The organism is Acinetobacter sp. ESBL14 (assembly GCF_036668815.1).
Lineage (GTDB): Bacteria > Pseudomonadota > Gammaproteobacteria > Pseudomonadales > Moraxellaceae > Acinetobacter > Acinetobacter gyllenbergii.
The window spans coordinates 230687-283922 of record NZ_JAZEVS010000007.1 but is presented as its reverse complement, the minus strand read 5'-3'; the positions used below and the strand labels follow the sequence as shown (position 1 = coordinate 283922).

General features: G+C 41.2%; 40 protein-coding genes (1 of these 40 only partly in view). 16 read left to right on the top strand and 24 right to left on the bottom strand.

Annotated elements, in window-relative coordinates; genetic code table 11:
* Positions 1-5044: ESPR-type extended signal peptide-containing protein (locus tag V6E90_RS19360; protein ID WP_332606223.1), on the bottom strand; the 5044-nt coding region annotated here is incomplete at its 3' end.
* Between the two features lie 482 nt (positions 5045-5526).
* Here V6E90_RS19360 and V6E90_RS19355 point away from each other — a divergent pair.
* The 5 genes from V6E90_RS19355 to V6E90_RS19335 all read left to right on the top strand — a co-directional run bounded on the left by V6E90_RS19355 (position 5527) and on the right by V6E90_RS19335 (position 11660).
* Positions 5527-6114 carry a 5-formyltetrahydrofolate cyclo-ligase gene (locus V6E90_RS19355; protein ID WP_332606222.1) on the top strand — a complete coding sequence of 196 codons (588 nt, stop codon included), beginning with the start codon at positions 5527-5529 and terminating at the stop codon, positions 6112-6114.
* A 143-nt stretch (positions 6115-6257) separates the two neighbouring features.
* Positions 6258-8687 (top strand): endopeptidase La, encoded by a 2430-nt coding sequence (gene lon, locus V6E90_RS19350; RefSeq protein WP_332606221.1) that lies wholly within the window; start codon positions 6258-6260, stop codon positions 8685-8687.
* Between the two features lie 321 nt (positions 8688-9008).
* Complete coding sequence (gene rlmH / locus V6E90_RS19345; RefSeq protein ID WP_332606220.1) at positions 9009-9488, top strand: 23S rRNA (pseudouridine(1915)-N(3))-methyltransferase RlmH; 480 nt, start codon at positions 9009-9011, stop codon at positions 9486-9488.
* Between the two features lie 100 nt (positions 9489-9588).
* Positions 9589-10362, top strand: coding sequence for a DODA-type extradiol aromatic ring-opening family dioxygenase (locus tag V6E90_RS19340; RefSeq protein WP_016541322.1), 774 nt, complete (start codon positions 9589-9591; stop codon positions 10360-10362).
* A 191-nt stretch (positions 10363-10553) separates the two neighbouring features.
* A complete protein-coding gene (locus tag V6E90_RS19335) occupies positions 10554-11660 on the top strand; it encodes an META and DUF4377 domain-containing protein (protein ID WP_262757602.1) in 1107 nt (368 codons plus the stop codon).
* A gap of 89 nt (positions 11661-11749) precedes the next feature.
* Here the strand turns inward: V6E90_RS19335 and gdhA are convergent, their stop codons facing one another.
* The gene (gdhA, locus tag V6E90_RS19330; protein WP_332606219.1) at positions 11750-13096 is read right to left on the bottom strand and encodes an NADP-specific glutamate dehydrogenase; all 1347 of its coding nucleotides are present in this window, start codon (positions 13094-13096) and stop codon (positions 11750-11752) included.
* Positions 13097-13463: 367 nt separating this feature from the next.
* On the opposite strand from gdhA, the gene V6E90_RS19325 reads away from it, so the two are divergent.
* Entirely contained in the window at positions 13464-14279 is an 816-nt protein-coding gene (locus V6E90_RS19325) for an RnfABCDGE type electron transport complex subunit B (protein ID WP_262757600.1), read from the top strand.
* Positions 14280-14966 carry an endonuclease III gene (nth, locus tag V6E90_RS19320; protein WP_016541318.1) on the top strand — a complete coding sequence of 229 codons (687 nt, stop codon included), beginning with the start codon at positions 14280-14282 and terminating at the stop codon, positions 14964-14966.
* On the opposite strand, the gene V6E90_RS19315 is transcribed toward nth, so the two are convergent.
* The 9 genes from V6E90_RS19315 to V6E90_RS19275 form a co-directional block, all read right to left on the bottom strand.
* Positions 14963-15145, bottom strand: coding sequence for a hypothetical protein (locus tag V6E90_RS19315; RefSeq protein ID WP_016541317.1), 183 nt, complete (start codon positions 15143-15145; stop codon positions 14963-14965). The two genes, nth and V6E90_RS19315, sit on opposite strands and share 4 nt — an antisense overlap.
* 69 nt (positions 15146-15214) lie before the next feature.
* Positions 15215-16387, bottom strand: a complete 1173-nt coding sequence (locus V6E90_RS19310) for a VWA domain-containing protein (RefSeq protein ID WP_065343359.1) — start codon at positions 16385-16387, stop codon at positions 15215-15217.
* Positions 16388-16395: 8 nt separating this feature from the next.
* Positions 16396-18753: a DUF5682 family protein gene (locus V6E90_RS19305; protein WP_332606218.1), complete on the bottom strand. Its 2358-nt coding sequence runs from the start codon at positions 18751-18753 to the stop codon at positions 16396-16398.
* A 40-nt stretch (positions 18754-18793) separates the two neighbouring features.
* Positions 18794-19876 carry an ATP-binding protein gene (locus tag V6E90_RS19300; RefSeq protein WP_023271514.1) on the bottom strand — a complete coding sequence of 361 codons (1083 nt, stop codon included), beginning with the start codon at positions 19874-19876 and terminating at the stop codon, positions 18794-18796.
* A gap of 32 nt (positions 19877-19908) precedes the next feature.
* Positions 19909-21546 (bottom strand): hypothetical protein, encoded by a 1638-nt coding sequence (locus V6E90_RS19295; RefSeq protein ID WP_023271513.1) that lies wholly within the window; start codon positions 21544-21546, stop codon positions 19909-19911.
* Positions 21537-22868 carry an SWIM zinc finger family protein gene (locus V6E90_RS19290; RefSeq protein WP_023271512.1) on the bottom strand — a complete coding sequence of 444 codons (1332 nt, stop codon included), beginning with the start codon at positions 22866-22868 and terminating at the stop codon, positions 21537-21539. Before V6E90_RS19290 ends, V6E90_RS19295 begins: the two co-directional genes overlap by 10 nt.
* A gap of 186 nt (positions 22869-23054) precedes the next feature.
* Positions 23055-23708, bottom strand: a complete 654-nt coding sequence (gene adk / locus V6E90_RS19285) for an adenylate kinase (RefSeq protein WP_004801251.1) — start codon at positions 23706-23708, stop codon at positions 23055-23057.
* An 83-nt stretch (positions 23709-23791) separates the two neighbouring features.
* The gene (locus V6E90_RS19280; protein WP_004652140.1) at positions 23792-25105 is read right to left on the bottom strand and encodes a membrane protein; all 1314 of its coding nucleotides are present in this window, start codon (positions 25103-25105) and stop codon (positions 23792-23794) included.
* A gap of 61 nt (positions 25106-25166) precedes the next feature.
* Entirely contained in the window at positions 25167-25685 is a 519-nt protein-coding gene (locus tag V6E90_RS19275) for a hypothetical protein (protein WP_016541311.1), read from the bottom strand.
* Positions 25686-25924: 239 nt separating this feature from the next.
* Here V6E90_RS19275 and mrdA point away from each other — a divergent pair, with 239 nt between their 5' ends.
* Both mrdA and rsmD read left to right on the top strand, forming a co-directional pair.
* Entirely contained in the window at positions 25925-27964 is a 2040-nt protein-coding gene (gene mrdA / locus V6E90_RS19270; RefSeq protein WP_016541310.1) for a penicillin-binding protein 2, read from the top strand.
* The gene (rsmD, locus tag V6E90_RS19265; RefSeq protein ID WP_016541309.1) at positions 27964-28512 is read left to right on the top strand and encodes a 16S rRNA (guanine(966)-N(2))-methyltransferase RsmD; all 549 of its coding nucleotides are present in this window, start codon (positions 27964-27966) and stop codon (positions 28510-28512) included. Before mrdA ends, rsmD begins: the two co-directional genes overlap by 1 nt.
* On the opposite strand, the gene V6E90_RS19260 is transcribed toward rsmD, so the two are convergent.
* Both V6E90_RS19260 and V6E90_RS19255 read right to left on the bottom strand, forming a co-directional pair.
* Complete coding sequence (locus V6E90_RS19260; RefSeq protein ID WP_081408999.1) at positions 28509-28913, bottom strand: hypothetical protein; 405 nt, start codon at positions 28911-28913, stop codon at positions 28509-28511. The two genes, rsmD and V6E90_RS19260, sit on opposite strands and share 4 nt — an antisense overlap.
* Before the next feature lie 96 nt (positions 28914-29009).
* Positions 29010-29615 (bottom strand): GNAT family N-acetyltransferase, encoded by a 606-nt coding sequence (locus V6E90_RS19255; RefSeq protein ID WP_332606217.1) that lies wholly within the window; start codon positions 29613-29615, stop codon positions 29010-29012.
* A gap of 146 nt (positions 29616-29761) precedes the next feature.
* Here V6E90_RS19255 and V6E90_RS19250 point away from each other — a divergent pair, with 146 nt between their 5' ends.
* Positions 29762-30112 carry a hypothetical protein gene (locus tag V6E90_RS19250; RefSeq protein WP_016541306.1) on the top strand — a complete coding sequence of 117 codons (351 nt, stop codon included), beginning with the start codon at positions 29762-29764 and terminating at the stop codon, positions 30110-30112.
* A 38-nt stretch (positions 30113-30150) separates the two neighbouring features.
* The gene (locus V6E90_RS19245; protein WP_016541305.1) at positions 30151-30783 is read left to right on the top strand and encodes a DUF2238 domain-containing protein; all 633 of its coding nucleotides are present in this window, start codon (positions 30151-30153) and stop codon (positions 30781-30783) included.
* A gap of 30 nt (positions 30784-30813) precedes the next feature.
* Here the strand turns inward: V6E90_RS19245 and blp2 are convergent, their stop codons facing one another.
* The 6 genes from blp2 to V6E90_RS19215 all read right to left on the bottom strand — a co-directional run bounded on the left by blp2 (position 30814) and on the right by V6E90_RS19215 (position 39148).
* Complete coding sequence (gene blp2, locus V6E90_RS19240) at positions 30814-32955, bottom strand: Ig-like repeat protein Blp2 (protein ID WP_332606216.1); 2142 nt, start codon at positions 32953-32955, stop codon at positions 30814-30816.
* 253 nt (positions 32956-33208) lie between these two features.
* Positions 33209-34171, bottom strand: coding sequence for a protease SohB (sohB, locus tag V6E90_RS19235; RefSeq protein WP_023271504.1), 963 nt, complete (start codon positions 34169-34171; stop codon positions 33209-33211).
* A gap of 146 nt (positions 34172-34317) precedes the next feature.
* Positions 34318-35232, bottom strand: a complete 915-nt coding sequence (pstB, locus tag V6E90_RS19230; protein WP_016541302.1) for a phosphate ABC transporter ATP-binding protein PstB — start codon at positions 35230-35232, stop codon at positions 34318-34320.
* A 14-nt stretch (positions 35233-35246) separates the two neighbouring features.
* Positions 35247-36641: a phosphate ABC transporter permease PstA gene (pstA, locus tag V6E90_RS19225; RefSeq protein ID WP_004652129.1), complete on the bottom strand. Its 1395-nt coding sequence runs from the start codon at positions 36639-36641 to the stop codon at positions 35247-35249.
* Entirely contained in the window at positions 36638-38017 is a 1380-nt protein-coding gene (pstC, locus tag V6E90_RS19220) for a phosphate ABC transporter permease subunit PstC (RefSeq protein ID WP_332606215.1), read from the bottom strand. Before pstC ends, pstA begins: the two co-directional genes overlap by 4 nt.
* A 99-nt stretch (positions 38018-38116) precedes the next feature.
* Positions 38117-39148, bottom strand: a complete 1032-nt coding sequence (locus V6E90_RS19215) for a substrate-binding domain-containing protein (RefSeq protein ID WP_065343369.1) — start codon at positions 39146-39148, stop codon at positions 38117-38119.
* Between the two features lie 355 nt (positions 39149-39503).
* Between V6E90_RS19215 and V6E90_RS19210 the strand changes: the two genes are divergently transcribed.
* Positions 39504-39953 carry an SRPBCC family protein gene (locus tag V6E90_RS19210; protein WP_016541298.1) on the top strand — a complete coding sequence of 150 codons (450 nt, stop codon included), beginning with the start codon at positions 39504-39506 and terminating at the stop codon, positions 39951-39953.
* 52 nt (positions 39954-40005) lie between these two features.
* Here V6E90_RS19210 and V6E90_RS19205 read toward each other — a convergent pair whose 3' ends face one another.
* Entirely contained in the window at positions 40006-41388 is a 1383-nt protein-coding gene (locus tag V6E90_RS19205) for an amino acid permease (RefSeq protein WP_332606228.1), read from the bottom strand.
* Positions 41389-41526: 138 nt separating this feature from the next.
* Positions 41527-43248 (bottom strand): alpha-keto acid decarboxylase family protein, encoded by a 1722-nt coding sequence (locus tag V6E90_RS19200; protein WP_332606214.1) that lies wholly within the window; start codon positions 43246-43248, stop codon positions 41527-41529.
* Positions 43249-43383: 135 nt separating this feature from the next.
* Between V6E90_RS19200 and V6E90_RS19195 the strand changes: the two genes are divergently transcribed.
* Positions 43384-43869 carry an Lrp/AsnC family transcriptional regulator gene (locus V6E90_RS19195; protein ID WP_004652123.1) on the top strand — a complete coding sequence of 162 codons (486 nt, stop codon included), beginning with the start codon at positions 43384-43386 and terminating at the stop codon, positions 43867-43869.
* A 72-nt stretch (positions 43870-43941) separates the two neighbouring features.
* Here V6E90_RS19195 and V6E90_RS19190 read toward each other — a convergent pair whose 3' ends face one another.
* Positions 43942-45372, bottom strand: a complete 1431-nt coding sequence (locus V6E90_RS19190; RefSeq protein WP_332606213.1) for an aldehyde dehydrogenase family protein — start codon at positions 45370-45372, stop codon at positions 43942-43944.
* 403 nt (positions 45373-45775) lie between these two features.
* Between V6E90_RS19190 and V6E90_RS19185 the strand changes: the two genes are divergently transcribed.
* Complete coding sequence (locus tag V6E90_RS19185) at positions 45776-46831, top strand: aromatic ring-hydroxylating dioxygenase subunit alpha (RefSeq protein ID WP_332606212.1); 1056 nt, start codon at positions 45776-45778, stop codon at positions 46829-46831.
* A gap of 88 nt (positions 46832-46919) precedes the next feature.
* On the opposite strand, the gene V6E90_RS19180 is transcribed toward V6E90_RS19185, so the two are convergent.
* Both V6E90_RS19180 and V6E90_RS19175 read right to left on the bottom strand, forming a co-directional pair.
* Positions 46920-48452: a pyridoxal phosphate-dependent decarboxylase family protein gene (locus V6E90_RS19180; RefSeq protein ID WP_005269954.1), complete on the bottom strand. Its 1533-nt coding sequence runs from the start codon at positions 48450-48452 to the stop codon at positions 46920-46922.
* Between the two features lie 3 nt (positions 48453-48455).
* A complete protein-coding gene (locus V6E90_RS19175; protein WP_004652118.1) occupies positions 48456-49826 on the bottom strand; it encodes a diaminobutyrate--2-oxoglutarate transaminase in 1371 nt (456 codons plus the stop codon).
* A 464-nt stretch (positions 49827-50290) separates the two neighbouring features.
* On the opposite strand from V6E90_RS19175, the gene V6E90_RS19170 reads away from it, so the two are divergent.
* Positions 50291-50992: an SIMPL domain-containing protein gene (locus V6E90_RS19170; protein ID WP_332606211.1), complete on the top strand. Its 702-nt coding sequence runs from the start codon at positions 50291-50293 to the stop codon at positions 50990-50992.
* A 186-nt stretch (positions 50993-51178) separates the two neighbouring features.
* Positions 51179-53236, top strand: the 5' portion of a protein-coding gene (locus V6E90_RS19165) for a TonB-dependent receptor family protein (protein WP_332606210.1). The gene runs 150 nt beyond the window's last position; only the first 2058 of its 2208 coding nucleotides appear in the window; its start codon is at positions 51179-51181; its stop codon lies off the right edge, out of view.

Below are 53236 nucleotides of genomic sequence, written 5' to 3'. Positions count from 1 at the left end.
CTTTACCATCTGCAACATTCGTAATGACTTTATTACCCGCATCGATGCCATCTTTAGTAATGCTTGGACCATCTTTAATGGTCACACCTTTGTCATTTAATACCGTATCGCCAGTCGTGATGCTGTCGAATTTCGCATCTTTTAACAATTCGATCTTGATACCATCTTTGGTGGTACGCGTAATCACATTCTCACCGCTGGTCTGGTCTTCCAATGTCGTAGCATCAGCACCACCCACGATGTTTAACTTATCACCCAACTTACGATGCACATCTCCACCTGCATTACCTGCAAAGTTTAGACCTTTGTTGGTCAAGTCATTTACGCCATTGGTGACTTTGTCATCAACCGATTTGATTGCATCATTGATGTTGTCTTTTCCTGTACCACCAACGTTGTTGGTGCTAATACTGCCATCTGGATTAACCGTTGTGTTTCCACCAATGCTGTTCTTGATGCTTTCAGAAATATTCTGAATCTGACCACCATTCACTGCATCTTTAGAACCTTTGGCAATTGAACCATCAGCAAGGTTTCTAATGACTTTATTACCCGCATCGATGCCATCTTTGGCGATGCTTGGACCATCTTTAATGGTCACACCTTTGTCGTTTAATACCGTATCACCAGTGGTGATGCTGTCAAACTTCGCATCTTTTAACAACTCGATCTTGATACCATCTTTAGTGGTACGCGTAATCACATTCTCACCGCTGGTCTGGTCTTCCGATGTCGCAGCATCAGCACCACCCACGATGTTTAACTTATCACCCAACTTACGATGCACATCTCCACCTGCATTACCTGCAAAGTTTAGACCTTTGTTGGTCAAGTCATTTACGCCATTGGTGACTTTGTCATCAACTGATTTGATTGCATCATTGATGTTGTCTTTTCCTGTACCACCAACGTTGTTGGTGCTAATACTGCCATCTGGATTAACCGTTGTGTTTCCACCAATGCTGCTCTTGATACTTTCAGAAATGTTCTGAATCTGACCACCATTCACTGCATCTTTAGAACCTTTGGCAATTGAACCATCAGCAACATTCGTAATGACTTTATTACCCGCATCGATACCATCTTTAGTGATGCTTGGACCATCTTTAATGGTCACACCTTTGTCATTTAATACCGTATCACCAGTGGTGATGCTGTCGAATTTCGCATCTTTTAACAACTCGACCTTAATACCATCTTTAGTGGTACGGGTAATCACATTCTCACCACTGGTCTGGTCTTCTGCTGTTGTTGCATCAGCGCCACCCACGATGTTTAACTTCTCACCCAACTTACGATGCACATCTCCACCTGCATTGCCTGCAAAGTTTAGACCTTTGTTTTCCAAATCAGTCTTGGTGTTATCAATCTTGGTATTGAGTTCTGTTTTGGTGTTATTGATCGTATTGTTGAGCTCAGTCTTGGTATCTGTAATCTGAGTTGTTAACTGATCTTTGGTATCCGTAATTTGGTTACCCAAGTCTTTCTTGGCATCATCTAACTTAGTATTCGTATCGGTAATCTTACCATCTAAACCATCTTTGACTTTGGTTAGCTGATCAACATTGACTGCATCTTTACCATCTTTACCATCAGCAACATTACTAATGACTTTATTACCCGCATCGATGCCATCTTTGGTGATGCTTGGACCATCTTTAATGGTCACACCTTTGTCATTTAATACCGTATCGCCAGTGGTGATGCTGTCAAACTTCGCATCTTTTAACAACTCGACCTTAATACCATCTTTAGTGGTACGCGTAATCACATTCTCACCGCTGGTCTGGTCTTCCGCTGTCGCAGCATCAGCACCACCCACGATGTTTAACTTTTCACCCAACTTACGATGTACATCAGCACCTGCATTACCTGCAAAGTTTAGACCTTTGTTTTCCAACTCAGTCTTGGTGTTGTCAATCTTGGTGTTCAGTTCAGTTTTGGTGTTGTTGATCGTATTGTTGAGCTCGGTCTTGGTATCTGTAATCTGAGTCGTTAACTGATCTTTAGTGTCATTCAACTTGTTGTTGGTATCCGTAATTTGGTTACCCAAGTCTTTCTTCGCATCATCTAACTTAGTATTGGTATCGGTAATCTTGCCATCTAAACCATCTTTAACTTTGGTTAACTGGTCAACATTCACCGCATCTTTACCATCTTTACCATCAGCAACATTGCTAATGACTTTATTACTCGCATCGATACCATCTTTGGTGATGCTTGGACCATCTTTAATGGTCACACCTTTGTCATTTAATACCGTATCGCCAGTCGTGATGCTGTCAAACTTCGCATCTTTTAACAACTCGATCTTGATACCATCTTTTGTGGTACGGGTAATCACATTCTCACCGCTGGTCTTGTCTTCAGCTGTCGCAGCATCAGCACCACCCACGATATTTAACTTATCACCCAACTTACGATGCACATCTCCACCTGCATTGCCTGCAAAGTTTAGACCTTTGTTTTCTAAATCAGTCTTGGTGTTGTCAATCTTGGTGTTGAGTTCAGTTTTGGTGTTATTGATCGTATTGTTTAACTCAGTCTTGGTATCTGTAATTTGGTTACCCAAGTCTTTCTTCGCATCATCTAACTTGGTATTGGTATCAGTAATCTTGCCATCTAAACCATCTTTTACTTTGGTTAGCTGATCAACATTGACTGCATCTTTACCATCTTTACCATCAGCAACATTGCTAATGACTTTATTACCCGCATCGATACCATCTTTGGTGATACTTGGACCATCTTTAATGGTCACACCTTTGTCGTTTAATAGCGTATCGCCAGTGGTGATGCTGTCAAACTTCGCATCTTTCAACAATTCAACTTTGATGCCATCAGCCGTAGTACGGGTAATCACGTTTTCACCGCTGGTTTTGTCTTCTGCTGTCGCAGCATCAGCACCACCCACGATGTTTAACTTATCACCCAACTTACGATGTACATCAGCACCTGCATTACCTGCAAAGTTTAGACCTTTGTTTTCCAACTCAGTCTTGGTGTTGTCAATCTTGGTGTTGAGTTCTGTTTTGGTGTTATTGATCGTATTGTTTAACTCAGTCTTGGTATCTGTAATCTGAGTCGTTAACTGATCTTTGGTGTCGTTTAACTTGTTGTTGGTCTCCGTGATTTGGTTGCCTAAATCAGTTTTGGTGTCATCTAATTTTTGATTCAAATTCGTAATGTTTTTGACATTATTAGTGATATTTTGAGCATTATCATTAACACGAGAATCAACATTTTTAAGCTGACGTACGGTCACTGCATCTGAATCAGCAGAACCATCTTCAACATTGGTAATACGGCGTTCTTTACCAACAGAACCGACTGACACAACACCATTCGACATAGATGCATCACGATTCGTTAAGAAAGAGTTGCCTGTTGCTTCAGTTGCAACCGCATCCTGACCCAATGCAACACTATTTTCAGCTTCGACACGACTGCGAGCACCTAAAGCAACACCACCAACAACCATTGATTGTGCACCTTGGCCAACTGCAACTGCATTTTCTTGGTCTGCAATTGCACCACCACCAATCGCAGCTGAGTTTTTACCTGTTGCCTTCGCACCACCACCAACTGCAGCAGCATTTTCATTGCTTGCTTCAGCACCTTTACCAATTGCAGCAGAACTATCCCCAGTTGCTTTGGCATTGCTACCTACAGCAGCAGCCCCATTACCCGTTGCAGTCGCACCTTCACCTGGTTTATTACCAGAACCAATTGCAGTTGAATTATTCCCAGAAGCAAGTGAGTTAATACCCATTGCCGATGCACCATCACCTGTTGCTTGCGCAACGGCGCCAAATGCAGAAGCACCTTTACCTGCGGCATTTGACATCACACCAAATGCAGATGAAGCATCACCTGTCGCTTTAGAAGTCATACCAAAAGACGATGCAAATGCACCTGAACCAACAGCCTGTACACCAACTGCAGTTGAGCCGTGATTCGCTTCGGTGGTTGGATACTTTCCAGCTTGTAATTTTCCGCCTGTGATCTCAGTATATTTTTGACTTAATTCGGCATCACGAGCAATTTTATCAACGTCATCACCACCAATTGCGACTGATGAGTTACCACGAGCAATAACATCTGCACCAATGGCAATGGATTGATCACCGATGGCTTTGGTTTGGTCACCAATTGCAATCGATTGATTACTAGATATACCTGTTGCACCTTTAGTTGATGCATTTCGCCCAATTGCGACGTCACCACTACCCACTGTTTCACTTGTATTGCCCACTGCAATTGCACCAACGCCTGCGCCTTTTGCTTGTGAACCAATTGCAACGGCATCATAACCTGTTGTGCTCGCATCTACCCCAACAGCAATTGAGTTACGGCCCTTAGCACCATCATTTTCATAGTTGCCACCTTTAGTTCCGTTATCATTAATACTCACATAATGCGTTTTTGCTTCCGCTACAGCACTCTTAAGCTGCGAAACATTAACTGCATCATTATCTTTAACGCCTTCTGCAATATTGGTGATTCTCAAAAATCTATCGTCAGCCCAAGTGCCTTGTTCTTTACCTTGATAATATTTAGGATCACCTTTCTTATGTCCAAATGAAACCGTAAAATCTTCTGTTGTACTTGCTTGCCCACCAATTGCAACTGAGTTATCGCCATAAGCAATGGCATCATTACCAATCGCAATTGCCCCTTTTCCATCTAGGTTTGGTTGTCTAGACTCAGCTCTAGAACCACTCCCAATCGCAATCGAGCCTCGACCGGTAGATTGCACATCATTACCCACAGCAATTGCAAAGTCGCTATTGGCACAAGATTGGGTATTTCCGCCACCAACAATGACAGAACCAGAATTATTACACTTGCTCGGAGTACTATTCCCATTTCCCAGAACTGTCCCTGCAAGAGCATTTGAAGAGAACGAAACAGCTCCAACTAAAACTGCAGCAGATAAATTGAGAACTTTTGATTTGGTTTTTGTTTTACTTTTTGCCAGTTCAGATGTTGCAACCCATGCGCCAATTGATGCATTCCAAACCACTTTATAGACTTTATTCATAAAAATTCTCAGATCATTACTACAGTTATTGATGGTCTAAAAATGCCAATCAGCATTTTTAGTTTCGGTGCCAAAAAAGAGTCGCGGATGCTAATAAAATCGAGTAAATTGGTAAAGATTATGTAAATATTGAGATTAAAAATATGAGACATATCTCTCATATTTACAAAAAAACTTATTAATCAAATACATGATTTAAATCACAAAAAACTAAAAATGTTTTATTTTGTTTTCGTTTTGTTTTATTTTATAAAGAACGTGAAAAATAGAATAATAGCTCTATAATCTATAGCGAAATAATATTCAATATCTAAAATCCCCTTTAATTATTGGAATAAATTATTGAATTCTCATTTATTAGAAAAAATACAAATAATACTATAAATTTGAAATTTTACTTATAAATAACAGGATCTTTGCTTTTAGAATTTACGACATAAATCAAGTATGATTGTTTTATCAAAACTAGTTTTTTTATCCTTATGAGCCATACATTAAACTCATTAAGAAAACAACTTCGCTCAGAAAGAAGGCAACTTTCACATTACCAACAAAAACAGGCTGAACAACAAGTTCTGCGTCTACTTCGACGATTACCTAAATTTAAAGCTGCATCAAGAGTTGGACTTTATTTACATGCCTTTGGAGAGATACATACTGATAAATTGATAAAACTTTGTTTTCAGCAAAAGAAACAAGTGTTTTTACCGATGATTTGCAATATGAATCAGAATTTAGTTTGGGTAAAAGTAAGTTCGAAACAATACCTAAATAGACGTTTTTCCCATCACCCACTCGGGATGAAAGAACCGATGGCTAGTCGAGGAAAACATGTCTCGCATTTAGAGCTACTCATTATGCCATTATTGGCCTGTGATCATTTAGGAACGCGCATCGGTATGGGCGGCGGTTATTATGATCGGACTTTATCAACAGCCAAACACTATCCCTATCGTCTCGGTCTTGCCCATGCCTTTCAATATGTGGATGGTCCACTACTAAGACAAACATGGGATCAACCTTTACACGGATTACTAAGCCCTAAAAAGTTTTATTATTTCAGCTCTTAGCAAGTTATTTTTCTTATTTCCGCAATGAATCTTGAGTAATTTAGTCTTTTTTTTATATTTTCTCTCCCCAACCCCTTGTATTTTTTTAAATGCACATCACTATAAAAACATGGCAACACCGTTGTCACTCATTAGGAGTGCCCATGTCTGAATATATTTTAAATAATGAAACAAGCTTAGAGCCACAGGTTCCAAGTGTATTACCACTATTAGCGTTACGTGATGTTGTGGTTTATCCACACATGCAAATCGCGCTATTCGTGGGTCGTGAAAAATCGATCAATGCAGTGGATGTGGCTCGTAACAGTGACAATTTAGTATTTGTAGTTGCGCAAAAAGATTCGCTCACAGAAGAAATTGATCACGACAACCTCTATCAATATGGAACTGTGGCTAAAATCGTACAAGTTGTGAATCATGAAAATGATGAAAACTGTATCAAAGTACTGATTGAAGGCCTACATCGTTCTAAGCTTGAACGCATTATTGATGGCGAAGAATACTTAACAGCTGAACATCATTTAAGCCCAATGACATTGCCTTTGGACCAAGAGACCCAAGAGACTCGCTTAAATGAATTACGTACTCTATTCGCTCAGTATGCAGAAGCGAAACTACGTAATGCACGTGAACTCGTTGCAGCAGCAAATAAAATCGAAGACTTATTGCAATTGATGTTCTTCGTTGCAACTCGTGTGCCTTTAAATATTGAAGTGAAACAAAAGTTTTTAGAGCACGACGAATTTGAAGATCATTTGCAAGAGTTAATGAGCTATTTGATGAATCAATCTGCTGAACAGCAAATTGAACAGACTCTGCATGACAGCGTAAAACGTCAAATGGAAAAGAACCAACGTGAATACTTTCTAAATGAAAAAATGAAAGTCATTCAACGTGAACTTTCCGACATGAATGGCGGTGCTGAAGATGACGTTGCCGAAATCGAAAAACGTCTTGCAGAAGCAGATTTACCTGAACACGTACGCAAAAAAGCTGAAGCAGAATTCCGAAAGCTTAAGGCAATGCAACCAGCATCTAGTGAAGCTGCTGTGGTTCGTAACTATCTAGAAGTGATTTTAGATACGCCTTGGAATAAGGCGAGCAAAGTTAGTATTAATCTTGCCAAAGCACAAGAAATTCTAGATACAGATCATTACGGCTTAGATGACGTTAAAGATCGTATTGTAGAATACTTGGCAGTCCAGTCTCGTGTTAAAAAACTCAAAGGTCCGATCCTATGTTTAGTCGGCCCTCCAGGTGTTGGTAAGACATCTCTGGGTGAATCAGTTGCCAAAGCAACAGGTCGTGAGTTTGTCCGTATGGCACTGGGTGGTGTTCGCGACGAAGCAGAAATCCGCGGTCACCGTCGTACCTATATTGGTGCGATGCCAGGTAAAATCGTGCAATCATTGACGAAAGCTGGGGTGAAGAACCCATTGTTCTTGCTCGACGAAATCGACAAGATGGCACAAGACTACCGTGGTGATCCAGCTTCTGCATTGCTTGAAGTCCTTGATCCATCACAAAACAGTAAGTTCAATGACCATTATTTAGATCTTGATCTTGACCTTTCAGAAGTCATGTTCATCTGTACAGCGAACAGTATGAATATTCCTGAAGCCTTACTGGATCGTATGGAAGTGATTCGTCTACCGGGTTATACCGAAGATGAAAAAGTGAATATTGCTGAACGCTACCTTGTTCCAAAAGCAATTAAGAACAATGGTCTACGTACAAAAGAGCTGACCGTTCATGAGGAAGCAATCCGCGACATCGTACAACGTTATACACGTGAAGCCGGTGTTCGTAGCTTAGAACGTGAAGTCTCTAAAATTGCCCGTAAAGTCGTAAAAGAGGCGGTCAGCAAAAAGTCTAAAAACTTACAGATTGACGTCACTTCTGCCAATCTTCCCGAATACTTAGGTCCACATAAATTTGACTTTGGTATTGCAGAAGATGAAGCACAAGTAGGTCGTGTCAATGGCTTGGCTTGGACCTCAGTAGGTGGTGAGTTACTCACTATCGAAGTTGCAGCAGTAAAAGGTAAAGGTAAATTCATTACCACGGGTTCACTCGGTGATGTAATGAAAGAATCGATCACCGCTGCGATGACTGTCGTTCGTACCCGTGCCGATGAATTGGGAATTGAATCATCTCGTTTCGAAGAAACAGATGTCCACGTTCACTTACCTGAAGGTGCAACACCAAAAGATGGTCCATCTGCTGGTTTAGCACTGACCACTGCCCTTGTATCGGCATTTACAGGTATTCCGATTCGTCCAGACATTGCCATGACTGGTGAAACGAGTCTTGGTGGTCGCGCGATGCGTATTGGTGGCTTAAAAGAGAAACTTCTTGCAGCTCACCGCGGTGGAATCAAACTGGTGTTTATTCCACAAGATAACGTGCGTGATTTGGCTGAGATTCCTGACAATGTAAAAGAAGGATTAGAAATCAAAGCAGTGAAAAGCATTGATGAAATTCTACCTTTAGCACTGACAGATACACCAAAGCCTTTGCCAAAGACGCCGATTGTAAAACCCGTCGAAGATGCAAAAGCAGCACGTCACTAATCAGTAAATGATTGGACATAAAAGAGAGCTTCGGCTCTCTTTTTTTGTTACATAATACGGTTGAAAAATAACCAATATCTTGCATAATAAAATAGAGTCGATAAAAACAAAGGCTAAATTTGACTCTGAACTCATTTTAGCGTCATCCGAACTCCAGACGGATGGCACTTTGATCGCAGCTCATACGCATTTTGAGCTGCGTTTTTTATGTGTGGTGGGTGCTACTTTTTGTATTTTTTCTGACTAGATAAATTATGCTGTTCCTCCATGAACCTATAACAGTGTTTATAATAGTGGTCATTTCTTTAATCAAACACGCTTATGAAAATTCGCATTCTTACCATTGGTCAAAAAATGCCGGCTTGGGTGCTAACTGGTTTTGAAGATTATTTCAAACGTATCCAACCCTTTGTACAGACTCAGGTGATTGAACTTCCAATGGCAAAGCGTGGCAAAAATGACTCTGAGGCCGATATTTTAAAATACTGCCAAATTGAGGGTGACAGCATTTTAAATGCACTCAAACCCAATGAGACTTTAATCGCTCTAGAGGTGGGTGGTCGTGAGCTGAGTACGGAAAAATTAGCCGACAGCATGAAACAATGGATGCTCGAAGGCAATGATATTGCTCTTGCGATTGGAGGGCCTGATGGGCATTCCGAAGCGGTGCGTAAAGCTGCCGCTTGGCACTGGTCACTGTCAAAGCTCACCATGCCACATCCAATGGTTCGTATTCTTTTAATTGAACAATTGTATCGTGCAATGAGCATCAATCATAATCACCCTTATCATCGAGCTTAAAATCGTTCTGATTATAGAACAATATGTTGAATTTTAAGGGCTATCATTGCGGTACTGAATTTGTCAGGATAACAGTGTATTCCCTTTCAGGTGTTTATTTATGGACTTACAAACTTTACCCGGATTATTTATTTCTCATGGTTCGCCCATGTTGGCACTTGATCCAGAACAAGTGGGTCCTGCACTGTATCGCCTGAGTAGCAACTTACCTAAACCTCAAGCAATTATCGTCATGTCAGCGCATTGGGAAAGCCAAGCCTTAGAAGTGAATACCTCAACACGCCCAGAAACTTGGCATGACTTCCGTGGTTTCCCTCCTGAACTCTACAATATCCGCTACCCTGCACCAGGTGCACCAAAACTGGCAGAAGAAATATTAACTTTATTCGCCGAAGCTGGTATTTCAGCACATGCCAATAGTACCCGTCCTCGGGATCATGGCGTTTGGATGCCACTATTACACATGTATCCAGATGCAGATATTCCAGTGATTGAAATTTCATTACCAACGCAAATGAATGCAGATGGTATCTACGAGATCGGAAAAGTGCTCGCCCCATTACGTGAGCAGCAAATTTTACTGATCGGTTCTGGGAGTATCACCCATAACCTTGCGGAACTATCATGGCAAGCCAATGCCGATGTACCCGCATGGGCCAGTACTTTTCGCAATACCATTGTCAGCAAACTCAGTCATCAAGACTATGATGCGGTACTAGATTGGCCATCTTTACCTTATATTGAGCGTAATCACCCGAGCCTTGAGCATCTTGCACCGCTCTTCTTTGCGATGGGTACAGGCCATCGTTTCAATATCGTACATAGCAGCTTCTCGATGGGTTCTTTGGGGATGGATATTTATCGGTTTGATTAAATAACCAACTGCATCACAGAATAATAAAATAGGCTTGCGCAAAATAACGCCAAGCCTATAAATCTACTATATTTTTCAAAAATTTTACAAATAGAAACATTTAACGAACTTAATTCCTAAACGGTTACCATGTTCTCTTTTTAAGAATACTTTAAGCTTATGTCTGTTATTTATTTATCGTTGTTTTGAATATGAAAATCAAATATTTAGTTCTTGCATTACTTCCGCTTTCTTTAATGGCGTGCCAAACTGTGCAAAATGTGACTGATAATGTAATTTCTCAAATTAATACAACTGCTGCAAAAAACTTAACTGAATATAATTGGACTTACCAAGGTTCAAAGGCATCTAAGCCTTTAGTTTTATCTTTTAACGCTGACCAAAAACTTGCAATCCAAACTGGCTGTAACAACCAAGGTGGTACTTGGGCAGTTGAAGGCAATAAGATTGTTACCTCTCCGCTTGTATCAACCATGATGGCTTGTGCTGATGATTTAATGCAGCAAGAACGCTTATCTGCTGACATCTTCAGCGAGAAAAAAGTACCATTTGAAGTCAGCACAGTGAATGGTCAAGCCATCTTGACTGTGACGGATAGCAAAGGTCAAAAACATGTATTTACAGGTGCAAAAGTGACAAATAGCAACGTGTTAACCAACTACACTTGGTCATATCAACCTGCTGATACCAAACGTCCTATCGTATTAAGCTTCTTGGGCAACGATCGTTTATCTGTAGACACAGGTTGTAACCGCTTAAATACCTCATGGAAAATTGAAAATGGTTTGATCGCGACAGGTGATGGTGCATCAACATTAATGGCATGTGAACCAGCCTTAATGAAACAAGAACAGTTTGCAGGTGAGCTTCTACAAAAACGTCAAATCGCGTTTGAAGTGAATGCAACTAACCTAGAGCAACCGACTTTAGTACTTGCTGATGCCAAAGGTCAAAAATATACTTTCGTTGGTAAAATGACACCTGAAGCAAAATACCAGTCTGAAGGTAAAACTGTTTTCTTAGAAATTTCGCCAGAAACTAAATCATGCACAGGTGTTGCACCACAAACCTGTATGCAAGTTCGTGAAATCAAATACGATGACAAAGGCTTAAAAACTTACGCAGATAAAAACTGGTCATTGTACTATGGTCAAATCGAAGGTTTTGAGCACAACCCACAACAACGTGTGATTGTACGTGTTAAACGTTTTGACATTAAAAACCCTGCTGCTGACCAATCAAGCATTGCAGACGTACTCGATATGGTTGTTGAGCAAGAGATTGTGAAAAAACCATAATTTCATTTAGAAATAAAAAAATCCGATGCTTTGACATCGGATTTTTTTATGGCAACCCCTCTTTAATACAGAGGGTTTGAGGGAGATTTTTAATAAATACCCTGCGCGAGAATGGCATCGGCAACTTTTACAAAACCCGCAATATTCGCTCCATCAACATAATTGATCGTACCATCTTCCTGAGTACCGTATTTAACACAGTTACGATGAATCTCTTTCATAATCGCATGTAAGCGTTCATCCACCTGTTCAAAAGACCAACCCAAGCGATTGGCATTCTGCGACATTTCCAGACCAGAGGTTGCTACGCCACCTGCATTCGATGCTTTACCTGGCGCATACAGAATTTTTGCTGCAATAAATTTTTCAACAGCTTCAAGTGTAGATGGCATATTGGCGCCTTCTGCCACACAAATCACCCCATTTGCCAATAGCGTTACTGCATCTTCGGCATTTAATTCGTTTTGCGTTGCACATGGCAGAGCAATATCGACTGGAATATGCCATGGGGTTTTACCCTCGAAATATTCAAAACCGTGCTTTGATGCAAACGCTGACATACGCCCACGTTGAACATTTTTCAGTTCCATCACTTCATCAAGCAAGGCTTTGCTAAATCCATTTTTTAAATAGACCGTGCCGTTCGAATCCGATAAGGTTACCACTTTAGCGCCTAAGAACATGGCCTTTTCGGCAGCATATTGCGCCACATTACCTGAACCTGAGATTGATACCGTTTTATTGGCAAAACTATCACCACGGGTTTTTAGCATTTCTTCAGCAAAATAAACCGTACCGTAACCTGTTGCTTCAGGGCGAGCCAGTGACCCGCCAAATGAAATACCCTTGCCAGTAAATACGCATGATGTGTCGTTACTTAACTTCTTCATCATCCCCGTCATATAGCCAACTTCACGGCCACCGACACCAATATCTCCAGCAGGAATATCCGTATTTGAACCAAGATGACGATACAACTCCAGCATCAATGCTTGGCAAAACCGCATGATTTCTGCTTCAGACTTCCCTTTAGGATCAAAATCTGAACCGCCTTTGCCTCCACCCATCGGTAAAGTCGTTAACGAGTTTTTAAAGGTTTGTTCAAACCCTAAAAATTTTAAAATAGATAAATTCACTGAAGGATGGAAGCGCATTCCTCCTTTATAGGGGCCAATCGCTGAATTGTATTGGACACGGAAACCACGATTGACATGGGTTTGCCCCTGATCATCCATCCATGAGACACGGAACTGAATAGCGCGCTCAGGTTCAACCAATCGCTCTAACAAACCATATTGTGCATATTTAGGATTCTTCTGAATGAATGGCCACAAGCTGGTCATCACTTCTTCGACTGCTTGTAAAAATTCAGGTTGATATGGATCTCTAGCTTTAACATAATCCAGAAAGTCATTTAAGCTATCGTATTTCAACATTCACCCCCGAGTCTATGGTTTATCTTGGTGCGAAAAATGCACCAAAATAGAATTTTGCATCTATTAAATACAGATTACTATTTCATCACAATATTATTTTTATGCTTAACTCTTTTTATCAATTAAAATCATGATCTTAAATCAAAAAATGTTCGTTATTTATATAATAAATACAAGTAAAAGCATATCAGTGAATCGCAGAACTTCATTACAAAGAAGAGGAACAGTCTAATTTATAGACAAAAATGCACTAAAAAATTTCATCATTAGCACCATTTTTAAGCATTAAAATACCCAAGTAATTGACATCTTTTTAGATTGCTTCGCCGTGTTAAAGCTTTATTTGCTATACTAAGCTCCCTGTTTTTTGCTTCACTCTCGATACATGTCCCCAACTGCACAACACGCGCTTATTGTCCAAATCGACCAACTCTTACCACAGACGCAATGTGGTTTATGCGGGCATCGTGATGGCTGCTTACCTTATGCAAAATCCATTGCAGAAGGTGAAGAAGCAAATAAATGTGTGCCTGGCGGACAACCTGTTGCTGATGCATTGGCAGCTTTATTAGATCGACCACAACTGACTGCCGAAAGCAGTGTTTGGGAGATTCAACTCGACGGTCGACCGCAACGTATCAAAGCAGTGATTCGCGAAGATGAATGTATTGGCTGTACCAAATGTATTAGTGCCTGCCCCGTCGATGCGATTATTGGCAGTGGCAAATTAATGCACAGCATTTTGACTGACTTGTGTACCGGTTGTGAATTATGTATTCCACCTTGTCCTGTCGATTGTATTGATCTGGTAGCAGATATGCGACCTTTACCAACAACAGCGCAACGTACGGCTGAACAGGATGATTTAAGACATCGCTATTACGCCCATATTCAACGTGAAGAAAAACGTCGCTTAAGTCGCAAAGGGCCCATTGTACGCGCTGAAATTGATGTGGAGTTCTTTGCTCAATTTTCACAATCACAAAACAATGTGCCCGTGATTAAACTCGTAGACAAACCCAAAGACAGTCCCACACTGGATGCTAAAACCACGATTGAACTTGCCAAGCTACGCACGCAAATCAAAAAGCTCGAAAAGCAGCTTAGCGTCCGTGCGGATGAATCCAAACAAGCACAGTTACTTACTTTACAACAACGTTTAAATGAATTGCAGGACATCTAAATGCCCGTAAAGAATATGACCAAAAAGCAGATTCAGACTTTTTTTGAACGTTTGCGTGAACAAAGACCGAACCCTCAGACTGAGCTGAACTACTCTTCTCCTTTTGAACTCCTGATTGCTGTGTTGCTTTCTGCTCAAGCAACCGATGTCAGTGTGAATAAAGCCACAGATAAACTCTATCCTGTTGCCAATACAGCTCAAGCCATTTTAGACCTCGGAATTGATGGCTTAAAATCATATATCAAGACCATTGGCTTATATAATTCTAAAGCTGAAAACGTGATTAAAACCTGTCGAATCTTGGTCGATCAATATCAAGGTCAAATTCCAGAAACACGTAAAGAGCTGGAAGCCCTCCCTGGTGTTGGGCGTAAAACGGCGAATGTGGTACTCAATACCGCCTTTGGTCAACCGACCATGGCAGTCGATACTCATATTTTCCGTGTGGGTAATCGTACTGGACTTGCGGTTGGAAAAAATGTTCTAGAAGTAGAAGACCGTTTAATTAAAGTGATTCCGAAAGAATTTATTATTGATGCGCATCACTGGTTAATCTTGCATGGGCGTTATTGCTGTATTGCACGTAAACCGAAGTGTGGCGAATGTATCGTTTCCGATGTCTGCAACTGGCCTGATCGATTTGAATTTGGTGCCCATAAAGCTATTGCAATAAAAAACCTCAGTTAATCCTGAGGTTTTTTATGCTGCTGTAGCTTTGGATGTAACTGGCGAGCTTTACCATGTTTTTTATTTTCTAAGGCCTGTTGCTGCTGTACATGACGCAACATTTTTTGGCTTTGATACAATAAAAACAACAATAAAGCTAAACTTAAAATTACCACCACGATCAAAATAATTTTCAGCAAAGAAACACCCTCAATCAACTTACACGTTTCGACTTGTATACCGTAACGTAATCCTCAGTTTCTATTATGTCAGATTTTCAGGCTTGCATACCATGCATGAATATCTCGTTTTTCAATTGCAGTTGCCATTAACTCAGGAAATTGATCTGGAGTACAGGCAAAAGTTGGGATACCCATATCAGCAAAGATCTGTGCATGTTGAGTATCGTACCAAGGTGCACCATCATCAGACAATGCCAGTAGCGTAATTACCTGCACGCCACTCTCTAACATTTCAGCAACTTGTTTGAGCATTTGCTTAGCATCTCCACCTTCACACAAATCACTGATTAGAATAAATATAGTCTGTTCTGGGCGGGTAATTTTACTACGGCAATATTTAATCGCTTTGGCAATATCTGTTCCCCCACCCAACTGCGTGCCAAATAACACATCGACAGGATCTTCTAGTAAAGGGGTTAAATCAGCTAATTCAGTATCAAATACAATCATTTGGGTATTAACTGCGCGAATACTGGCCATAACGGCAGCAAAGACACTGGAATAGATCACTGAAGGTGCCATCGAACCACTTTGATCAACACACAGTACAATGTCTTTTAAAGCGGTTTGTTGACGCGGATGCCCATGTAACTCATGTGGAATAATCGTTTTAAAATCTTCTTGCCAATGCTTGAGATTGGCTTGAATGGTTCGTTGCCAATTAATATCTTGCATGCGTTTAGGGCGGCGTGTATGCGCTGAACGATTGATACTCCCTCGAATCGCTTGCTGTAATGGCTGTTTTAAACGGTTTTCCAACTGTTCCACTAACTGGCGTACCACAATACGTGCAGTTTCTTTGGTTTTTTCAGGCATTAAATGATTGAGTGAAATCAAAGTTGAAACCAAATGAATATCGACTTCTACACTCGCCAACAATTCAGGTTCTAATAACATTTGTTGTAGATTCAAACGTTCTAAAGCATCTTTTTGAATGACTTTCACCACAGAAGATGGGAAATACTGGCGAATATCACCCAACCATTGCGCCACTCTAGGACTAGAATGCCCCAAACCACCACGACGATTGGGCTGTTGTGTCTGATAGAGCTCATTCAGGCATGCTTGCATTTTGCTATCTTGTACCGACCAATTGGGTAAATGCGTCGTCGAATTTGGGGCTTGCCCTAAAATCAAACGCCAACGTCGTTCCTGTTCAGAGAGCTCTTGCTGCGCTAAAGAAATCATTTCTTCATTCATATCGTCACTTACCCTTCTACAGCCACAGGCTGTAAATACGCATAAATTTCATTCAACACGGTTTGAGCGCGTACAATATCTAAGCTATTAATATCTTGTTTGACGAAGGTCGATTTTTGAGTCACTTTCTGAATCAACTGCTGTGCCTCAGCTGGACTAAAACTTGAGGCCGTTCTTGCTAGAATTGGCAACAATTCAATAAATTGTTGCTCTTGTAATTGGTTAACCCATTGGCTTACCGTATCCCAAAGGCTTTGCTCATGAATCAATAACAACGCTTGATGTGTCAAAAAACCTTCAAACCATGCTGCACTATAGTCTGTAGTTTGCCCAATCGATAAAGCACGAGACAAAAATCCTTGTGTTTGCTCGACCTCAATTAACTGTTGTTCTCGTGCTAAACGCACACAGCAACCATGCAAATAGCCTTGCATCTGTTGTAATTGCAATAACTGATACAAGGTATCTTGCCAAAGCTGCAACAATTCATCTTGTTGTAATTGTTCTAAAAGCTCATATAGAGTTTGTAGTTGTTGAGCAAACTGCTGTGCCATTTCAGCATTCAACTGTACACAATAACTCGGTAAACTTAACATTAACCGAATTGCTAAATGTTCTACTACTTGAAGTAAATGCTGCATTGAAAACTGACGAACACTGCCATAACGAATGGCAGCAATCAGGGGTTTTAAAGTAGCTAAAATAATACTTGGATCTTGATGCTGAGTAGTGAGTTCATTCAATTTATCCAAAGCCAGATTTAAACTTTGATCTAGTCCAGACAATAAAATACTTTCAATCAATTGTGCAATCTGTGCCACATCTTCACATTGTCTAATCTGATTTTCTAAATAGCTTTGTGTCGCCAACTGAATGCTATTGCCCCACAATGACATTTCATTCAGATATAAACTACTTTCAGGCTGCCAAGACAACTGCCACATTTCTTTAAAGTTGCCTTGCTTTGATCCTGTTCCAGTTAACTCAGCCCAAGCAAGACCTAATAATTTCACGCAATGTAAAAATTGACTTTTTGCCAGATCGAATTTTTCACGCAAATCCAGACTAATTTCTCGATGTGGCGCATCAAGCTTCAAACGGAAATATTTCACCTGCTGTAAAAAGTCTTTTTGAATTGGCAACTCAATCCATTCATCAGGCACTTGCCCCAACTGCTCATCTTCAAGTAATTTAGATAAAATAGGTTGTGGAATATCTAGGCCGTGATTCAAGACCGAGCGAATCACCTCAAATAAATCTTCCAAATCAGGGATACGTCGTCCACGTAATTGCAATAAAGATTGAATCAATTGCACTGCATCAATAATCTGAGCACTTGAAGCATCATGCCCTGCTTGGCGTAACGCTTGTGCAAATTGACTTAACCAATCTATGGTAATTTTTTCACCATCCACATCTCCATTCAAGGCTTGTTGGTAGTGCTTCCATAAATGGGTATACCATCCCACAGCTTTTACGCCTGCGCCATAACCACTGTCTCGGCTCAAACGCCCATGTGTCCACGCAATCCACGCTGCCTCAACCTTAACTTTAGGCAAAGCTTTGAGCAATGCCGTATCGATTTTATTGTATGCCTTTAAATCCGCCAATACAGGTGCATGCCAAGCTCCACAAATCACCACAATATTTTGATAGCCTTGTTTCTCTGCTTGTCTAATGACTTTACGCATATAGGCTTCACGATATTGCTCAAGTAATTGCTCTTCACTACTACAGTTTTCAGGTTGTTGTGTTTGCAAATAATCACGTAAAGCCGCCATTGCATCTGTAATTGCAGCAAACATTTGTCCTGCATGTGGCTGTAATTCGACTAGGTGCTCCCAAAAACGCTCACTGTCTTGATACCCAGACTGTTCTGCCAAAAGTTGGATCGGATCTTGGCGAATAGAAAGATAATGCTGTTCCATATTCTGCGCAGTTTGATCTGGCAATTGTGTGTTTAACTCAAATACATCAGCATCTACTCGTTCTTGTTCATCTGCTGAAGCTTGCGCCAGATGTTGCTCTGCCCATTGCTTTTCTAATGCAAAACGATGTTGCACAGGAAGATCCATAAACGTTACATCGACGTGATGCCGTATCGCGTATTGCAAGGCTTGCCACTCTGGGGAAAACTCAGCAAAAGGATAGAATACCGCCTGTGATCGCACTTCTTTTTGTACAGGAGTATTCAACAGCAACGCTACAGGTGGTTTAAAATCAGTATGTTGCAATTGGCTGATAATTGTATTCGCATCAGGAGGCCCTTCAATCAAAATACAATCAGGTTGAATTAAAGCCAAAGCATTACACACGCTGCGTGCGGAACCAGGGCCATGATGACGAATACCGAGAATATGCAACATCTTTTTATCCTTATTCTTCCAGCTATTTATTCAACATGCATTATTCTAAGTCACGACAAGCACGATATAGATCTTGCCAACCCTCACGCTGTTTAATCACGGTTTCAATATATTCTTTCCAAGGCACAATATCTTGGACAGGATCTTTTAAGACAGCACCTTGTAGACCTGCTGCTAATTCATGATCAGTTAAATTACCAGAGCCAAAATGTCCAGCCATTACCCAACCGTGACTCATGACTGAAATAGCTTCTGCAGTTGATAAGGTCCCCGTAGTGGTTTTTAGTTTTTGTTTTCCATCCAAAGTTTGACCATGTCGTAATTCTCTAAAAATTGTGACTAGTTTTTGAATTTGAGCATCTAAAGGTTGAATCTCAGGAAGTTGTAAACTTTGACCTAAAGATTGAACACGCTTTTGTACAATTTCTACTTCTTCTGCAATGGTCGCTGGTGGCGGTAAAATAACGGTATTAAAACGACGTTTTAATGCCGAAGAAAGCTCATTTACCCCCTTGTCACGGTTATTAGCAGTGGCAATCACACTAAAACCCTGTATGGCTTGATACTCAATCCCCAACTCAGGAACAGGTAAATTTTTCTCAGAAAGTAGAGTGATTAAAGTATCTTGGACATCTGCAGGAATACGTGTTAACTCCTCTACACGGGCGATCTTACCTTCTTGCATCGCACGCAACATAGGGCTTTTGACCAAAGCATCTTCGCTCGGACCTTTAGACAAAAGTTGGGCATAGTTCCAGCTGTAACGCAAAGTATCTTCGCTGGTTCCAGCCGTACCTTGAATCAATAATGCACTATTTCCCGAAATGGCAGCTGCCAAATGTTCAGATACCCATGATTTCGCCGTACCTGGCACCCCTAATAATAACAGTGCACGATCAGTCGCCAAGGTTGCGACTGCAATTTCTATCAAACGGCGATTACCAATATATTTAGGTGAAATCACCGTACCATCAGCCAAGGTGGTTCCTAATAAATAATCCACGACCGCTTTCGGCGAAAGTTGCCATTGTGGAGGCTTCATTAAATTGTCATGTGCTTTTAATGCATCTAATTCATGAGAAAACTGTTGTTCTGCGCGGGCACGTAAAACTTGTTGAGACATGGTGATTATCCTAATTTATGATTTATTGATCATTACGCAATAATTTTTTGTTTGTACTGATTAAATTGAATCAGTTGTTTCCATTCGGAAATAGAAAAAAGAGCTTGTAAGCCACTGAAGTCAATTGGATAAGCTTCCAAAATCAGCCATTGTGCCCGCTCTTTTAATAATTCAAATTTTTTCTGATCCTGTTGCAAATCTAAAGTTGCATATACATGCTGAAGTAACACCGCTGCCATTTCTGTGATGTTCCGATCTTGATGCAAGACTTTAGCGTGTTGAAACACAAAATAAAAATGCTCTAAATTTTGCTGTTGATAATGCAGATCTAATTGTTTTAATAACCATCCAATTGCTTGCTCTTGATGTAGTAAACCAAAGACCAACTCACGTTCAAGTCTGTTCCCACTGGATGTCGTCACAGCTTCACACCATTGGGTTTGATGTTGGTAAAACCATAACGCTAAATCATGGCGTTGTTCTCGATAACAGCATGTTACAAAAGCATTCCAAATCTGCTCTCTCTGTTGTGAATGCAATGAGAGTAGATGATCCCAAGTGCCAAATACTTCTAACCAATATGCGAGTGGCAATTGAATCAAAACTCTTGTGAGATAGAAGACACCTTGTGAACTTTCACAAAAGGCTTGGTAAGCCTGTTCAATTTGAGCACTTTGATAAACCGCTTTTAAATTTTTACGGCTTTCGACCAAATTAGCTTCTCGATCAAAGAAACCATAATCATTGAGTGCATCATCTTGATCTAAATTAATATTATATTTAACTTTTCTCGCCCGAGCATCGTAGCTTAAACAGGTACGTAGCAGTGCGATAATCTCACCATAAAGTACATTATCTGGATAGTATAAATAAAAAGTTAATGCAGCATTCTTGCGCACTGTAGCCGCATTTTGTGGTTCTAGTGTTTTCACATGCCGATATAACGCTTCAAATTGCTTAATCGGCAGGTTGTACAGCACTAGACTTTCAGCTTGACTTTGCAAATGATTTTGCTGAATTGATTGTGACCAAAACTCCGCAATATGTTGATCAATAAAGTGAGGTAATTGACTGCACAACTGGCTCATCCACAATGACCAATCGCTATTTTTTGATTTCAATAGCTGGCGGACCAATGGTGCCGAATCTTGTTGTTTCAAATATTTCCAAACTCGTTTAGCATCATCCAAGCGTGTTGTAACATCTCCTTGAAATGCAAACTCAGGTAAAATAGATGCCAATAACACTGGGTTTCGACATAGAGGTAACACTTTCAAAACTAAATAACGAGGAATCACTTGCTGCTGCTGTTGAGCAAGTTTCAATATTTGATTAACCCAATCCTGATACAAAAATGGCGATTCTTGCCCAACAATCCATTTCAAAATTTGAATCAGCTCATTATCCAGTTGCTTTTCATGTTGTAGCTGCTCAATCTTATTCAAACTCTTTTGCACCGTTTCAGGCACCGTTCTCGCTTGATAACCTGCGTGTTGCATGAACATCCAGTATTGATTCAAGACTAACAAATCTTGCGCTGAATCAATCTGTTTAGGTACATAAGTCTGTAGTACATCAGGAATTTTTAGAGTCTGTTTAAATTGCTGTCCCAGAGTCAGTTTGAGAAGTAACTGTTGATTAAAATCATTGTACGATGCGTTTAAACACATTCAAAATGCCCTCCTTGCCAAATACTTACAAGTTTAAGCTGTAACCCATTCCACTCTATGCCAGCACTAAATGATTCTGCCCCAACTAAAAACCACAACTCAACAAATTGCTTAATTTCAACCTCACACATCTTTTGATCCTGATCGACCAAATAAATCGTTTTATCACACTTTACTAACCGCAATTGCTCCAGCCAAAAAAAGCGTACTAACTGCAAAGGGTGCTGTTTCAAGTTATTGGCGTATTGAGCAAAAGCCTGATCAAAATTGGTAAATCCCTTCGGTGCAACAAGCGTCTGGCTCACATTAGTAAACGACAATAAACTATCTTCTAAACGCAGACGTTGATGGCTCACACCGGGATAAAGTTTGGCAGTTAAAGACAAATGTTTTTGGTAAGGTAAGGTTAAACCGAAGTTGGAATAAGGGGGAATTTCGAAATCCAATAGCAGATAATCGCATAGCTTTTCACTATCCCATAACCATTGACGACGATAACGTCCACGGGTGTTGACCAGTTCTTGCGTCACTTGTCCCAATGCATACAAACTCAGCACCTGAGTTGGGATGTTATCCCATGCATCTGTCGGTAAATTAATACCAAAGAGCTGTTTTAATTCTTCATATAGTTCTGGCTGAAGCCGCTGCCGGTTTTGCCATAAATCAACAGCTGTTTGTAGTTTAGCCAACCAAAATGAACTTTGTAATTGCCAATCAGTTTGATATAAGGCACTAGAAAATTCATCTAAATAACTGACTAAACCAGCAACTTGTGCATCGACCAAACGGCTTTGGATATCTCGAAATTTTTCCTGCTGTTGTTGACGTAACCGCCCTAGCCCCATGATTACAATATCATTTAGCCATGTTTGTAATGCTTCAATACCTGCATCCATTTTTTTTTCACGTGCCGACTGGCGTTTGGCACGTGCTTCTTCATCAATTGGTTTATCAATTTTATTTTCTTTTTTCTCAAGCGTTTTGGTTTTTTTATCGCGCCATTTTTGTACTCGATCAGGTATGTTTTGTTCATCTGATTGCACAATAAATTTATCTTGATACTCGGAATAGACAAATAATAATGCTAAGGCATGTTTACAAGGCCGCTTAAAACTCGGACAACTACATTCACATTTAAGTTCAGGTAAAAAGATTGCACTTTGATAAATCGCGCTCCCTTGAATTTCTCCCCAAATCCAATGATCTGTCGAAGCTGAGATATTATTCCATGCTTCAAATTTCGCTAACTTCTTAGCAGATTTTGCTGAACTTGTATCTGGAATAATTTGTTCTATTTGATCAGACTGAATCGTCAGCAACATAATTAACCCTTTAAAATAATTCTAAGTTTCAATATTTTTAAATTGCACACTTGAATGAAATATAACTTTTTTCACTCAGTTTTTATATCATTTAATCTGATAGGGCGACATGTTATGTCGCAGATAATTATTGGTATAAAAAAAACTGACTTATGTAAACATAAGGCAGTTTTATCAAAAACTAAATTATTTATCTAAAATTGCAAAAAGATCAGCTTGAACGTTTTCGATTGCACGTAAACCATCTAATTTGTCATAAGTCGGAGCATTTTCACCTGAAGCAGCACGACCTTGATAGAAGCCAACCAATTGCTCAGTTTCGCTATGGTAAGAGCCGAGACGCTTACGAATCGTTTCTTCTTGGTCATCAGGACGTTGCACAAGGTCTTCACCTGTTTCATCATCTTTACCTTCCACTTTTGGTGGGTTGTAAACGATGTGATAAACACGACCCGATGCAGGGTGCTGACGACGACCAGAAAGACGTTGCACGATTTCTTCGTCAGGTACAGCAATCTCAATCACGTGATCAATGCTAATGCCAGCTGTTTCTAAAGCTTCAGCTTGTGGAATTGTGCGTGGGAAACCGTCAAAGATACAACCATTTTCACAGTCGGGCTGAGCAATACGTTCTTTAACCAAGCCAATAATCAGCTCATCAGAGACCAAACCACCTGACTCCATGACGCTTTTCGCTTTTAAGCCAAGTTCAGTACCTTCACGAATTGCAGCACGGAGCATATCACCGGTTGAAATTTGTGGGATATTGTAGCGCTTACAGATCAACTGAGCTTGAGTACCTTTGCCTGCCCCAGGTGGTCCGAGTAAAATAATGCGCATAAAAGAACATCCTCATTTAAAAACAATAAATCTTAAATTGAGCAATATCATACAGACTTATCACTCAACCAACATCAAATTAATTATAAGAAAGCAACAAATAAGTGAATTAAACCAGCAAAGAAACCAGTTACTCCACCCAGTACAATCAAGATCCACTCATCTTCTTGGAACGCAGGACGCAATAGGTTCTGGAACTCTTTCGGTGTTAGTTCACGGATGCGGTCTCTAAACATTTGAAAGATCTTCTGCGCGCGACTTGCATTCAGAGCTGGGTCACATACTGGTCCCATGGTAATTTCAATTGAGCGATCAATCAAGTCGGTCTTGAGTCTAGCATACTCTCTTGGCCCTAATGAAAGCTGCAATGAGGTTCTGACCAATGGGGTTTCCATGATTTCATTGATATGACGCTTGACAATACGACGTGTTTTGTCTTTTTTACTGCCATACATCATTTCGGTCATGATCGATTTCAAGGTAATTAAATCTTCAGTTACCACACTGGCAAACACATCCGAAACCTCTTCCTGACGCTTCATAAATGCGCCTTGAACATTATAAGTTCCAATCTTCAACACTGGCACAATCCAAGGAAATTTACGGTCTTTGGTCAAGCGGAAAATCTGTGGATAGCGGATATAATGCGGTTCAATCGGGTTAAACACCATCCAGATCGCAATCCAGTTGGTTAAAAAGCCCCAAATGGCAGCCCAGAACGGAACCGTCCAGTGCCAAGGCACCACAAACCATACAATCATCTGGAAAATACCAAAGAACATCCCGATTAATGCACTGATATGCCAAATAAAGTTAATTTCTTTTTGCCCCACCTTCAAGAACATGCGCACCATCAAACGGCGATCACCTTCCATTTGGCTGACCACCATTTCACGCATGTCAACCAGTGACTCGACGTTCATGGTCAGCTCAGTCACAAGTTCCCTTAAGGTATTTGGCAATTGTTTGTGGGCTTGGGCATAAATACGGCGTTTAATCGAATAAGGTAAGTTTTCCCAGAGTACCGCATTGCGATCAATCATCACTTCATCAATCAGATGCTCAAGCTCAAAACCGACTTGCTCACCAATGATCATGGCCATATCTTCGGGGTCCATTGCCTCTAAAAACTCACGCAATGAACCTAGTTTAGATAAAGTGTTATCGGTAATGATGCCTGAAATACGTCCAGCTTTACGTGGCACAATCCCTTGCCAACCGACAGGTAATGGTCCTAAATGGAATCCCCAAAAGTTAATTGGGTAAAATACCATTTTCAATGCCATCCACACGTGCGCCCATGTTACAAAGGCGGTGACAGGGATGATACTCAAGACTGCCAGATGGTCAGGTCGATTTAGAAAAATCTGCCACAATTCATTGACGTAATCAAACATGCATGACTCTCTGAATTATTGATACATGATGGCCTATAAAAGGATAAACGTTAATTTCCTCTTATAAACCAAAACTTAAAGTATAAGAAAACTGAAGGACAGGTTCTGATTTTTTCACAGTATTGCCATTCCCATCTTCTATTTTTTCGCGTACCCCCGCGCCCACACTGAATGTGCTGATACGTTCGCTATTCAACCAAACATAAGCAAGATCAGCACCGACACCCAAATTGCCCTTTTGCTTACCACCATAATTTCTGCTGTCTAAATGCCCCGCATAGACACCAAGGTAATAACCATTTTTATCTGTACCAGTTAGGTAGTACGGATAACGGAATCCAACTTGTCCACCAGGTTCATTGTCATCATTTAAAAATGCACCCGCTTTGGCATAGGCAATACCATAAGGATTTACCCATTCAAGGTTGGCATGTAATAATTTCTTGGTAAAACCTGCACCTACATTCCATGTTGAAACGTTTGCATCTTTTAATTTTGGCTCTGGCTTAAATGGATTGTCATCCGCATGACTTAAGCCCGTAAGTGTTAAAACCGATAATAAAAGGCAAATTTTTCTCATTATTTTCTCCATTTTCCCTAAGAGTGTATTGGAAAATCCTATTTCAAACTGATTGTGACTTTAACAGAATTATTTTGCTTCTAATATACAAGACCATACAATTTTAATGTCTGCAAAGTCAAAAGCTGTCGCAGTATCATTTGCATGATTTGTTGAAAATTCTACAGTATGTTCATGCAACTTACGTTAAAATGCGTAGCCTTTGTATTCTCTCCATTTTGTAATTAAGTCGACACCCTATGAAACAGCACTTTCCTTTAAAAAATATGCAACAAGAAAAGCGCATTTATAAGGGTCGTATCTTTTTTGCAATCTTTGTCGTGGCGATTTTTCTACTTTTATTGATCTGTCGTTATGCATATTTACAGATTGTTCATTACGATGACTTTACAACAGCCTCAGACAAGAACCGAATTCGTTTACAACCCTTAGCACCCGCACGTGGCTATATCTACGATCGTAACGGCGTACTGTTGGCAGATAACTACCCTGTGTTCACCGCAACACTGAGTCGTGCCGATGTCAGTGATATTGATGACACTATCAGCCGTCTGATTCCAATTCTAGGCTTGACCCAAGAAGATGTTGACCGCTTTAAAAGCCGTGTGAAAACTGCACGTAAAACCGAACGCCTTGCAATTAAGTTGAATTTGACTGAAGCCGACATTGCCAAATTCAGTGAAGTGAAATATGCCTTCCCTGGAGTCAAAATTGAAACTCAAATGACCCGCTATTATCCACATGGTGAATTGTTTGCACATGTGATTGGCTATGTCGGTCGTATCAATGATAAAGAACTCAAATCAATTGATAAGGATCTATATGCGGGAACCAACCTGATTGGTAAAATTGGGGTCGAAAAAAGTTATGAAGAGCTGTTGCATGGGACGCCTGGCTATGAATCTGTCGAGGCAGATGCACATGGTAATGTACTGCGTAATTTAGGTCGCCAAAACCCAGCACGAGGTAATGATCTTTATTTATCACTTGATTATGGTCTGCAAACTATTGCAGCAAAACAATTGGCAGATCGTCGCGGTGCAATTGTCGCAATGGACCCACGTACAGGTGAAATTCTAGCATTAGTCTCGAGTCCAAGTTTTAATCCAAACCTCTTCGTGACTGGGATTAGCTCTAAAGACTACAGTGGGCTGCGTGATAACCTCGATCAACCGCTCTATAACCGTGCAGTTCAGGGGGCTTATCCACCCGGTTCAACCATCAAACCCATGTTTGGTTTAGGCGGTATTCATTATGGTCTGGTCGATTGGAACACTGCAATTTCCGATCCAGGCTATTTTTCATTGCCTGGTGACAGCCACCGCTTCCGTGACCATAAAAAAAGTGGTCATGGTTCTGTGAACATGCATAAAGCTCAAATTGTATCTTGCGATACTTATTTTTATGTCCTGTCCTATCGCATGGGCATTGAGAAAATGAATGACTGGATGCGTCAATTTGGCTTTGGTGAAAAAACTGGGGTCGATTTACCAAGTGAAAGTTCTGGCCTGTATCCGAGCCCAGAATGGAAAATGCGTACCCGCAAATCCAAATGGCTAAAAGGTGAAACGATTTCAGTCAGTATCGGACAAGGCGCTTTTACCTCTACTCCGTTACAACTTGCGATGGCAACTGCAATTACTGCGAATAAAGGTTCACATGTCACGCCCCATGTATTAAGAGAGACCAAAGGCGCCAAAAAATTTAGCGTCCACAATGCACCCGATGGCAAAATTAACTTCAATGGCACCGAACAAGATTGGAAAAACATGCACGATGCAATGGTGGATGTCATTCAGTCAGGTACAGGTCGTGGTATTAAAGGTGGTTTGCAATATTCAATCGCAGGTAAAACAGGGACAGCCCAAGTTAAAAGTATTGCCCAAGGTAAACGCTATAACGAAGCTGCGCTTTCATCTCGACAATGGGACCATGGTTTATTCGTTGGTTTTGCGCCTGCCGATAATCCAGAAATTGCGATTGCTGTGGTTTGGGAAAATGGTAAACATGGTGGTTCTGCGGCGCAGTTAGCGCGTCCAATATTTGATTATTGGCTAGTGACCCGTAAAAAGAATCCACTCCGCCCAGCCAGCCATCAAGTCAGTGGTGGCTTAATGACAGCAGGCATTAAACCTGGCGAACTGCCAAGCAGCAGTGTTGCAACCACAACAACACAAAATAGCCAAGCGGCATCAACACCCGTCGCTTCATCCACTCCAGCGTCTACACCTGTCGCGCCAGCAACAGCTGCTCAACCTACTGATGGAGTAACTGAATAATGAAAAATCAATTGCGTATCATCGGTGGTAACTGGAAACGCCGTACTTTACCCTTTGCCAGTATTGATGGTTTACGTCCAACACCAGATCGTGTCCGTGAAACCTTGTTCAATTGGTTAATGTGGGACATTCAAAATGCGCAGGTTTTAGACCTGTGTAGCGGCTCAGGTGCATTAGGATTTGAAGCGCTTTCTCGTGGAGCTGCTAAAGTCGTGATGATTGAACCAAATCCAATACAAGCCAAAATCTTAAAAGACAATATTCAACTGTTAAAAGCAGAAAATTGCCAACTGCATGTTGCAACGGCACAACAGGCTTTAAAAAAATTAAACTCAAATTTTGATGTGGTGTTTCTTGATCCACCTTATAGTCTGGATTTATGGCAAGAGTTAGCAGAACTTGCTGACCCAATGATTGCAAACCACGCTTATATTTATGTAGAAGCAGATCGAGATTTATCTCAACTCACCCTTCCCCTGACTTGGCAGAAAATTAAAGAAACCAAAGCCGGTATGGTCAGAGCAGGGCTATATCAAAAGGTCAGTTAAAAAATCCGTAACCAGAAGAATCGTATCAATTGCCCTCGGTCAAAGGGAAAGCTGGAAAGATATTCATAGCCAATTCGATTGGTCTGGTTCAACTGATACATCATGCCATAACCGACTGAAATCGAAAAATCATCCAGTGACAAGCTAGTGGTGTCACCTGTTAACATCTTATGGTTAAACTGATTAGTTTGATAAGCCGTATAATTATAGACACGCCAACGCTCATTTTGAAAAAATTGGTTATGCAAAACCGAATATGCTGTTTTCATTTCAGGATAAGCAGCATCAAACATCTGTTCGGTATCTTCGCTCGGCGCTACAAAAAAATCATAGTCATCCGCATAAGCCCCAGCAGAGAGACCTATTAAAAAACAGAATAAGAAAATGCACTGAATTCGCATAACAAGATGTGTTGATGACGCCTTATTTAGCATAACGCTAAAAATCATTTTATATCAACCGATTGAATATTTTATCTTCATTCCACCCGCTTAAATTTAGAACCACCATTCCATTCGACGACCATTTGGAATAACACTGTTATTAGCACCTTTAAACTTAGTTTCTTTTACAACGCTAAAACCAATCCGCTCATATAGACGCTGCCCATTTGGATTTTTCTGTGAAACATCTAAAGATAATGCAGTGAACCCTTGTTGTTGAGCTAAACATTTCAGATGTTGTAGCAATAAAGAGCCTATGCCTTGACCTTGGTAATTAGGATGAACACCAAAATTAGCAATATGCAAACATGAGTCACTGGGCTTAGTTACAACTGAACCTGCCTGTAAGGCTCGAGACAAAACACAAGGAAATCCAAGTCTATAAATGGCCCAGATATTTTTAAGGCTACCCTGATCCATACTCAGTAAATCCTTTTTGCCATAACAGGCAATTGTTGCAACCACCTTCTCATGATGCTCGACCACCCAATGCAACTGATAACTGGTATAACCTTGTCCTGAAAGGAACTCACGATGAATGAATTGTTCTGCACTGATCTGCTTATGTTGATAAATATAATCAAACAACGAAACCGCTGCGCTATAAATTAAAGGTACACAGGCATCAACATCTCGCCGTTGCGCTTTTCTTATTTTCATTTTAAATCCCGTCTATTTAATTTTTGTGCAATCAGATGTGCAAAGTAAAAAAAGATTAAATTTTATCGTGTTAGACATAAATAATTAATTTATAAAATTCACCTTATATACAATAATAGCACCTTTAAAATTCTACTCTATCGATCATGAAGCTTTTGTTCCTGCTCATTGCCACCGTGAGCTTATCAGGTTGTATTTTTGGAAAATCTAGCGAACTAAAACGCGCTGAGAAACTCTTACAAGGTTTTCAGTGTCATAACATTGAATCCAGTGAGTTAGCAACCTCTTCTATTTCAAATTTTTATCAACAATCACTGGCTGCCAATAAAGACAAAGCAGCATCATATATTGAACAATATAAAAATGGTGAAGATCTCTTTGACATTCCGCTCGATGAAGTTGTACAACAAAAATATCAATTATATAAACAAGCATGTCAGGCACTCGGTGGCGTTTCTACAGCCAAAGAAACAATCGCTGTAAAAACGACAGAGTAAGAGCAATAAAACTTGCCTGACTGTATTTAGGATACAGTATGATCGAACAACAACTGAGTTTAAAACATTATATTGCGCTTGCGATAGTGCTGCTGGTGGTGGCAATCGCAAGCATCCAACCGCTTGAGTTTGAGGCTTATTTGCTACACCAAGCGGGTACCGTTTTGATGCTGATTGCCCTCATTGTCACGCTGAAAAAGATTGGCATTAGTTTTTATAGTTTTTGTCTTTATCTTGGCTTTCTTCTGATTCATATTTTAGGGGCACACTACCTCTACTCTTATGTGCCTTATAATGAGTGGATTGAAAACCTTTTCCACTTTGACTTAAATCAAACCATGGGTTGGTCGCGTAATATGTATGACCGACTGGTGCATTTTGCTTATGGTCTATTGCTCTATCCATTTTTCTATCGCTGTTTTCAAGTTTGGTTACCGACTGCCAAACCTTTGACCCTATTTCTGCTGGTGATTCAATTTGTCATGGCATCGAGCATGTTTTATGAATTAATTGAATGGTGGATCGCGATTGGTTTATCCCCTGAAGATGCCGAAAACTATAATGGCCAGCAAGGTGATATCTGGGATGCACATAAAGATATGTTCCTTGCAACCGTCGGAGCTATCTTGATTGGAATCACTCAACTCCTCAAAGAAAAAACGCCTACTTAAAAATAGACGCTCTCAAAATATAAATACAGTTTAAATAATCGAATGTTGCAATACAGTAAGCTGGTCTAAAGGATCAGCTTTTAAACTTGCTGCATAATCAAGATGGGTTAAATCAGCATTTCCAGAATGACTGGTTGCAGGAGTTGGATTTTGTCCTATCAGCAATTGGTTCAAAACCCCATCCAACTGATTTGATACGGGCTCAGAAGAAGACAATAAGGTATTTAGACTCAGTTTCTCAATATTGTTTGATTCGGAAACAGGTTCAGCGTGTTGGGTTTGTAAAGCACCCAAATCAATCGCATCGGCCAAAGAGGCTTTCACTACAGGTGCAACCACATTAAAACTAAATGCATCACTCGCTTCACTAATATTGCCTGCTGCATCAGTCAAGGTTAAGGTGATTTTATGTGGCCCCACACTTAAATCCTGCTTAACTTCAAAACTCCACCTTCCATTATCTCCCACTGTTACCGTACCTATCGGTTGACCATTGTCATAAATCGTCAAAACTGTTTTTGCTTCACCTACACCAGCCAAAGTCGGTTTGCTGTCATCAGTATCCCCTCCCGCCGCGATTGCACCTTTTACAGCACCCACATCATCCATCACGGTTTGCAAAATCGGCTTATTCGGCGCAATGGTATCTTTTGTCCCTACCACATCGACTGCATCGGAACGGTTCCCAGCTGCATCAATGATATAAACTTTCCCTACATTTTTATCGGTTAAAGCCGATGATAAGGTAATGCTAAATTTTCCATCCGCACCAACAGTACCTGAACCAAACAGTGTTTTCCCATCCGCACTTCTAATTTCAATTTTACTATTTGCTTCCGCTGTACCCGTCACTGAATCACCTGCTGCATTGATTTCAGCAACGGCTTTATCGGGTGCAATGGTGTCTTTTCCAGCAGTAATCTCAAGTGGCTTAGATTGGTTGCCTGCAGCATCTTCAACAATAATAGTTGCTTTTTTGTCTGTAGCTAAAGCAGGTGAAAGCGTAATCTGGAATTTGCCTTGTGCATCTGTGGTTCCAGTACCAATGGTTTTCCCATCCGCATCTTTGATTTGTACTTTACTATTTGCTTCTGCTCGACCTTGAATAGATGAACCTTCCTTGTTGACATCCACAAAAGGTTGATCAGGCGGCACCGTATCTTTTCCAGCAATCACTTTAGTCGGTGTAGATTTATTTTCGGCTGCATCTTCAGCGACAACCGTCCCGCCTTTTTCACTGGTTAAAGCCGGTGAAACTTTAATGGAATACAGTCCTGCTTTATTTGCAATCACGCTACCCAATAGCGTGCCATTTGCATCATAAATGGAAACTTTAGCATTGGCTTCGGCCTTACCTGTAACAATGGTTCCATCTGCATTCAGTTGTGCCGTCGGAGCATCGGGTGCAATGGTATCTTTATTTCCTGTCACAACAGTGGCTTTAGAAGTATTCCCCGAACCATCAATTGCAGTCACGCTGACCTTGCCGCCATTCACCAAAGGTTGATCCAACTTAACCGTGTAATTTCCTTCGGCATCAGCTTGAGTCGTTGCAATCACTTTCCCAGCAGCATCTTTAATTTCAATTTTGGCTTTCGCTTCGGTTTTACCCGTAATCGTTTGTGTATCTGTACCTAAACTCGCAGTTGGTGTCGCTGGTGGTGTTATATCAATCGGTTGGTTACTACTTTTATTTTTATCGTCATCATCATCTTTTACCGCTAATAGATACACACCTTCTGCCACTAAAGCAGCCAAACCTACTTTTAAGAGTTGTGACTTACTAATCGCCGAATCCTGATCCACATTCTGAGGTTGAGGAGCTGGTGTCACTGCATCCGTATATGCAAATTGCGTCAGTGATGTCGCTGGGGTATAACGAACAAATTTTCCAGAATCATCAAATTCTGCGACCGCATAAGTCCCATCATCTTTCGCAACTGCAAGGCTATGCTCTGTTAAGTTTTCAGCACTATAAAAATCACTGACAATAATTTTTTCACCGTTTTTTAGTGTAATGACAAGATCATTACCTTGTTTGATCATGGATTTAATATCGGCTTGATTCACACCAATTTGTACGATCGAAGGCTGGTCGAGTACCACACTTTTCAATTGCGCATCTTGTAGAATATTCGAATTTTTCTTTGAAAAAACGACGACTCTTGTCATTATTATGCTCACTTATCAATTATATTTTTAAATACTTTTTCGGTTAATGAATAATTAAGTAATTCATCTTGCAGTTAAAATATCAAATGATCGCTATTGCTACAATCTATTCGATCAAATAGTTTTGTCATGTTTGTTTAATTCACCAAATGTTCAAATCTAGCGGTGAACTTCACCCTAAATCTACAAGATCAAACATAAAAAAACCAGCCCTTTAGGCTGGTTTTTTATGCTCTTTATAGCGTGTAAATTATTAAAATTTCGGATCACGCATTTGTACCAATGTACTATTTGCCTTTGCCAAACTATCTGTAATTTTATTCATGACCGTAGGAATCAAACTTTCAGCCATTTGAGCTGCCTGCAATCCCAGTTTTTCGCCAAAGGTTGGGCGTTTACGGGTATTAATCACATAGATATCGTGTTTTGGTAACAAGCTTAATAGGTATTCGTCAGAAGTTTGTAGCTTATCTACCAAGTTCAATTCACGTGCATCTTCACCATACCAATGCTCGCCTGTTGCAACTTTAGCAACATCAAGTTGTGGACGATATTTCTCAACAAAATGCTTAAATAAGGAGTGGGTTTGCTGTAACTCTTCTTCAAACTTGGCCTTGCCTTCTGGCGTATTTTCACCAAACATGGTCACGGTACGTTTATATTCACCTGCGGTATACAGCTCAAAATCAACATTGTGCTGTTTGAGCAAACGATTAAAGTTCGGTACTTGTGCAACCACACCAATCGAACCCACCACCGCAAAAGGTGCAGAGATAATTTCATTGGCAATACATGCCATCATATAGCCGCCACTTGCAGCAACTTTATCAACACAGATGGTGACATTAAAACCTGCATCACGTAAACGCACCAATTGAGCAGCGGCCAAACCATAACCATGCACCATTCCGCCAGGACTTTCTAAACGAACGACGACACGATCATGCCCTGCTTTAGCAGTCGCTAAGATCAAGGTAATTTCTTCACGGATGGTATCGACTGCAGACGCTTGAACATCGCCTTTAAAGTCAAGGACATAAATTTTTTGATCGTTCTTCTTGCGAATTTTAGCTTCTTTGGCAAGCTGTTGAACGAGTTGTAATAATTCAAAACGAGAGGCGGTAGTTTGCGCAATTCTTTTTCTTTGTTCATTCACACGCGCATTGAGATGACTAATACGAATTTCAGCAGGAAACTTAGGTAAATGGAATAACATGAAGTATGTGCTCTATAAGTTCGGCGTTATTGTTCTAAGATGTGGTCTGCTCAATAAAAATTCAATAGCGATTTTGCAAAATAGATTCATTTTCATTTATATAAACAAAAAGAGCCCGAAGGCTCTTTTGTTTGTAATGAAACGGATTAACCAAAACGACCCGTAATATACGCTTCCGTCAACTGATGGTCTGGCTGGGTAAACACTTTCTCAGTCGAGTTCACCTCAATCAAATCACCCAGATGGAAGTAAGCGGTGCGGTCTGATACACGCGCTGCTTGTTGCATAGAGTGGGTAACGATTGCAATGGTGAATTGTTCAGACAATTCAGAAATCAATTCTTCAATTTTCGCGGTCGCAATTGGATCCAGTGCCGAACATGGCTCATCCATCAAGATCACTTCTGGGCTCACTGCAATGGTACGTGCAATACACAAACGCTGTTGCTGACCACCTGATAAACCTGTGCCAGGTTGGCTCAAGCGATCTTTAACTTCATCCCATAAACCCGCTTTACGTAAACTGTTTTCCACGATTTCTTCTAGGTCATATTTATCACGTGCTAAACCATGTAATTTTGGACCATAAGCAACGTTATCAAAAATTGATTTCGGGAATGGGTTTGGTTTTTGGAATACCATGCCCACTTGTGCACGCAGCAAAACCACATCAAGGTTTGGATCGTAGATATCTTGATTATCTAAAGTCACTTTACCCGTCACACGACAACTATCAATGGTGTCATTCATACGGTTTAAAGTCCGTAAGAATGTCGATTTACCACAACCTGATGGGCCAATGAATGCAATCACTTCATTCTGGTAAACATCAAGATCAATGCCTTTAATCGCTTCAGAGTCACCATAGTAAACATGAACATCTTTGGTACTGATTTTCACTTCACTGGTTTTTGGCTTTTTATTTGAAGAAGCCGTTTCAAACTGAGAGACAAATGCAGTATTTGATTGCTGAACTTGCGCTTCAGATGAGGTAAATTCTTTTTGCTGTGGATTCACTGATTTATCCTTTTCTACGGCGTTCATAATATCAATCGTATTCATTGTACTCTCCTCAATTACCAACGCACTTCAAATTTCTTACGGAGCCAAATAGCAAGGCTGTTCAAACCAATCATTAATGCCAGTAACACAATAATCGCTGCTGCGGTACGCCCTTCGAAGAAGTTACGTAATTCATTACCTTGCCACAAATAAACTTGTACTGGCAATGCTGTCGCTTGATCGAGTGGTGTGGTTGGCACACTTGCAACGAAAGCGCTCATTCCGATTAAAAGCAATGGCGCAGTTTCACCCAGCGCATGTGCAACCCCAATGATCGCACCTGTCATAATGCCAGGTAATGCCAAAGGTAATACATGATGGAAAATGGTTTGTACTTTCGATGCACCCAAACCTAAAGCAGCTTGACGAATCGAAGGTGGAACCGCTTTTAGTGATGCACGTGTGGTAATAATCACGGTCGGCAAAGTCATCAAACTCAGTACCAAACCACCGACTAAGGGTGCTGATAATGGCAACTGCATCCAACCAATAAAAATTGCAGCACCCAACAAACCAAACACAATCGAAGGAACAGCAGCCAAGTTGTTAATGTTGACTTCAATAATGTCCGTCATCATATTTTTTGGTGCAAACTCTTCAAGATAAATTGCACTGGCAACACCGATTGGAATCGAGATCACAATCACGATCATCATCATGAATAATGACCCCATGAATGCGCCGGCTAAACCACTGGTTGCAGGTGAACTACGAGAGTCTGGACTAAAGAACAAGTTAGTATTGAAGGTACTTTTAATAATTCCTTCCGCTTTTAACTGATCTGCAAGTTGACGTACTTCAGGTTCAAGTTGCTGCTGATCATCTGGCAAACTACGGTCAATATTCCCTGCTAACCACACGTCTATATTGGCATCGGCTAGGAATTTGATCTCTTCTTTGCTTCCAATCAGCGCAGGGTTTTTAAGCACCATATCACGCAAACGGTATGCTTCAGAACTGGTATATAAACTGCTTAGATAATCACGTTGAGACTCTAATGCTTTGTTTTTAGCAACGATGCCATTTACGATCAAGGCATCCCAATCCACCATACCCATTTCAGTTTGCCAAGCGACCATGCGCTCTTCAAAGTGAGCTGGGGTTTCACCTGCTGTTTGTTTTGGCTTCGCACCGACATTGATGATCGCTGGATCAAAATAAACCGGAACGGTAATACTACTTTGCCAAAAAGCTGGGAGACCTTTGGCCAAAATGCTACCAAATAGTAAAGCAACAAATGCCAGCGCGATCACAACCGCCGAAATCCCAGCAAAGCGAAAGGTTTTTTCTTTACGATGACGCTTGGCCAAAGAACTTTGGATCTTTCTTTTACGCTGCTCACGTTGTTCAGCAGCTACTTGAGGATCCAATAGGTTCGGATCCAGAGGAGATGTATTTGATGAACTCATTCGTATTGCTCACGATATTTACGCACGATGTACAGTGCAATAATGTTTAGACCCAAAGTAATCACAAACAGCGTTAAACCAAGGGCAAATGCCACCAATGCTTGCGGGCTCGCAAAATCAGTATCCCCCGTTAATTGCTTCACAATCGTGACGGTTACGGTTGAAACTGCTTCAAATGGATTGGCATGCAACAATGGACTGTTCCCTGCTGCAAGCACCACAATCATGGTCTCACCCACTGCACGGGATACTGCAAGCAAGAATGCACCTGTAATCCCTGGTAAGGCAGCTGGTAAAACCACTTGACGAATCGTTTCTGATTTCGTTGCGCCTAGGCCCAAAGAACCATCACGTAATGCACGAGGCACTTGAGTAATAATGTCATCAGATAATGAGGAAACGAATGGGATAATCATAATCCCCATTACAAAACCTGCGGTGAGTGCACTGGTCGCATTAATGTTGATACCAACACTTTCACCCACAATTTTAAAGAATGGACCAATCACCATTAAGGCAAATACACCATAAACGATGGTTGGAATCCCTGCTAAAACCTCAATCGTTGGTTTTGCCCAAGAACGCAACCTTGGCGATGCATATTCAGCCAAATAAATCGCAACCAACAAACCAATTGGTACTGCAACCAATAATGCAATACCACTGACCATTAAGGTCCCCCAAATCAGCGGTAAGATGCCGTAGCTACCTTCTGCATTTCCTGAGGTGCTAAAGCCTGGATTCCATTCGGTACCAAAGAAGAAGTCAACTGGACTGACAAAATGGAAAAAGTGTAACGCCTCTTTTAACATCGATAAAACAATACCGATTGTTGTCAAGATTGCGACACCAGAACATAGGATCAAAGCAACATTAATGGTTTTTTCGACTTGGTTACGTGCACGGAATTGTTGGCTCACATGACGCTTTGCCCAAACTAAACCCGCAAGTCCAGCACTAATCACCACTGCAAGTTTTGCAAATGAGCCAATGGTCTGGAATTTAGCAAGTTGTTGTGCTGCTGCAACTTCATATGCTGCTGGCTGATCTGTTACCCCGAAACCAGAAGCAATTGCTTGCACTCGACTGGTTAAAACATCACGACCTGCCGCATCTAAAGTTGAACTCACAGATGCAGGAATATTATTGAAAATAATATGTTGTAAAATACTTGGTTCAACCAAATTCCAAATAATCAAAATTAAAAAAGCAGGAATACCACACCACAAAGCAACCAACGCCCCATAATATCCTGGACGAGAATGTAGTGTTGCTGAGTTATTTCCCTTACCTGCTAGGTTACGGCTTTTGCTCAGCCCGATTTGATATGCAATTGCCACAAGGGCTAATAACACACCGATAAGTAGCAGATTCATGTAATCTCCACTGTTTTCTCAATTTTCATGATTTGAAAAAACTTAGCTAGACAAAAAGGCTGATGATCCAACGTCTCACCAGCCTCCCTTTTAACAATATTACTTAACTGATTTACCCGCTTTGAAATCAGCTAGGATTTTTGCGCGCTCTTTGTCGCTTAAAGGAATCAAGCCCGCTTTTTCTAATTTAGAACCTTTACCAGAAATTTTCTTGTTTAAGAAGAATTCTGTGAATTGTGGTAAGCCTTTGATTGATTTCAAGTGCTCGCCTTTCACGTAGAAGAACAATGGACGTGAAACAAGGTAGCTACCATCGAGTACAGTTTTCTCTGATGGCGTCACGCCATTTACAGTCGCTACACGTAATTTATCACGGTTTGAATCATAGAAACCTAGACCAAATACACCGACTGCATTTGGAGACGTTTTCAAGCGAGCTAGAGTTTCAGTATAGTCACCCGCAATTTCAATCACACGACCATCTTTACGGAAGGTTGAACATGCTTTCTTTTGATCATCTTTGCTTAAAGCTTTGTAGTAATCAAATGCTTCACAACCGGCATCAACCATCTTCTCTTGGAAAACTTCACGCGTACCGTGGTTAGAAGCAGGAATAACTAAAGTGATCGGCTCATTTGGTAATGATTTATCAATTTGGTTCCAAGTTGTATATGGGTTTGGAACTAATTTACCATTTGAAGGAAGCTGTGCAGATAATGCAGTGAATACATGTACTGGTTTTAATTTATATGCCGCTTTTTTAACATTTGATGCAAATACGATACCGTCATAACCGACTTTAATTTCTTGTACTTGGTTTACGCCAGATTTTTTACATGCATCAAGTTCTGTGTCTTTAATTTGACGTGAAGCATTTGCGATGTCGATGGTGTTATCACCTACACCTTGACAGAATTGTTTCAAACCACCGCCCGTACCACCTGAACCAACAACCGGTGCTTTGAACTGTGGGAATGTGTTGCCAAACTCTTCAGCAACAATACTTGCAAACGGTAATACAGTAGATGAACCAGCAATTTGAATCGTATCACGAGCTGCATTTGCAGTCGTTGCTACAGTTGCCCCAGATACAGCTAATGCAATTGCGATGTGACGTGGATTTAAGCGCATTCTGTTTTCTCTCATTTATGCAATTTGGTTTACAACTCTTTTTAAGTTAAGTGTTGTACTTTGGTTAACTGCATTTTGAGCAGATAATATGACAATTAAGTGACAACTTTATGACGCTTTTGTGATAGCCATTTCTTAAGCTCAATTTTTAGAAAATTATTCGTCATAAATTCACATGTTCTGCTTTATTTTTGCAGCTCGAAACTCGGTTAGTGTAAAAAGATAACGTTTAAATATTGAATTTTATGGATTTAAAAAGAACAGCTGCTGATTCTGCTTAACAAAAAGTATCTTGGGCAGCGCAGCCAGTTTATATATGTTTTATGACAATTCCCTATCAAAAAGAACAGATATAATGCTAAATCCTGTCATCATTGAAACACAAATGCTGATTCGTAAACCAATCCATAGCGTTTTTGAAGCATTTATTGATCCTGAAATCACCTCAAAGTTTTGGTTTAGTTCAGCAACGGCGTCACTCGAACAAGGAAAAACCGTTGAATGGACTTGGGAAAAATACCAAGTTTCAGCAAAAGTACAGGTGACAAAAATCATTGCCAATGAATTGATTCAGATTCAGTGGGGTGAACCAACCAGTACGGTGGATTTTATCTTTGAAGCGATCAATGACAATCAAACTTATCTCAGAATTCAAAATTATAATATCCCCTTACAAGGCGATGAGCTGATGCAATTTGTGATTGATAGTACAGGTGGCTTTACCACGGTCGTGGATAGTTTGAAAGCCTATTTAGAACATGGAATTCAACTCCATCTGGTTCAGGACAAATTTCCACCCTTCTAGGTCAATACAGCATTGATGTAATAAAAAAGGCACATTGCTGTGCCTTTTTTATTTAAAGATTGGACTGTGCTTCGGGCAGAACCAGCATTTTTTTACGATATTTAAAGACATACATCATCGCTAAAATCGCCAGCCAGATCGGTCCGAGAATCACAGCCAGACGCATATCAGGGGTCATCGCCATAATAATCAAAATAAAGCAGACAAAGCTGATGGTGAGATAATTACTCCATGGACTCCAGATACTTTTAAATTTGGTCTGATGTTGTTTCAGGCGCATTGCTTTATTAAATTTCAAATGGGTGACGGAAATCATTAACCAGTTAATCACCAGTGCCGCAACCACCAGCATCATGAATAACTGAAAGGCCTCACCCGGAATTAAGTAGTTGACCAACACACATACCGCCGTAACCGAAGCAGAGACAATCGCCGCAGCAACAGGAATTCCACGCGCATTCACTTTTTTCAATAGCGCAGGTGCATTACCCTGTTCGGCCAAACCATGCAACATGCGACTATTACAATAAATACAACTGTTATAAACAGAAACTGCTGCAATCAACACCACGAAATTGAGCACATTGGCAACGCCGTTACTGTTCAAAGACTGAAAGATCAACACAAAAGGACTGCCCCCTTCTGCCACCATATTCCATGGATAAAGACACAGTAAAATCCCGATTGCACCGATATAGAAAATCAAAATACGGTACACAATCTGATTGACGGCTTTCGGAATGGTGGTTTCAGGATTTTTGGTTTCTGCGGCGGCAATCCCGATCAGTTCAAGCCCACCAAAGGCAAACATGATCACTGCAAGTGCCATAATAAAGCCATGCGTGCCATGTGGAAAAAAGCCACCGTGTTGCCATAAATTGGCAATACCCGCCTGTGGACCTGCAGAGCCAGAAAGCAATAAATAAGCACCAAAACCGATCATACTTAAAATCGCGACGATCTTAATGCAGGAAAACAAAAACTCAGATTCACCAAAGAATCTCACATTGACCAGATTAATCGCATTAATCAACACAAAGAACACCAAGGCGGTCAGCCAAGTGGGCACATCTGGCCACCAAAATTGAATAAAGGTCCCGATGGCGCTCAGTTCAGCCATACTGACCAACACATACAGCACCCAATAATTCCAGCCCGACATAAAGCCTGCCATACGGCCCCAGTATTTATTGGCAAAATAACTAAATGAACCACTCACAGGTTCTTCAACCACCATTTCTCCTAAATGGCGCATAATTAAAAAAGCAATCACACCAGCAATCGCATAACCCAATAAAATAGAGGGCCCTGCCAGTTTAATGGTTTGCGACAGACCCAAAAATAATCCTGTACCAATCGCACCACCAAGCGCAATCAGCTGGATATGCCGATTGGACAATCCTTGTTTTAACTCATGTTTATTGTTTACATCCATCATGTTATCTCCAATGTGTGTGTCACATCCTGTACACCTTTTTATACAGCGCATGATTCGAAGCTCAGCATGAAGCTCCGAATCTGATTCGCTCTCTTATCAATTTTTAAAGTTGAAGATTTTCCTATTTCCTTCTGATCAGAAGGAAATCGCTTTTTTACACGGCGATACTTGGGCACGCTGTTTTAAGATTTCATAGCCTCGGTCGCCGTAATCAAAACGGGCAATCACCGATGCAAACTTTTTCAAGCTGGCTGGAGCATCCATGGCTGGGAGTTTAAGCTCAATAAAGGTCAATCCGTCGAATTGAAGCGTGTTGTCCAAGACCACTTTTAATTGTCCTGCGGTTTCTACCACACAGCTTTTATAGTCCTGGCTACCATTGAATACTTGTGGAATCTCACTATATTTCCAGTCCTGAACATCGTTATAGGCCGCATTTTCGCCCATGATCAAACGTTCAATGGTATAGCCCCCATTATTGAGTAAGAAAATAATTGGCTTGAGACCATGACGGATAATAGTCGAAAGTTCCTGTACGGTGAGCTGGAATGAACCATCACCAATAAATAGGATTTGACGGCGTTCAGGTGCGGCCAACAAACTGCCTAATAAAGCAGGTAAGGTATAACCAATTGAACCCCAGAGCGGTTGAGCAATATATTTTGCCGTTGCCGGTAGTTTTAGCCCCGCCAAGGCTGAGTTAGAAGTCCCGACTTCACCGATAATCACATCATCTTCTTTGAGAAAACGTTCAACGTAGTTCCAAAGGATGTCTTGACTGAGTTTTTGCTGTTCAGGCGCATTGATTATTTGTTGCGCTTGCTTCTCAATGATCGGTTGACTCAGTTTCCGTGGTGCAACTTTTTTATTCAACTCAACCAGGAGTTGTCCAATCTCAATCCCTGGAAAATCTTGACCGAAAATCGTCAAACCATACGGTTTCATTTCAATATAGTTCTCAGTGGCGATTTGATGAGTAAACACCCCTGTTCCGACATCGGTAAAACGCACACCGACACCAATCAGACAGTCTGATTGCTCAATGGTATTGCGCACATGTACTTGGCTCGCCCCACCGACATAAGTGCCCACATAGCGCGGTGAACCTTCATCCATAATATTCTTAGCCGTCAGCATGCTGGCAAAGGGAATCGAACATTTTTGTGACAAATCACTGAGCAACGATGTCACTCCAAAAACAGAGGCTTCATTATCAATCAGCAACGCTGGTCGTTTGGCTTGTGCAATCACTTCGCACAGTTTGCTGACTGCGCTTTGCAACAGCTCTGGCTCAACCCTTGGATAAGATAAATCGAGTGAACGATCTGTCACTTCAATTTTGACGTGAGTAATATCCGATGCCAACTGGATATGTACAGGTCGACGTTCAAGGAAACATTGACGTAACACACGGTCAATTTCAGAGGCGGCATTGGCTGGGGTTAGACGGGTCTGTGCAACAGTGAACTCTTTCATGCAGTTCATGATGTTGTCGTAGTTACCATCTACCAGCGTGTGATGAACCAGAGTTCCTTTCTGCACCACATGTAAAGGCGGAATCCCTGAAATATGCACCACTGGTACATTCTCAGCATAAGCACCTGCAATGCCATTAATCGCACTTAAATCACCGACCCCATAGGTCGTTGTCAAAGCAGCAAAGCCGTTGATCCGTGCATAACCGTCAGCCGCATAAGCCGCATTTAATTCATTACAATTACCAATAAATTCGAGTTGGGCATCTGCCTCAACTTGTTCGAGATAAGAAAGGTTAAAATCACCAGGTACACCAAACAGATGTTGGATACCCATTTGTTTTAGACGAAGATTTAAAAAATCACCGATTTCTATGAACATTGCTCTACATCCTTTCAAGTCAATTTTTTATTCCATAGAAAAATAATATTTCATCTACCTGTTAAATTTCGTGCATAATAAAAACGCATTTTAATAAAAATACAATATTTGTGTATCATAAAAGGATTTTATGCAATGGATAAGTTCGACTGGCAAATCATTCAGGCCTTACAAAAGAATGGACGGCTCACCAATCAGGAAGTTGGAGATTTAATCGGTTTATCAGCTTCACAATGTTCCAGAAGACGACAGTTACTGGAGCAAAAAGGCGTGATCTTGGGTTATGCCGCCCGCATCCACCAACAAGCTTTAGGCCTGGAGGTCACCGCAATGATTCACATTAACTTACGCATTCACGAGGCCAAGTCACAGCAAGCCTTTCAGGACTTAATTGAAGCTGAGGACAATATTCAAGATGCTTTTTCAATTAGCGGCGATGCTGATTTTATTTTAAAAGTCGTCGCAGAAAATCTGGAACAGCTGTCCCAATTCGTCACAGAGCGACTACTGTCTTATGGTTTTATTGGTCACATAAAATCTTACATTGTGTTAAAAAAAATCAAAGAACAGAATCACTTTCTCAGCAAATCCAAGGGTCACAGCTACCATCCAGCCACATAAACCTCGTTTTAAGCAGCACCATGCATAAAAAGAAAAAGGCGGATATTAGATCCGCCTTAAAAATATGAAGGTTTAAATTTTATTGATATGTACAGTTTGTCCTACTGTATTTTCCAGCAAACCCTCCAAACCGAACTCAGCACCAAGGCCTGACATTTTCCAGCCACCAAACGGTGCATGTGGAACAATCTCTGCATGGGTATTCACCCATGCTGTACCGCATTGCAATTGCGATGCATAGAACTGTGCGGCTTTTAAATCAGAAGACCAGATTGAACCCCCTAAGCCAAATTCGCTGGCATTGGCGCGTGCAATCGCATCATCAATCTCACGATATTTTAGAATCGGTAACACTGGGCCAAACTGCTCCTCTTGTACCACTCGGCAGCTTTCATCCAGTCCAGTTAAAATGGTTGGTGCAATAAAATAGCCTTGCTCAGGTATAATCTGATCCCCTGACAACGCCTTGGCACCTTGTGCAAGTGCATCGGCAATTAAGGCTTTTACTTTTTGATATTGCATCTGGTTTTGTACGGGCCCAAAAGTAGTCTCTGCTACCATGCCATCTCCAACATTTTGGGCATTGGCAATATCAGCCAGTTTTTGTGCTAGCGCGTCATATTGGCTTTCGTGCACATATAAACGTTTTAAAGCAGCACAGGTTTGCCCAGCATTTAAAAATGCCACGTTAAAAATTCGCTTGGCTATTTGATCAAGATCAGCATCAGGTAAAACAATCCCCGCATCATTGCCACCCAGCTCTAAGGTCAAGTGTTTTAAAGTTTTTACCGCACCCGACATAATGTGCTGACCAGTCTTGGTCGAGCCTGTAAAAACCACCTTGGCAATATCAGGGTGAGTCGATAATGCCTCACCGACGTCGCCTTTACCGACTAAGATTGAAATCACACCCGCAGGCACTTCTTGTTGAATAATTTCACAGAGTTTTAACGTCGCTAAGGGGGTAAATTCAGATGGTTTATTAATCACCACATTGCCCGCACGCAAGGCAGGCATGATATGCCACACCGCAATCATCAACGGCCAGTTCCACGGCGTAATCGAAGCCACCACACCTAAAGGCTGATAATGACGTTCAATTCGTTTCTGTTCACTATCTTCAATAATATCAATCGGCATGTCTAAACTTGCGGTATAACGTGTCCAGCCAATCGCACCCTGCACTTCCATTTGTGCCAATGCCAATGGTTTGCCTTGCTCAAGTACAATCAACTCTGCCAAAGTTTCAGCATGTTGCTCAATCCCATCGGCAATCTTATTCAGTATGCTTTTGCGCTCCTCATGAGAACTGTGTTGCCAGCTTCCAAAAGCTTGCTTTGCCGCCGCAATCGCTTGATTCACTTGTGCAATCGAAGCCTGCGCACACTTTGCTGCAACAGCAGCTGTTGCAGGATTGATAATCTCAAGTTCGCCTGCTTCACCGAGACAAGATTGACCGTTAATAATCAGTTTAAATTGGTTTTGCATATTCAAGTGTTGCATGCCTTGTTCCTTCTATTCATTGTAATCATGATGTTTTGCCTGATCCGACCTCAGCTCTGGGTCTCAAGTGCAAAAGTGATGACATCTATCCATCAAAATATTGAGCATCTATCACTACAATATGGAATTTGTGCATCACAGTTTATGCATAATTATTTCTGATTTAGATTAAAGATGCACAGTTTGTGCAGAACAGCGACAATTTTCTACCTTCTCATCATAAAAAACCATCCAACAGGCTCTGGACAGAATGCAACTAAACAGCAAGCCAAATGCATGCCTTTATGTAATACCATCTCAGCTTCTGCGTTCTAAAAGTTACAACACTTCATTCAATTAATTGAAATTTCTTAGAACAACTGGCTTCGCTATATTCAATACAAATGCGCCAGAAGATAAGAAGATGAACAGCAAAGTGATTACAACGTTTAAGCATACGGATTTACCTGTACACATGACATTTTCAGAGCATGATTGGCAGCTGCTTGCTCAGCACTGGTATCCGATTGCGCTCGCCCGTGATATTTCAGAACAGCCAACAGCAGCCATGTTGCTGGATATGCCACTGGTGATTTACAAAATGGGAGATGAACTGATTGTTGCAAAAGATGTTTGCCCACATCGCGGGGTTCCTCTTAGCTTAGGCCGTCATGACGGGCAAGGCATTGTGTGTCGCTACCACGGATTACGCTTTGGACATGCGGGCAAATGTAATCGCATTCCAGCACATCCACAGCATAAAATCTCTGAACGCTTTGATCTAACAACCTACGCCGCCACTGAAAAGTATGGACTGATATGGTGTTGCTTAGCAGCTCGCCCGAATGAGCAACCCGTTATTCCTAACATGCCCTACTGGGAGGATGCAGACTACCAACAACTGGTATGCCCCTTTGTCGATTTAAATTGTTTTGCGGGTCGGCAACTCGAAGGATTTATTGATGTTGCCCATTTTGCGTGGGTACATCCTGATAGTTTTGGTGACCCTGATGATGTTGAAGTACCAGACTATAGCACCACAGAAACCAGTTATGGCTTCGATGCAGATTATATCAGCAGTGTCGGACGCTATCCGATTGGCACAGTGCAACGTGGGCAGGACAATTTCAACTGGCTCAGACATTTTGAAATCAGTCTGCCTTTTACGGCAACACTGACCATCCATTTTCCGAATCAAAGCAAGCAGGTGATCATGAATGCGGCCTCTCCTGTAAGCGCGCGACAAACTCGGTTATTTGCACCAATCTGCCGTAATTATGACAAGGATTTACCTGTTGAGGATGCTTATGCATTTAATTTACAGATTTTTGAAGAAGATCGACTGATTGTCGAAACCCAGAAACCTGAATATCTCCCCCTGGATTTATCGATGGAAGCACATTTTCCAGCAGACCGTAGCTCAAGTATGTATCGCCGACTCTTAAGAAAAATGGGATTCAATCCAATTTTTGCGGCCTAGTCTATGCTTAAATTCAATTTTAATAGGCAATAAAAAAGAGGTCTATTCAAGACCTCTTTTTTAGTTTGATGCGTCTACCAAATTGAAATTAATCAATCGCTGGAACATAAGTTCCTGCAGCAATTGCATCTTTAATACGATCAGCTTCTGCCAACACAAGTGCAAGCAAGTTTTGAACATTTTCAAGCGTTGCAACTGGGCTTAAAGTGGTCATCTTCAATGATTGAACATTACCGACTTTGGTTACACCAATATTCGCCTCACCACGAGCAAACAGTTCATCTGCCACGTTTTGGTTCAAGCTATCGATAAATTCAGCCGGATAAGCTTCTGGTACCACACGGAACAGGACTGAAGCGAATTGTGGTTCAACCAACAATTCAAGACCCGCTGTTGCTTTAATATAATCTGCAACTTCACGTGTTAGTTTTACACCATGGTCAATCATCGAACCATAAAGCTCTTCGCCTAATGCTTCAACCGTCATCCATAATTTCAATGCATCAAAACGACGTGTCGTTTGTAATGATTTAGACACGAGGTTAGGTACACCGTGTTCTTCGTCATACGCAGAGTTTAAATATTCTGCTTCATAATGCATAAAGCGATAGTTTGCTTCGTCTTTCAACAAGAAAGCGCCACAGCTAATGCTTTGGAAATAATGCTTATGGAAGTCAAGCGTGATTGAGTCTGATAATTCAATTCCATCTAACATTGCACGATGGTCATTTGAAAGAATCAGTGCACCGCCCCAAGCTGCATCAATATGCATCCATGAACCATACTTCGTGGTAATTTCACGGATTTTCTTGAGTGGATCAATCGCACCAGCATCTGTCGTACCTGCAGTTGCAACAACACAGGCTACGATTTTGCCTTCAGACTGAAGATGCGCCATGGTTTTTTCCAGTGCATCAACATCCATCTGTGCATTTTCATTCACAGGAACAGTGACAACAGACTGGAAGCCCATCCCCATCATCGCCATGTTCTTTTGCACAGAGAAATGTGCATTTTCAGAACAAATGACTTTGACGTTCTTCATTGCTTCTGCTGGAATACCATCACGCTGAACCGACCATGGCTTACCATTTTCGTCTTTCCAGTTTTTCGAGATGCACCAGTCACGTGCCAGCAATACACCCATCAAGTTTGACTGTGTACCGCCAGACGTGAACACACCTGCTTGACCTGCACCATAGCCCACTTTTTGGCGAAGCCAATCAATGAGTTGCACTTCCATCAAAGAACCCGCTGGGCTTTGATCCCATGAGTCCATCGACTGGTTGGTTGCATTGATCAACACTTCCGCAATCTGGCTCATCACCATAGTTGGGCAGTGTAAGTGTGCAAGTGAATGTGGGTGATGTACTTTTAAGCTTTTATTGAGGAAAAGCTCAACCATACGTTGTAATGATTGCTGTACACCTAAACCTTGTTTTGAAGGTGCAAAAGAGATTGCTTCGCGCAAATCTTTAATGCTACCACCAGTGTACATTTTATCATTTTGCAACCATGCTGAAACGGCAGTTACCGCCTCGCCCATTGCTGACTGATAGTCAGCAATAGATTGAGCATCATTGCAGAGTAACGCTTTACGATGTTCTGCAAAATCAACCATGAATTAGCCTCGTACTGCTTTTAATGCTTCAGCAACAGCTTTCTTGAAGCGAGCAACCGCCTCTACGCATTCTTCTTGATTGATAATCAACGGGCAAAGTAAACGGATAACGGTACCGTTACGACCACCTTTTTCAAGCAATAATTTATTGTTGAAACAAGCCGTCTGAATTGCAGCAGCCAATTGAGCGTCCGCAGGTAATGAACCCATATGGTCCGCAGGTTTACGCTCGTCAACGATCTCTACACCGATCATCAAACCACGACCACGTACGTTACCAATACATGGGAATTCTTGCGCAAGTTTCTTGAACTCAGCTTGTAAGAAATCACCACGCTCTTGCGCATTTTGAGCAAGGTTTTGTTCTTTGATCACTTGAAGTGATGCTAAACCTGTACCCATCGCAAGTTGGTTACCACGGAAAGTACCCGTGTGACCCGCAGGCTGCCAAGCATCAAACTTACGTTTAATACCTAATACTGCAAGTGGTAAGCTACCACCGACCGCTTTAGACATCACTACAACATCAGGCTCGATTCCAGCATGTTCAAAGGCAAACATTTTACCTGAACGTGCAAAACCAGCTTGAACTTCGTCCAAGATTAAAACGATGTTGTGCTTTTCAGTCACTTCACGGATTTTTTGCAACCATTTTACTGGTGCAGTAACAACACCACCTTCACCTTGAATCGCTTCAAGGATCACAGCTGCAGGCTTAGTTACACCACTTTCAACATCTTCGATGAAGTTTTCAAAGAAGTAAGTTAAAGCGTCAACACCTGCTTCCCCACCTAAACCAAGTGGGCAACGATATTCATGTGGGTATGGCATAAATTGCACGCCTGGCATTAAGCCATTGACCGCATTCTTCGCTGACAGGTTACCTGTCATTGCAAGCGCGCCGTGCGTCATACCATGGTAGCCACCAGAGAAACTAATCACTGTGCTACGACCCGTATAAGTTTTCGCTAATTTAATCGCTGCTTCTGTACCATCTGCACCAGATGGACCACAGAATTGTAGGCAATATTCTTCTTGACCGCCTGGCAAATAAGCCAAAAGCGCTTCAGTAAACGCATCTTTTAAAGGAGTCGTTAAGTCTAAAGTATGCAATGGCAAACCGCTTGCCAATGTGTCTTGAATACTTTGAATCACCGCAGGATGATTATGGCCCAAAGCCAATGTTCCTGCCCCAGCTAAACAATCAAGGTACTCTGTACCTTCAACATCAGTAACCCAACAGCCTTGTGCTTTTGCTATCGCTAACGGTAATTTACGTGGATAACTACGAACATTCGATTCCATCTGACTTTGGCGAGTCAGATAATATTCGTTAGTTGCATTAGCGGCAGGATTTACGGAAGTAACGCTCATATCGAATTACCATCTCTGATATGGGTAAAAGAAATAAGTCTGGTGACTTGCGGTCGTTTGACTCGGTGCTTTTTAGAATCTAGTGCAGACACTTGTTTATATCTTTCAACTAGGAGCGAGATGATACCTAATTTTGAAATAAAATAAACACTTTTTGTGTCTTACATGCATCTAAATTATTGAAAAAATATTTCATTCCAATAACTATGATGGATTATCATCATACTATGTGACAAGCTAAAGAAAGTAAGCTTTTTTTAATCCCGCCTGCGTTTTTAGATAAATGGTCAAATTACCCCAGCTAATAAACTGATTTTTAATATCTTTTGTTTTATTTTTCTGTTGCAAAACACTGCTAATCTCTTACAAAGTCACCACAAAATATGCAGAAGTTCCCCATCAGTTCTTTTTAATATCGAACTGGTAAAAATAAATTTTCGATATCAAATTCTAAGGACATTTTTATGCGTACTTTAGCACTTGCTACATTAATGATCGGGGCAGCATTGAGCCCAAGCCTTTTTGCTCACGAGACGGAGAACTTGAACTACAACATCGTCAATATCCAAGCGGATGCCTCACGACAGGTTGCCAATGATGAAATGCGTGCCGTTCTGTTTGTTGAGAAAAGTCATAAACAACCTGCTGAACTCTCTAATCAGATCAACCAGCTGATGAATCAAGCACAAGCGATTGCACGTAAATATTCACAGGTCAAAGTCGAAACAGGTGCCCAAAGTACTTACCCAGTGTATGACAATGACAGCAATAAATTGAAAGAATGGCGTGCTCGCGCGGAAATCCAGCTGGAAAGTAAAGACTTTAAAGCCGCAAGCCAGTTGATCAGCGAATTACAGCAAAGTTTCCAGACCCAGTCGATTAATTTCACCGTATCGGATGAGCAACGTAAAAAAGTTGAAAATGAGCTGATGATCGAAGCATCAAAAAACTTTCAACAACGTGCACAAGCCATCACCCAAGCATGGAATAAAGGCCAATATAACCTTGTCAGTTTAAATCTGAATACCAGCAACTACTTCCCGCAACCAATGATGCGCGGTGGCATGGCCAAGTTTGCCATGGCTGAAGCAGCCCCTGCTCAGGATATGGCAGCAGGTGAATCAAAAATCACGGTCAGTGCCAATGGTTCAATCCAATTTAAATAATAGCTCTGACAACAATAAAAAACCGTGCTCAAGCACGGTTTTTTATTGTTTGAAATAGCCAAAAATATCTTGAGTAAAAAAACAATTAACTTAACTCATTTCATAGTTATAAGTGATAATGGTTCTTATTTCATTCGATGCAATAACTGATTAATATTCGGGAAATTTACAGTATTGACCACAGTTATGAAAATTACATCTCGTTCTGCTGCTTCATTAATACAGTTCCGGCCTTCCTCTCTCAGTCTTGCCATCACCATTTCATTACTTGGGTTATCTCAAGCTGTTTTTGCCGATGAAGCACAACCCGCTGAAACGCAAACGCTTGCAACGATTTCCATTCAGGCACAAGGCAATTGGCTGGACAATGCCAATGCTGAAAAAGTTCAACAACATGCAGGCGCACGCAGCATTATCGACCGCAAACGTTTGGATGAGGTTGCCACGACTTCTATTCGTGATGCTTTAAAACAAATTCCCGGAGTGCAAGTCCAAGACAGCAATGGTACGGGTGGCAGTGATGTTTCTTTAAATATTGGGGTACGCGGGCTTACCTCACGCCTCTCCCCACGTTCTACCGTTCTCATGGATGGTGTACCGCTCTCATTCGCGCCTTATGGTCAGCCACAATTATCTTTAGCGCCAGTATCAATGGGTAATATTGACTCTGTAGACGTGGTGCGTGGTGCAGGTTCAGTTCGCTTTGGGCCACAAAATGTCGGTGGGATTATCAACTTTGCAACACGGGCAATCCCCAAAGAATTTTCAGGTTCAGTCGGTTTAACCACTGAGTTTGCAACGGGGACAGACCAACTCAAGTACACACCGAATCTGTTTATTGGCGGCACACTCGATAATGGTTTAGGGCTGGCCTTACTGTATTCAGGCAGCAAAGGAGATGGCTATCGAGAAGCCAACAATAAAATTGACATTGATGATGTTATGTTAAAAACCGCCTACCAATGGACCGATCAGGATGCGATTGCCGTCAATCTACATCATTATGAAGGCCGTGGTGAAATGCCTGAAGGTTTAACGGCAGCACAATTTGCAGATAATCCGTACCAATCCAATCAAAGTCGTAACTATTTTGCCGGTCGCCGTTCCGATATTTCTGTGAAATATAGCCATAAAGATGAATTGAATAACTTTGAACTATTGGGTTACTACGTTGACTCTTTTCGTACCAGCGACTTAGAGTCCATTGGTAATAAAGGCACCAATACACTCAGTAACTCACCACGTGATTATAATTATTTCGGCATTGAACCACGTTATTCACGTGCCTACAGTTGGGCAGGTATGGATAATGAAGTGACTGTTGGCTATCGTTATTTACAGGAAGAAAGTTCTGAGTTCTCAGGACGCACAGCTTCTTACAACACTCTCACAGGGACACCCGGTGAACGTATCGCCAACACCACCAGTGACGGCGGTACCAAAGCGCACGCCATTTATATCGACAACCGTTTTGGCCTCGCGAATTGGGTGATTACGCCTGGCGTTCGGTTTGAATCGATTGATACGCACAATGATTTCACAGCTTATCAAGATGGTACCGCCACCAATACAGTTCACCCAAAAATCAAGTCAGAAGAATTCTTGCCGAGCCTATCGGTGCTGTATAAAGCCAATGAGAACTGGAATATATTTGCCAATGCAGGTGTGTCATTTGGCCCACAGCAATATAACCAGTTAGTAACCGTTGACAAGAAGACCAATATTGCTTCTACCACGCTTGATGGATTACATCCTGAAAAATCTAAGAACTATGAAATCGGAACCAAGTATTTAGGCAATGGTCTAAGTGCTGAATTGACGGTGTTTTATTTAGATTTTGATAAAGAACTGATGTTAGAACGTCCTGATGCAATTGGGACTGGAATTTGGACAAACTTGGGTGCAACCAGCCATAAAGGTGTTGAAACTGGACTCAGTTATGATTTCGGTCAACTCGCTGATGCACTAGAGGGACTCAAGGTCTACGGAAATTACACCTTTACCAAAGCAACTTCTGAAGCTGGTAAGTTTGAAGGCAAAGACTTGCCTTTTTATTCACGCCACGTGGGAAACCTTGGTTTAGCCTATCAAGTTGATCAATGGTCAGTGAATGCAGATATGTTTGCACAATCAAAACAACATGCGCCGGGTTCAGGTGATGTTTATCAAACCCAAGAAACTGCAGATGGTCGCACGGGTGATATTCCGGGTTACTCAACCTTTGCCGTACGCACAGGCTATGAC

What these genes read in the sequence shown, in the direction of transcription:
- V6E90_RS19355 (WP_332606222.1), top strand. Translation starts at nt 5,527, where the DNA reads ATGAGCCATACATTAAACTCATTAAGAAAACAACTTCGCTCAGAAAGA.
- lon (WP_332606221.1), top strand. Translation starts at nt 6,258, where the DNA reads ATGTCTGAATATATTTTAAATAATGAAACAAGCTTAGAGCCACAGGTT.
- rlmH (WP_332606220.1), top strand. Translation starts at nt 9,009, where the DNA reads ATGAAAATTCGCATTCTTACCATTGGTCAAAAAATGCCGGCTTGGGTG.
- V6E90_RS19340 (WP_016541322.1), top strand. Translation starts at nt 9,589, where the DNA reads ATGGACTTACAAACTTTACCCGGATTATTTATTTCTCATGGTTCGCCC.
- V6E90_RS19335 (WP_262757602.1), top strand. Translation starts at nt 10,554, where the DNA reads ATGAAAATCAAATATTTAGTTCTTGCATTACTTCCGCTTTCTTTAATG.
- gdhA (WP_332606219.1), bottom strand. Translation starts at nt 13,096, where the DNA reads ATGTTGAAATACGATAGCTTAAATGACTTTCTGGATTATGTTAAAGCT.
- nth (WP_016541318.1), top strand. Translation starts at nt 14,280, where the DNA reads ATGCCCGTAAAGAATATGACCAAAAAGCAGATTCAGACTTTTTTTGAA.
- V6E90_RS19310 (WP_065343359.1), bottom strand. Translation starts at nt 16,387, where the DNA reads ATGAATGAAGAAATGATTTCTTTAGCGCAGCAAGAGCTCTCTGAACAG.
- V6E90_RS19305 (WP_332606218.1), bottom strand. Translation starts at nt 18,753, where the DNA reads ATGTTGCATATTCTCGGTATTCGTCATCATGGCCCTGGTTCCGCACGC.
- V6E90_RS19300 (WP_023271514.1), bottom strand. Translation starts at nt 19,876, where the DNA reads ATGTCTCAACAAGTTTTACGTGCCCGCGCAGAACAACAGTTTTCTCAT.
- V6E90_RS19295 (WP_023271513.1), bottom strand. Translation starts at nt 21,546, where the DNA reads ATGTGTTTAAACGCATCGTACAATGATTTTAATCAACAGTTACTTCTC.
- V6E90_RS19290 (WP_023271512.1), bottom strand. Translation starts at nt 22,868, where the DNA reads ATGTTGCTGACGATTCAGTCTGATCAAATAGAACAAATTATTCCAGAT.
- adk (WP_004801251.1), bottom strand. Translation starts at nt 23,708, where the DNA reads ATGCGCATTATTTTACTCGGACCACCTGGGGCAGGCAAAGGTACTCAA.
- V6E90_RS19280 (WP_004652140.1), bottom strand. Translation starts at nt 25,105, where the DNA reads ATGTTTGATTACGTCAATGAATTGTGGCAGATTTTTCTAAATCGACCT.
- V6E90_RS19275 (WP_016541311.1), bottom strand. Translation starts at nt 25,685, where the DNA reads ATGAGAAAAATTTGCCTTTTATTATCGGTTTTAACACTTACGGGCTTA.
- mrdA (WP_016541310.1), top strand. Translation starts at nt 25,925, where the DNA reads ATGAAACAGCACTTTCCTTTAAAAAATATGCAACAAGAAAAGCGCATT.
- rsmD (WP_016541309.1), top strand. Translation starts at nt 27,964, where the DNA reads ATGAAAAATCAATTGCGTATCATCGGTGGTAACTGGAAACGCCGTACT.
- V6E90_RS19260 (WP_081408999.1), bottom strand. Translation starts at nt 28,913, where the DNA reads ATGCGAATTCAGTGCATTTTCTTATTCTGTTTTTTAATAGGTCTCTCT.
- V6E90_RS19255 (WP_332606217.1), bottom strand. Translation starts at nt 29,615, where the DNA reads ATGAAAATAAGAAAAGCGCAACGGCGAGATGTTGATGCCTGTGTACCT.
- V6E90_RS19250 (WP_016541306.1), top strand. Translation starts at nt 29,762, where the DNA reads ATGAAGCTTTTGTTCCTGCTCATTGCCACCGTGAGCTTATCAGGTTGT.
- V6E90_RS19245 (WP_016541305.1), top strand. Translation starts at nt 30,151, where the DNA reads ATGATCGAACAACAACTGAGTTTAAAACATTATATTGCGCTTGCGATA.
- blp2 (WP_332606216.1), bottom strand. Translation starts at nt 32,955, where the DNA reads ATGACAAGAGTCGTCGTTTTTTCAAAGAAAAATTCGAATATTCTACAA.
- sohB (WP_023271504.1), bottom strand. Translation starts at nt 34,171, where the DNA reads ATGTTATTCCATTTACCTAAGTTTCCTGCTGAAATTCGTATTAGTCAT.
- pstB (WP_016541302.1), bottom strand. Translation starts at nt 35,232, where the DNA reads ATGAATACGATTGATATTATGAACGCCGTAGAAAAGGATAAATCAGTG.
- pstA (WP_004652129.1), bottom strand. Translation starts at nt 36,641, where the DNA reads ATGAGTTCATCAAATACATCTCCTCTGGATCCGAACCTATTGGATCCT.
- pstC (WP_332606215.1), bottom strand. Translation starts at nt 38,017, where the DNA reads ATGAATCTGCTACTTATCGGTGTGTTATTAGCCCTTGTGGCAATTGCA.
- V6E90_RS19215 (WP_065343369.1), bottom strand. Translation starts at nt 39,148, where the DNA reads ATGCGCTTAAATCCACGTCACATCGCAATTGCATTAGCTGTATCTGGG.
- V6E90_RS19210 (WP_016541298.1), top strand. Translation starts at nt 39,504, where the DNA reads ATGCTAAATCCTGTCATCATTGAAACACAAATGCTGATTCGTAAACCA.
- V6E90_RS19205 (WP_332606228.1), bottom strand. Translation starts at nt 41,388, where the DNA reads ATGGATGTAAACAATAAACATGAGTTAAAACAAGGATTGTCCAATCGG.
- V6E90_RS19200 (WP_332606214.1), bottom strand. Translation starts at nt 43,248, where the DNA reads ATGTTCATAGAAATCGGTGATTTTTTAAATCTTCGTCTAAAACAAATG.
- V6E90_RS19195 (WP_004652123.1), top strand. Translation starts at nt 43,384, where the DNA reads ATGGATAAGTTCGACTGGCAAATCATTCAGGCCTTACAAAAGAATGGA.
- V6E90_RS19190 (WP_332606213.1), bottom strand. Translation starts at nt 45,372, where the DNA reads ATGCAACACTTGAATATGCAAAACCAATTTAAACTGATTATTAACGGT.
- V6E90_RS19185 (WP_332606212.1), top strand. Translation starts at nt 45,776, where the DNA reads ATGAACAGCAAAGTGATTACAACGTTTAAGCATACGGATTTACCTGTA.
- V6E90_RS19180 (WP_005269954.1), bottom strand. Translation starts at nt 48,452, where the DNA reads ATGGTTGATTTTGCAGAACATCGTAAAGCGTTACTCTGCAATGATGCT.
- V6E90_RS19175 (WP_004652118.1), bottom strand. Translation starts at nt 49,826, where the DNA reads ATGAGCGTTACTTCCGTAAATCCTGCCGCTAATGCAACTAACGAATAT.
- V6E90_RS19170 (WP_332606211.1), top strand. Translation starts at nt 50,291, where the DNA reads ATGCGTACTTTAGCACTTGCTACATTAATGATCGGGGCAGCATTGAGC.